Source organism: Kitasatospora sp. NPDC059577 (assembly GCF_042735475.1).
Classification (GTDB): domain Bacteria; phylum Actinomycetota; class Actinomycetes; order Streptomycetales; family Streptomycetaceae; genus Kitasatospora.
The window spans coordinates 5,725-51,407 of the sequence record NZ_JBHWBZ010000007.1; the positions used below are offsets into that span (position 1 = coordinate 5,725).

41 protein-coding genes and 2 tRNA genes are annotated in these 45,683 nt (G+C 72.1%); 35 read left to right on the forward strand and 8 right to left on the reverse strand.

Annotated elements, in window-relative coordinates; translation table 11 throughout:
• Positions 1 to 266: 266 nt before the first annotated feature.
• Complete coding sequence (locus ACFV0O_RS08895) at positions 267 to 680, reverse strand: SsgA family sporulation/cell division regulator (RefSeq protein ID WP_030056266.1); 414 nt, start codon at positions 678 to 680, stop codon at positions 267 to 269.
• Between the two features lie 195 nt (positions 681 to 875).
• On the opposite strand from ACFV0O_RS08895, the gene ACFV0O_RS08900 reads away from it, so the two are divergent.
• From ACFV0O_RS08900 to ACFV0O_RS08910, 3 genes are all read left to right on the forward strand, one after another.
• The gene (locus tag ACFV0O_RS08900) at positions 876 to 1,331 is read left to right on the forward strand and encodes a TIGR02611 family protein (RefSeq protein ID WP_380338331.1); all 456 of its coding nucleotides are present in this window, start codon (positions 876 to 878) and stop codon (positions 1,329 to 1,331) included.
• Positions 1,332 to 1,409: 78 nt separating this feature from the next.
• Positions 1,410 to 1,481 (forward strand) — tRNA-Val (locus ACFV0O_RS08905).
• Between the two features lie 207 nt (positions 1,482 to 1,688).
• Positions 1,689 to 1,760, forward strand: a tRNA-Val gene (locus tag ACFV0O_RS08910).
• A gap of 79 nt (positions 1,761 to 1,839) precedes the next feature.
• Here ACFV0O_RS08910 and ACFV0O_RS08915 read toward each other — a convergent pair.
• On the reverse strand, positions 1,840 to 2,607 hold the full coding sequence (locus tag ACFV0O_RS08915) for an exonuclease domain-containing protein (protein ID WP_380338334.1): 768 nt from the start codon (positions 2,605 to 2,607) through the stop codon (positions 1,840 to 1,842).
• A 167-nt stretch (positions 2,608 to 2,774) separates the two neighbouring features.
• Here ACFV0O_RS08915 and ACFV0O_RS08920 point away from each other — a divergent pair, with 167 nt between their 5' ends.
• The 4 genes from ACFV0O_RS08920 to ACFV0O_RS08935 all read left to right on the forward strand — a co-directional run bounded on the left by ACFV0O_RS08920 (position 2,775) and on the right by ACFV0O_RS08935 (position 7,269).
• Positions 2,775 to 3,329 (forward strand): DUF4365 domain-containing protein, encoded by a 555-nt coding sequence (locus tag ACFV0O_RS08920; protein WP_380338336.1) that lies wholly within the window; start codon positions 2,775 to 2,777, stop codon positions 3,327 to 3,329.
• Between the two features lie 32 nt (positions 3,330 to 3,361).
• Entirely contained in the window at positions 3,362 to 4,525 is a 1,164-nt protein-coding gene (locus ACFV0O_RS08925) for a hypothetical protein (RefSeq protein ID WP_380338339.1), read from the forward strand.
• Between the two features lie 122 nt (positions 4,526 to 4,647).
• Entirely contained in the window at positions 4,648 to 6,627 is a 1,980-nt protein-coding gene (thrS, locus tag ACFV0O_RS08930; RefSeq protein ID WP_380338341.1) for a threonine--tRNA ligase, read from the forward strand.
• 81 nt (positions 6,628 to 6,708) lie between these two features.
• Positions 6,709 to 7,269: an HIT domain-containing protein gene (locus ACFV0O_RS08935; RefSeq protein ID WP_360266278.1), complete on the forward strand. Its 561-nt coding sequence runs from the start codon at positions 6,709 to 6,711 to the stop codon at positions 7,267 to 7,269.
• An 85-nt stretch (positions 7,270 to 7,354) separates the two neighbouring features.
• Here the strand turns inward: ACFV0O_RS08935 and ACFV0O_RS08940 are convergent, their stop codons facing one another.
• Positions 7,355 to 9,001, reverse strand: a complete 1,647-nt coding sequence (locus tag ACFV0O_RS08940; RefSeq protein ID WP_360266281.1) for a hypothetical protein — start codon at positions 8,999 to 9,001, stop codon at positions 7,355 to 7,357.
• A gap of 204 nt (positions 9,002 to 9,205) precedes the next feature.
• Here ACFV0O_RS08940 and ACFV0O_RS08945 point away from each other — a divergent pair, with 204 nt between their 5' ends.
• The gene (locus tag ACFV0O_RS08945) at positions 9,206 to 9,631 is read left to right on the forward strand and encodes a thiol-disulfide oxidoreductase DCC family protein (protein WP_380338346.1); all 426 of its coding nucleotides are present in this window, start codon (positions 9,206 to 9,208) and stop codon (positions 9,629 to 9,631) included.
• An 83-nt stretch (positions 9,632 to 9,714) separates the two neighbouring features.
• Here ACFV0O_RS08945 and ACFV0O_RS08950 read toward each other — a convergent pair whose 3' ends face one another.
• Positions 9,715 to 11,763, reverse strand: a complete 2,049-nt coding sequence (locus ACFV0O_RS08950; RefSeq protein ID WP_360266287.1) for an elongation factor G-like protein EF-G2 — start codon at positions 11,761 to 11,763, stop codon at positions 9,715 to 9,717.
• Positions 11,764 to 12,039: 276 nt separating this feature from the next.
• Here ACFV0O_RS08950 and pgsA point away from each other — a divergent pair, with 276 nt between their 5' ends.
• The 16 genes from pgsA (at position 12,040) to ACFV0O_RS09030 (ending at position 28,006) form a co-directional block, all read left to right on the forward strand.
• Positions 12,040 to 12,687 (forward strand): phosphatidylinositol phosphate synthase, encoded by a 648-nt coding sequence (gene pgsA, locus ACFV0O_RS08955; RefSeq protein ID WP_380338348.1) that lies wholly within the window; start codon positions 12,040 to 12,042, stop codon positions 12,685 to 12,687.
• A 16-nt stretch (positions 12,688 to 12,703) separates the two neighbouring features.
• A complete protein-coding gene (locus tag ACFV0O_RS08960) occupies positions 12,704 to 13,666 on the forward strand; it encodes a phosphatidylinositol mannoside acyltransferase (protein WP_380338351.1) in 963 nt (320 codons plus the stop codon).
• Positions 13,667 to 13,707: 41 nt separating this feature from the next.
• The gene (locus ACFV0O_RS08965) at positions 13,708 to 14,892 is read left to right on the forward strand and encodes a glycosyltransferase family 4 protein (RefSeq protein WP_380338354.1); all 1,185 of its coding nucleotides are present in this window, start codon (positions 13,708 to 13,710) and stop codon (positions 14,890 to 14,892) included.
• Positions 14,893 to 14,982: 90 nt separating this feature from the next.
• The gene (locus ACFV0O_RS08970) at positions 14,983 to 15,351 is read left to right on the forward strand and encodes a 5-carboxymethyl-2-hydroxymuconate Delta-isomerase (protein WP_380338356.1); all 369 of its coding nucleotides are present in this window, start codon (positions 14,983 to 14,985) and stop codon (positions 15,349 to 15,351) included.
• Between the two features lie 88 nt (positions 15,352 to 15,439).
• Complete coding sequence (locus ACFV0O_RS08975) at positions 15,440 to 15,940, forward strand: hypothetical protein (protein ID WP_380338747.1); 501 nt, start codon at positions 15,440 to 15,442, stop codon at positions 15,938 to 15,940.
• A 128-nt stretch (positions 15,941 to 16,068) separates the two neighbouring features.
• The gene (gene pdxS / locus ACFV0O_RS08980; RefSeq protein ID WP_380338359.1) at positions 16,069 to 16,980 is read left to right on the forward strand and encodes a pyridoxal 5'-phosphate synthase lyase subunit PdxS; all 912 of its coding nucleotides are present in this window, start codon (positions 16,069 to 16,071) and stop codon (positions 16,978 to 16,980) included.
• 103 nt (positions 16,981 to 17,083) lie between these two features.
• Positions 17,084 to 17,707: a pyridoxal 5'-phosphate synthase glutaminase subunit PdxT gene (gene pdxT / locus ACFV0O_RS08985; protein ID WP_360266301.1), complete on the forward strand. Its 624-nt coding sequence runs from the start codon at positions 17,084 to 17,086 to the stop codon at positions 17,705 to 17,707.
• 122 nt (positions 17,708 to 17,829) lie between these two features.
• The gene (locus tag ACFV0O_RS08990; RefSeq protein ID WP_360266304.1) at positions 17,830 to 18,588 is read left to right on the forward strand and encodes a YebC/PmpR family DNA-binding transcriptional regulator; all 759 of its coding nucleotides are present in this window, start codon (positions 17,830 to 17,832) and stop codon (positions 18,586 to 18,588) included.
• A gap of 157 nt (positions 18,589 to 18,745) precedes the next feature.
• The gene (gene ruvC / locus ACFV0O_RS08995) at positions 18,746 to 19,339 is read left to right on the forward strand and encodes a crossover junction endodeoxyribonuclease RuvC (RefSeq protein WP_380338364.1); all 594 of its coding nucleotides are present in this window, start codon (positions 18,746 to 18,748) and stop codon (positions 19,337 to 19,339) included.
• A complete protein-coding gene (ruvA, locus tag ACFV0O_RS09000) occupies positions 19,336 to 19,947 on the forward strand; it encodes a Holliday junction branch migration protein RuvA (protein ID WP_380338367.1) in 612 nt (203 codons plus the stop codon). Before ruvC ends, ruvA begins: the two co-directional genes overlap by 4 nt.
• A gap of 55 nt (positions 19,948 to 20,002) precedes the next feature.
• A complete protein-coding gene (gene ruvB, locus ACFV0O_RS09005) occupies positions 20,003 to 21,088 on the forward strand; it encodes a Holliday junction branch migration DNA helicase RuvB (protein WP_380338749.1) in 1,086 nt (361 codons plus the stop codon).
• Positions 21,089 to 21,348: 260 nt separating this feature from the next.
• Positions 21,349 to 21,756 carry a preprotein translocase subunit YajC gene (gene yajC, locus ACFV0O_RS09010; RefSeq protein WP_380338370.1) on the forward strand — a complete coding sequence of 136 codons (408 nt, stop codon included), beginning with the start codon at positions 21,349 to 21,351 and terminating at the stop codon, positions 21,754 to 21,756.
• Positions 21,757 to 21,903: 147 nt separating this feature from the next.
• The gene (gene secD / locus ACFV0O_RS09015) at positions 21,904 to 23,721 is read left to right on the forward strand and encodes a protein translocase subunit SecD (protein ID WP_380338373.1); all 1,818 of its coding nucleotides are present in this window, start codon (positions 21,904 to 21,906) and stop codon (positions 23,719 to 23,721) included.
• A 4-nt stretch (positions 23,722 to 23,725) separates the two neighbouring features.
• Positions 23,726 to 24,814, forward strand: a complete 1,089-nt coding sequence (gene secF, locus ACFV0O_RS09020; RefSeq protein ID WP_380338376.1) for a protein translocase subunit SecF — start codon at positions 23,726 to 23,728, stop codon at positions 24,812 to 24,814.
• A gap of 32 nt (positions 24,815 to 24,846) precedes the next feature.
• On the forward strand, positions 24,847 to 25,398 hold the full coding sequence (locus ACFV0O_RS09025; RefSeq protein ID WP_380338379.1) for an adenine phosphoribosyltransferase: 552 nt from the start codon (positions 24,847 to 24,849) through the stop codon (positions 25,396 to 25,398).
• Positions 25,399 to 25,576: 178 nt separating this feature from the next.
• A complete protein-coding gene (locus tag ACFV0O_RS09030; protein ID WP_380338382.1) occupies positions 25,577 to 28,006 on the forward strand; it encodes a RelA/SpoT family protein in 2,430 nt (809 codons plus the stop codon).
• Positions 28,007 to 28,122: 116 nt separating this feature from the next.
• Here the strand turns inward: ACFV0O_RS09030 and ACFV0O_RS09035 are convergent, their stop codons facing one another.
• Positions 28,123 to 29,352: a DUF349 domain-containing protein gene (locus ACFV0O_RS09035; protein ID WP_360266322.1), complete on the reverse strand. Its 1,230-nt coding sequence runs from the start codon at positions 29,350 to 29,352 to the stop codon at positions 28,123 to 28,125.
• A 264-nt stretch (positions 29,353 to 29,616) separates the two neighbouring features.
• On the reverse strand, positions 29,617 to 30,456 hold the full coding sequence (locus ACFV0O_RS09040) for a peptidylprolyl isomerase (RefSeq protein ID WP_380338387.1): 840 nt from the start codon (positions 30,454 to 30,456) through the stop codon (positions 29,617 to 29,619).
• 250 nt (positions 30,457 to 30,706) lie between these two features.
• Between ACFV0O_RS09040 and ACFV0O_RS09045 the strand changes: the two genes are divergently transcribed.
• The 7 genes from ACFV0O_RS09045 (at position 30,707) to rpsD (ending at position 38,486) form a co-directional block, all read left to right on the forward strand.
• Positions 30,707 to 31,414, forward strand: a complete 708-nt coding sequence (locus ACFV0O_RS09045) for an MBL fold metallo-hydrolase (protein ID WP_360266327.1) — start codon at positions 30,707 to 30,709, stop codon at positions 31,412 to 31,414.
• Between the two features lie 11 nt (positions 31,415 to 31,425).
• Entirely contained in the window at positions 31,426 to 32,688 is a 1,263-nt protein-coding gene (gene hisS, locus ACFV0O_RS09050; RefSeq protein ID WP_380338392.1) for a histidine--tRNA ligase, read from the forward strand.
• A complete protein-coding gene (gene aspS / locus ACFV0O_RS09055) occupies positions 32,685 to 34,475 on the forward strand; it encodes an aspartate--tRNA ligase (RefSeq protein ID WP_360266332.1) in 1,791 nt (596 codons plus the stop codon). Before hisS ends, aspS begins: the two co-directional genes overlap by 4 nt.
• A gap of 96 nt (positions 34,476 to 34,571) precedes the next feature.
• A complete protein-coding gene (locus ACFV0O_RS09060) occupies positions 34,572 to 35,078 on the forward strand; it encodes an N-acetyltransferase (protein ID WP_360266334.1) in 507 nt (168 codons plus the stop codon).
• 113 nt (positions 35,079 to 35,191) lie between these two features.
• Positions 35,192 to 36,013 (forward strand): polyphosphate kinase 2, encoded by an 822-nt coding sequence (ppk2, locus tag ACFV0O_RS09065; protein ID WP_380338397.1) that lies wholly within the window; start codon positions 35,192 to 35,194, stop codon positions 36,011 to 36,013.
• Between the two features lie 89 nt (positions 36,014 to 36,102).
• A complete protein-coding gene (locus ACFV0O_RS09070) occupies positions 36,103 to 37,560 on the forward strand; it encodes an AAA family ATPase (protein ID WP_380338400.1) in 1,458 nt (485 codons plus the stop codon).
• Between the two features lie 311 nt (positions 37,561 to 37,871).
• Positions 37,872 to 38,486, forward strand: coding sequence for a 30S ribosomal protein S4 (gene rpsD / locus ACFV0O_RS09075; RefSeq protein WP_063346792.1), 615 nt, complete (start codon positions 37,872 to 37,874; stop codon positions 38,484 to 38,486).
• Positions 38,487 to 38,581: 95 nt separating this feature from the next.
• On the opposite strand, the gene ACFV0O_RS09080 is transcribed toward rpsD, so the two are convergent.
• Together ACFV0O_RS09080 and ACFV0O_RS09085 are read right to left on the reverse strand one after the other, a co-directional pair.
• Positions 38,582 to 38,908, reverse strand: coding sequence for a tetratricopeptide repeat protein (locus ACFV0O_RS09080; protein ID WP_380338406.1), 327 nt, complete (start codon positions 38,906 to 38,908; stop codon positions 38,582 to 38,584).
• Positions 38,909 to 38,998: 90 nt separating this feature from the next.
• On the reverse strand, positions 38,999 to 41,227 hold the full coding sequence (locus ACFV0O_RS09085; RefSeq protein ID WP_380338410.1) for an ATP-binding protein: 2,229 nt from the start codon (positions 41,225 to 41,227) through the stop codon (positions 38,999 to 39,001).
• 220 nt (positions 41,228 to 41,447) lie between these two features.
• Here ACFV0O_RS09085 and ACFV0O_RS09090 point away from each other — a divergent pair, with 220 nt between their 5' ends.
• Genes ACFV0O_RS09090 through ruvX form a run of 4 tightly spaced genes read left to right on the forward strand, consistent with a single transcriptional unit; the run spans position 41,448 to position 45,553 of the window.
• Positions 41,448 to 41,927: a DUF948 domain-containing protein gene (locus ACFV0O_RS09090; RefSeq protein WP_360266349.1), complete on the forward strand. Its 480-nt coding sequence runs from the start codon at positions 41,448 to 41,450 to the stop codon at positions 41,925 to 41,927.
• 4 nt (positions 41,928 to 41,931) lie between these two features.
• Entirely contained in the window at positions 41,932 to 42,405 is a 474-nt protein-coding gene (locus tag ACFV0O_RS09095) for a DUF6167 family protein (RefSeq protein ID WP_380338413.1), read from the forward strand.
• Positions 42,405 to 45,074 carry an alanine--tRNA ligase gene (gene alaS / locus ACFV0O_RS09100; RefSeq protein ID WP_380338416.1) on the forward strand — a complete coding sequence of 890 codons (2,670 nt, stop codon included), beginning with the start codon at positions 42,405 to 42,407 and terminating at the stop codon, positions 45,072 to 45,074. Before ACFV0O_RS09095 ends, alaS begins: the two co-directional genes overlap by 1 nt.
• On the forward strand, positions 45,074 to 45,553 hold the full coding sequence (gene ruvX / locus ACFV0O_RS09105; protein ID WP_360266355.1) for a Holliday junction resolvase RuvX: 480 nt from the start codon (positions 45,074 to 45,076) through the stop codon (positions 45,551 to 45,553). The genes alaS and ruvX overlap by 1 nt, the downstream gene beginning before the upstream one ends.
• Positions 45,554 to 45,683: the final 130 nt, after the last annotated feature.

Sequence of the window (45,683 nt, forward strand, 5' to 3'; positions counted from 1 at the left end):
TCGGGCTGACGCCCCCGCGCCCTCCCCCCGCGCGCCCGGTTCCCGCGCGCCATGTCCCCGCGGGGCCGTGTGCCGCGCGCCGCGCCCCGGGGGGGCCGCGCCGCGCGCCCGTCTCCGTGCACGAGCCGGAAAGACGACGGCGCCCGGCCCCGAGGCCGCGTCGTGCGCGGCTGAGTCCGCTGCCGTGCCCCCGAGTAGGACGGCAGCGATGACGGCAGGCGGTGCTGCCCCGCCGACAGCGGGGCGTGACCGTCTCCGGTCGGGGGTCAGCTTTCGGCGAGGATGTGGGACAGCTCCCGGTCGAGGTCGAAGTGACGGTGTTCGGTGCCGGGCGGCACCGCGGCGTCGGTCCGCTTGAGGAACGACTCAAGCGCCCGGGCCGGGGCCTCCAGCAGGGCTTCTCCTTCCGGAGAGCTCAGCGCGATGCAGACCACCCCTTGCCCGTGGCTGCGCGACGGCCACACCCGGACGTCGCCGGTACCGGTGGGTCGGTGCAGCCCCTCCGCGAGGAGATCTCGGGCGAACACCCACTCCACTGTCTCGTCGGCGCCCGTGTGGAACGTGGCGTGCACGGCGTAGGGGTCGGCGGTGTCGTAGCGCAGGCCCGCGGGAACGGGCAGTGAGGACTCGCTGGACACGATGAGGCGCAGGTGCAGCTCGCAGCTGACCGTGGTGTTCATAAGCGCCATGGCCTTTCGCTCAGTGTGCGCTCGGGGAATCGCACGTCGGCGAACGGACCATCCCACCCCCAAGACCGATGTAAACCCCTCTGTCCCGATTCGGGCGCGAGTCGTACCCCTGACGGCGCATTGCGGATTCGTCCCGGAGCGGGTGGGCCGGGCATTACCGAGGCGCTTCTTGGTTAGTTTCCTGGCATGACTGTGCGAAACGACAAGACGGCCGGGAACACGAGAACGGGTGAAGCGATCACCCCGGATGACGTCGTCGACGGCGGCCGGGAGGTCGGCTCGCGGGCGCCGGCCTTCGTGCGCCGCTCCCGCGGGCTGCACCGGGTCTGGCAGGCGGTGGTCTTCGTGGCCGGCCTCGCGGTGGTCGGGCTCGGCGTGGTGATGCTGCCGATGCCCGGTCCGGGCTGGGTGGTGATCTTCCTGGGCATGGGGATCTGGGCGACCGAGTTCGCCTGGGCCCGGCGGGCCCTGCGCTGGACCCGCCGCAAGGTCGCCGAGGCGGCCCGGCGGGCGATGGACCCCCGGGTGCGCCGTCGCAACCTGACGGTCACCGCGCTCGGGCTGGCCGTCGTCGTCGGGGCGGGCGGCTGGTACCTCGCCCGCTACGGCCTGACCCTCCCCTGGCAACCGGACGAGAGCTGAGCGGGCCGGCCCCGGGGTCGCGGACGGGGAGCGTGTTCGGAGCACCCTCCGGGATGCGGTAATGTTTTCCCTGCACCCGGGCGATTAGCTCAGCGGGAGAGCACTTCGTTCACACCGAAGGGGTCACTGGTTCGATCCCAGTATCGCCCACCGGAATGCATTGTGATACGTGAGGCCCAGCCGATTATCGGCTGGGCCTCACGTGTATTTCCGGAAAGCGCCGAAGAGTCGTCACTAATCCGCTGAGGCGCAGTCACCTTCCGCGCGGAGCGCGAGTTCTGCGGATGCGTCGGGGGACTCCGGAAGGACGAGTTGTACGACGACCTCCGAATGGTGCTACAGTTCATCTCGTTGCCCGGGCGATTAGCTCAGCGGGAGAGCACTTCGTTCACACCGAAGGGGTCACTGGTTCGATCCCAGTATCGCCCACCCGGACAGCACGCAGGCCCTGACCAGGAAACCGGTCAGGGCCTGCGGTGCGTTCCGGGGCCGATTGCCGGACCGTCCGCTACGCCGCCGCCTCGCAGCCGTGCTCCGGCTCCATCCGGCGCCCGCAGCCGCACCGGGCCGGCCGCAGCGGCCAGGACGGGTCCACCCGTTCCGCCACCCCCGAGCGGTCGAACCAGCTCTGCAGCCCGCGCGCCTGCGCCGCGTGCCAGACCGTCTGCCGCAGGTGCAGTTCGGCCGCCGTCAGCCCGCCGAGCGCCGCCGGGTAACGGGCACCTATTCGACGGGTCAGCGCCAGCGCCGCCGTCGCGTCCGCCGCCGCGTCGTGTGCCCCGGCCAGCTCCACGCCGTAGTGGGCGCACAGGTCCGTGAGCGTCCGGCGGCCCTTGCGGTAGCGGTCCACGTGCTTGTCCAGCACCCGCGGGTCCAGCACCAGTAGCCCCGCCGCGTCCAGACCGCCGATCAGCGTCAGCCCGTGATGGCGGCGCAACTCCCGGTCCAGCAGCGTCAGGTCGTACGGCGCGTTCATCACCACCACCGGGTGCCCGGCCCGGGCCTCGGCCGCGAGCGCGCGGACGACCTCCGCCACCACCGTACGGGCCGATCGGCCGTGCAGCCGGACGTGCTCGTCGGTGATGCCGTGCACCGCGCGGGCGCCGTCCGGGATCGGGACGCCCGGATCGGCGAGCCACGTGGTGGTCCGCACCGGTGCGCCCGGGGCGGGTTGGACGACCAGGGCGGCCGAGACGATCCGGTCGTTCTCCACGTCCACGCCGGTGGTCTCGGTGTCGAAGGAAGCGAGTGGGCCGGTGTACCAGTGCTGCTGCATGACTGCCCCTCAGGCGTGCGTTCCGCGCCCGGTTGATACCCGGTTCTGACGGTGCTTCAACCCGTTTGGCCCAGGCTCGACCGGGGATCCTGCCCATGACCGTCCCGTTCGAATCGACTGCCCCGTTCGAACCGGACGGGCCCGGACCCGGGGGAGGCCGCGGGGCGATGGCACTGACACAGCCGCAGCCCGAGGAGGCATCGGCCGTCCTGCGGGGGAACCTCGCGGTGACCGCCTGCATGGAGACGCTGCAGGTCGGCTACCTGCACGCGGTCGCCGCCGCGGCCGGCTGCTCGCTCTCCCAGCCGTTCCCGGACAACGGCATCGACTGGCAGGTCAACCACGGCTCCCGGGCGCACCGGGTGGACGACGAGGTCACCCTCAAGATCCAGCTCAAGGCCACCCAGCAGATCGCGCCCGACCCGGCCGGACGGTTCTTCAGCTTCACCCTGGACAACGACCACCTGCGCAAGCTCGCCCGGGCCAGGGTCGCCGTGCCCCGGATCCTCGTCGTGATGCTGCTGCCGAGCCGGGTCGACCACTGGCTGCGGGCCCGCCCGGACGCCCTGGAACTGCGGCACTGCTGCTACTGGGTCAACCTGGCCGGCCACCCGGTCACCGGACAGCGGCGGACCAACGTCCGGGTGCCCACCGACAAGGTCTTCGACGACCGCGCGCTCTGCGACATCATGGCCCGGGTCGGCGCGGGCGGCAGCCCGTGACCGCCCGGCCCCGGCAGCGAGGAGCCGAACCCATGACACCGCCCCGCGGACCGGGCGAGCCGGCCCCGGCACTGCCCGACCCCGCCACCGTCGACCCCGCGGTGCTGGCCACCCTGCTCGCCCGGCACGGCTGGGTCCGCCGCGGCGGACCGGCCGCCCGCTACGGCCGCTGGACCCCGCCCGACGACGAACCCGGCACCAGCCTCCTCGTCCCGGCCGGCGACGGCTTCGACGACGCCGTCGACCTCCTCGCCGACGCCGTCACCGCGCTCTCCCGCTCCCGCACCCCCTCCGCCCGGTCGATCCTGCTGGCCCTGGCCGTCCCCGGCGACGAACTGTGCTGGCGCCGGGAACCGCCCGGCCCCGCCGAGGCCACCCCCTGGGACGAGGCCGAGTGCCTCCGGCGGGCGGCGCGCGGGATGCTCGCCGCCGGGGCCAAGGCCGCCCGGACCAGGGCCGCCCACTTCGGCGCCCGGCTGGACGGCCCCGCCGGGGACTTCCTGGACCGCGTCCTGGTGGTCGAACAGGGCGCCGCCCTCACCGCGCACACCCCCGCCCCCGAGGGCCGGGCCGCCGTCACCACCCTCGTCCGCGCCCTGGAGGCGCTGCGCGACGCGGTCGACTACTGCCGGGTCAGCGGCGGGCCCGAGGCCTTCGAGAACGCCGTCCGGGCCGGAGTCAGCCGGGAACTCGTGCGGTCCGTCGAGGAACTCGTCCGCGGCGCGACGGCCGCCCGGCTCACCGTCGCCTGGTCGGCCGCCGCGGGGACGCCGGGCGGCTTCGGGGACCGCCGGATCGTCCTCGACTTCTCGCCCGGGGACCTCCCCGCCCTCACCGAGGCCGCCGACCTGCTGGAGCGGATCGAGCCCGCCGTCGCCGTCACCGTCGTCGGCGTGGTCACCCGGCTCAAGCGCGCCGACCCGGCCGGACAGGGCGCGGTACGGCTGCGCGTCCTCGCCGGCGCCGAGGTCCGCGAACTCAAGCTCCGGCTGCCCGACCCCGACTACCGGCTCGCCGCGGAGGCCCACCTCGCAGGCCTCCCGGTCCGGGTCTCCGGCCGGCTGGAGAGCCGCAGCGGCTTCCGCCGACTGACCCGCCCCGAAGGCTTCGAACTGTGCGGCTGGGAGGACGAGGACCGCGAGCGGTTGCTGAAAGGCCTGGCGGAGGGCCCGGGGGAGAGCAACGAGGGCGCGTAGCGGGGCGGGCCGCAGGGGCGGAGGCGGGCGGCAGGTGGACGGCGGGGGCGGCGCTCTCGGTACCATCGTCACGCGCAGCGCAGTGTTGCGTCCTCTGAAATCCAGCACGTCAGGAGAGACCGGTGACGGACGTCCGGGTAATCATCAGCCGCGAACCCGATCGGGAAGAGCGCGTGGTGACGACGGGCACCACGGCCGCCGAGCTCTTCGCCGACGACCGCTCGATCATCGCCGCCCGCGTCGCGGGCCAGCTCAAGGACCTCGCCTACGCCGTCCAGGACGGCGACGAGGTCGAGCCGGTCGAGATCGGCAGCAAGGACGGCCTCGACATCCTGCGCCACTCCACCGCGCACGTCATGGCCCAGGCCGTTCAGCAGCTCTACCCCGAGGCCAAGCTCGGCATCGGTCCGCCGGTCAAGGACGGCTTCTACTACGACTTCGACGTCGAGAAGCCCTTCCACCCCGATGACCTCAAGGCCATCGAGAAGAAGATGCAGGAGATCATCAAGCGCGGGCAGAAGTTCTCCCGCCGCGTGGTCACCGACGAGTCCGCCCGCGAGGAGCTGGCCGCCGAGCCGTACAAGCTCGAACTGATCGGCCTGAAGGGTTCCGCCGCCACCGCCGGCGAGGGCGCCGACGTCGAGGTCGGCGCCGGCGAACTCACCATCTACGACAACCTGGACGCCAAGAGCGGCGAGCACTGCTGGGGCGACCTCTGCCGCGGCCCGCACCTGCCCAGCACCCGGCACATCCCGGCCTTCAAGCTGATGCGCAACGCGGCCGCCTACTGGCGCGGCAGCGAGAAGAACCCGATGCTCCAGCGCATCTACGGCACCGCCTGGCCGTCCAAGGACGAGCTGAAGGCCCACCTCGACTTCCTGGTCGAGGCCGAGAAGCGCGACCACCGCAAGCTCGGCAACGAGCTGGACCTCTTCTCCATCCCCGAGGAGATCGGCTCCGGCCTCGCCGTCTTCCACCCCAAGGGCGGCATCATCCGCCGGGCGATGGAGGACTACTCGCGCAAGCGGCACGAGGAAGAGGGCTACGAGTTCGTCTACACCCCGCACGCCACCAAGGGGAAGCTCTTCGAGAAGAGCGGCCACCTCGACTGGTACGCGGACGGCATGTACCCGCCCATGCAGCTCGACGAGGGCGTGGACTACTACCTCAAGCCGATGAACTGCCCGATGCACAACCTGATCTTCGACGCGCGCGGCCGCTCGTACCGTGAACTGCCGCTGCGCCTCTTCGAGTTCGGGACGGTGTACCGCTACGAGAAGTCCGGCGTCGTGCACGGCCTGACCCGTGCCCGCGGCTTCACGCAGGACGACGCCCACATCTACTGCACCCGTGAGCAGATGGCGGAGGAGCTCGACTCCACGCTGACCTTCGTGCTCAACCTGCTCCGCGACTACGGTCTGACCGACTTCTACCTGGAGCTGTCGACCAAGGACCCGGTCAAGTACGTCGGCAGCGACGAGACCTGGGAGGAGGCCACCGCCGTCCTGGCGAGCGTGGCCGAGAAGCAGGGCCTGCCGCTGGTGCCGGACCCGGGTGGCGCGGCCTTCTACGGCCCGAAGATCTCGGTGCAGGCGAAGGACGCCATCGGCCGGACCTGGCAGATGTCGACCATCCAGCTCGACTTCAACCTGCCGGAGCGCTTCGACCTGGAGTACACCGCGGCGGACGGTTCGCGTCAGCGTCCGGTCATGATCCACCGTGCCCTGTTCGGCTCGATCGAGCGCTTCTTCGCGGTGCTGCTGGAGCACTACGCCGGCGCCATGCCGCCGTGGCTGGCCCCGGTCACCGTGACCGGCATCCCGATCACCGACGAGCACGTGCCGTACCTGCTGGAGGTCGCGGCGGAGCTGAAGAAGCACGGGATCCGGGTCGAGGTGGACACCTCGGACGACCGCATGCAGAAGAAGATCAGGAACGCGCAGCGCAGCAAGGTGCCGTTCATGCTGATCGCGGGCAACGACGACGTCGAGGCGGGCGCGGTGTCCTTCCGCTACCGCAACGGCGAGCAGAAGAACGGCGTTCCGGTCGCGGACGCCGTCGCCGAGATCGTGGACGCGGTCAAGAACCGGATCCAGGTGTGATCCGGTAGCACGACCGTCACGCGCGGGGCAGGCTCTCGATGAGTCTGCCCCGCGCGGCTTTGCATCCACCGTCGGGCGAATATGCTGATCAGCATGACGACTGAGCCGGAACTGCAGCGGGGCGTCGGGGAGCCGGACGGCTTCCGCCGCCTGTGGACCCCCCATCGGATGGCGTACATCCAGGGTGAGAACAAGCCCACCGGCCCGGCTCCGGACGACGGTTGTCCGTTCTGCTCGATCCCGTCGCTGAGCGACGAGGACGGGCTGGTCATCGCCCGGGGGAGCGCCGTCTTCGCGGTGCTGAACCTGTACCCGTACAACGGCGGGCACCTGATGGTGGTCCCGTACCGGCACGTGGCCGACTACACCGACCTGGACGGGGCGGAGACGGCCGAGCTGGCGGACTTCACCAAGAAGGCGATGACCGCGCTGCGGGCGGCTTCCGGGGCGCACGGTTTCAACATCGGGATGAACCAGGGCGCGGCGGCCGGCGCCGGGATCGCGGCGCACCTGCACCAGCACGTGGTGCCGCGCTGGGGCGGGGACACCAACTTCATGCCGGTGGTCGGCCACACCAAGGTGCTGCCGCAGCTGCTGGCGGACACCCGGAAGATGCTGGCCGAGGTCTGGCCGCAGGGCTGACCCGGACCGGACGCGGACGCCGGAACGCGGAGGGGCCCGTCACCGACGAGATCGGTGGCGGGCCCCTCCGCCGTGCGGGGCCGGCTCAGCCTGCGTTGAAGGTGTCGACGTCGTACGGCCGGGGGCTCTGCGCCTCGGACTTGATGATCGAGGTGCGGGTCTTGAAGAAGCGGTCGGCGTCGAGGTCGTGCTCCTGCAGGAACTCCAGGGTGGCGCTGTGGACCGCGTTGAGCACCGGGACGGAGGCGTTCATGGCGTTGTCGACCATGGAGCGGTTGTCCCAGGCGCGGCCGGCCCAGATGTGCCGCAGGCCGAACGGCTCGGGCAGGCCGAGCCCGCCGCCGAGCCAGCCGAGCAGGCCCGGCATCCGGTAGAAGGGGGCGCGGACGGCCTGGCGGACGACCTCGTCGTTGTCGATCAGGGGGAGCTTGACGGTGCGCTCCTCCCAGAACTTCACGGTCTTGGAGACCGACTTCTCCTTGTCCTTCGGCTTGTCGAAGAAGACGCCCTTGACCGGCCCGAGGGCGTAGCCGGACACCGTGATGTTGAGGACGTTGGCGAGCAGGGTCACCGTGACGGTGAAGGTGAGGACCAGCTTGCCGTCGTGGGTGATGAACTGGGTGGCGAGGTAGTGCCGGGGGCCGCCGGAGAAGGTCTGCTTGTCGGCGATGCTCTGCACGGCGAAGTCGCGCATCCGGTCGCCGTCCATGTCGGCGTTGCCGGGGCGGCTGATCTCGTCGGCGCCCTCGCCGATGTCGAAGACCACCCACTGCTTGATGGTGACGTTGGGCATGCCGCTGTTGGCGACGTGGCTGATGCCGAGGCCCTTGAGGTGGGAGGAGATCCGGCGGACGAGGTCCCAGGGGTGGAAGGCACGGAAGTCGGCGTGGCCGTCGGCGGGGTGGAGGGTGTCGGCGAGGCGCCACTCGCCCCAGCGGCGCCCGGCGCCGAGGATGCCCTTGGGGCCGGCGTAGTGGTGGACGTTGGTCTCCTGCTCGGCGTCGAGGCGGCCGAGCTTGTCGCGCAGGGTGGTGGCCTTCTTGTCGAGGTCGTCACGGGGGACGGCCTTGGCGACGGTGGCGGCGACGGCGGAGCCCTCGACCAGCGCCTGCCAGCGGGCGCGCAGGTCCTTGGCGGAGCGTTCGACGATCCGCCGGGCGAGGTACCAGCCGATGACCGGGGCGAGCATCGTGACGCGCAGGTAGACGCCGAGGGCGCCGGCGGCCGGCGGGCGCAGCACGAGGAAGACGGCGAGTGCGGCGGCGAGCGCGAGGACGATGCCGCCGTAGACGCCGGCGTTCTTCGGGTTGTCCCGTTTCAGCCAGGCGCGCACCTGGAAGGCGGCGAGCCAGAGCAGGGTGCCGGGGAGGAAGAGCGCGCCGGTGACCAGGGTGACGGTGGTCAGCTGCCGGTCTCGGGTGTTGCGCAACTCCTCGGCGGCCAGGCAGTGTTCGACGACCTGGCGGGTGTCGACGCCGAAGGCGGGGACGATGGGTTTGCGGTCGCCGCCGAGGGCGCGGGAGACCAGGGCCTTGCTGAAGGCCTCGCCGAGGTTGGGACGGAAGAGGGCGAAGCGGCCCTTCTTCTCCTTGGCGTCGGCGACGGCCGTGACGAAGTCGCCGATCTCGCCGTCGCGGTACGCGGCCGAGGAGAGCGCCTGGGTGACGGCGGTCTGCGGGCCGGCGTCGGTCCGGGGTATCTGCGCACCCGGGGTCATGTCGAGTGTGGTCACGGTGGCGTCCCCTCCTCCCCTTGTCAGCGGCAGGTTACCGTGCTGCGGCACCCCGGCGCGGATGATCGTCTGAAGTACCGTCACGTTCGAGCCGTGCCGGACCCGAGAGGCATGATGCCCAGGTTCGGGCCGGTCGATACCCGCCGGGGCGGGGCGCGGTGGGGTGGAGGAGGATGGTGGGGGAGCGAGGAAAGGGGAGCCGCTGTGAAGGATCCGGTGCTGGTCTTCGACGGGGACTGCGCGTTCTGTTCGTCCTGCGTGCGGTGGGCGGAGCGGTACCTGCGCCAGACGCTGGCCTCGGGGGGCTGGGAGGCGGTGGCCTTCCAGTTCGCGGACCTCGGGGCGCTGGACGGGCTCGCGGGCGGTCGGGGCGAGGTGTCGGCCGAGCGGGCCGAGCGCGAGGTGCTGTGGGTGACGCCGACCGGGCGGGTGCACGGGGGCGCACAGGCGGTCGCGCGGTTGCTGATGCGCTCCGGTGGGGCGTGGGCGTACCTGGGCGCGGTGTTGACGGCGGCGCCGGTGCGGCCGGTGGCGGGTGTGGTCTACCGCTGGGTGGCGCGCAACCGGCACCGGATGCCGGGGGGCACGGCCGCGTGCGCGCTGCCGAACCGCGGGCCCGTCCGGCCCTGAGCCCGTCCGGGTGACGCCGACAGCCGCCCGGGCGGCTGTCGGCTGTCGGCGGTGGGTCGGTGCGGTCCGTACGGCCTGGGCGCTCAGTCGGTCTGGCGCTCGGCCAGGGCGGCGGGCATGGGTTCGTGGCGCAGGTAGGCGCGGGAGAACTCGGCGGTGCCGTGGGTGAGGGAGCGCAGGTCGATCGGGTAGCGGACGAGTTCGAGTTCGGGGACCTCGGCCCGCAGCAGGGTGACGCCGGGGCCGGCGGTTTCGGTGCCGAGGACGCGGCCGCGGCGGGCGGAGAGGTCGCCGAGGACGGCGCCGAGGTAGTCGTCGGGCAGCAGGACGCTGACGGCGGCGACGGGTTCGAGCAGGCGGATGACGGCGTGTTCGGCGGCGTCGCGCAGGGCGAGGGCGGCGGCGTTCTGGAAGGACGCGTCGGAGGAGTCCACGGAGTGGGCCTTGCCGTCGGTGAGGGTGACCCGGACGTCGACGAGTGGGTGGCCGGTGGAGACGCCCTTGGCGAGCTGGGCGCGGACGCCCTTCTCGACGGAGGGGATGAAGTGCTTGGGGACGGCGCCGCCGACGACGTGTTCCTGGAACTCGAAGCCCGAGCCGGCCGGGAGGGGTTCGACCTCGAGGTCGCAGATGGCGTACTGGCCGTGCCCGCCGGACTGTTTGACGAGGCGTCCGTGGCCGGCGGCGGCGGTGCCGAAGGTCTCGCGCAGGGCGACCTTGGGTTCGACGGTGTCGACGTGGACGCCGTGGCGGGTGCGCAGGCGGTCGAGGACGACCTCGGCGTGGGCCTCGCCGGTGCACCAGAGGACGAGCTGGTGGGTGTCGGGGTTCTGTTCGAGGCGGAGCGCCGGGTCCTCGGCGGTGAGCCGGGTGAGTCCCTGGGAGAGCTTGTCGTCGTCGGCCTTGCTGTGGGCCTCGACGGCGATCGGTAGCAGGGGTTCGGGGAGGGTCCAGCCGTCGAGTTCGACGGGGTGGCCGGGGTCGTGGACGGTGTCGCCGGCACGGGCGGTGGTGAGTTTCGCGGCGCAGACGAGGTCGCCGGCGACGGCGTGCGGGACGGGGCGCTGGACCTTGCCGAAGGGGCTGGTGAGGCCGGTGACGCGTTCGTCGCCGTTCTGGTCGGCGGTGTGGGCCGGGCCGACGAGGTGGATCTTGGTGTCGGGGCGCAGGGTGCCGGCGTACACGCGCAGCAGGCTGATCCGGCCGACGTAGGCGTCGCCGGTCACGCGGATGACCTGGGCGGCGAGCGGGGCGTCGGGGTCGCAGTCGGGGCCGGGGCGGGTGCGTTCGGTGGGGTCGGGGAAGGTGTGCGCGATGAGGTCGAGGAGTTCGGCGGCGCCGAGGCCGTTCTCGCTGGTGGGGACGGCGGGGTGGAGGGTGCAGTCGAGGACTTCGCGGCGCAGGCCGGCTTCGAGGGAGTCGGTGTCGAGGGTGTCGCCGGAGAGGTAGCGCTCCATGAGGGTGTCGTCCTGGCCGGAGATGGCCTCGACGAGGCTGTCGTGGGCGGGGCCGGTGTCGGGGAGCGGGGTGGCGTCGCCGTAGGTGTCGCCGGTGAGCAGGTCGACGCTGCCGTCGGGCCGGCCGTCGTGGAGGACGGGCAGGAAGAGCGGGCGGAGGGTGTCCGGTCCGAGTTCGAAGGCGTCGTGGCAGACGGCGAGGATGTCGTCGAAGCCGGTGCGGGCGACATCGAGTTTGGCGACGGCGATGGCGCGCGGGACGTTTTCGGCGGCGCACTCGCGCCACAGCGTGCGGGTGGAGGCGGTGACCGGGTCGGTGGCGGAGACGACGAAGACGGCGGCGTCGGCGGCGTGCAGGGCGGCGCGCAGGTCCGCGGTGAAGTCGGGGTGGCCGGGCGGGTCGAGCAGGTTGATCTTGACGCCCTTCCACTCGAGGGGCAGCAGCGAGAGCTGGACGGAGCGCTGTTGCTGGTGCTCGATGTCCTCGTGGTCGGAGACGGTGGTGCCGTCGGTGACGCGTCCGGCGCGGCCGGTGGCGCCGGCGGCGTGGGCGAGGGACTCGGCGAGGGTGGTCTTGCCCACACCGCTGGAGCCGATGAGGACGACGTTGCGCAGGTCCCGGGGGCCGGTGACGGCGGGTGCCTGGCCGGCTCGTGCCGTGCTGCGGTCGGGCATCGGGGTCTCCTCCCGTGGCGCCGAGGCTGTCCTTCGCAGTTTAGGGCCGGTCTTCGAGCCGCCGCCTGTGCGGCGGGGCCGGGGTGGGCGTCGCACGGCCGGGCGGTGACCGTACGTGTGCGTGCCGTGGCGGGGGTGCGGTCCGGCGGTGCGTGCGGTGGAGCGTGTCCCGGGCGTGGCTACGATGGGTGCGCCGGACGGGCTGATCCGTCCGGCCGTCTGCCGCGCGTGTTGCGCCAGGCGGGTATCCGGGAGATCGGGGCGGCTGGGAAGGCCATGCTCAACAAATACGCGCGTGCCTTCTTCACACGTGTTCTGACCCCGTTCGCCGCGTTCCTGATCCGTCTGGGTGTGAGCCCGGACACCGTGACGCTGGTCGGGACGGCCGGTTCGGTGGCCGGTGCGCTGGTGTTCTTCCCGCGCGGGGAGTTCTTCTGGGGCACCATCACGATCACGCTGTTCATCTTCTCGGACCTGGTGGACGGGAACATGGCCCGTCAGCTGGGCCGGACCAGCAAGTGGGGGGCGTTCCTGGACTCCACGCTGGACCGGGTCGCGGACGCGGCGATCTTCGGCGGCCTGGCGATGTGGTACGCCGGCAAGGGCGACGACAACCTGCTGTGCGCGGTGGCGATCTTCTGCCTGGCGAGCGGTCTGGTGGTGTCGTACACGAAGGCGAGGGCGGAGAGCCAGGGCCTGCCGTGTGACGTGTCGGGGCTGGTGGAGCGGGCCGAGCGGCTGGTGGCCAGCCTGGTGGCGGCCGGGATCGCGGGTCTGCACACGTTCGGCGTGCCGTACGTGGAGTGGCTGCTGCCGGTGGCGCTGTGGCTGGTGGCGGTGGGCAGCCTGGTGACGGTGTTCCAGCGGATGCTGACCGTGCGCCGGGAGGCGTTCGAGGCCGACCGAGCGGCGGCCGGGAGCTGATGGGGGGCGTCCTGCGGTGACGGACCGACTGGTGTACTGGGCGTACGCGCTGGGGTGGGGGCTGCTGAAACACCTCCCGGAGCCGGTGGCGCGGGGGCTGTTCGAGCGGCTGGCGGACTACGCGTGGCGCAAGCGCGGCAAGCGGGTGCTGCAGCTGGAGGCGAACCTGCGCCGGGTCCGTCCGGAGCTGGACGACGCCGCGCTGCGGTCGTTGTCGCGGGCCGGGATGCGCTCGTACCTGCGGTACTGGATGGAGTCGTTCCGGCTGCCGGTGTGGAGCCGGGAGCGGGTGGCCCGGGACGTGCAGGTGGACGGATTCGAGCACCTGCGGGCGGCGGTGGACACCGGCCGGGGCGCGGTGATAGCGCTGCCGCACATGGGCAACTGGGACCTGGCGGGCACCTGGGTGGCACAGCAGGGCTACCCGTTCACGACGGTCGCGGAGCGGTTGAAGCCGGAGCGGCTGTTCGACCGGTTCGTGGAGTTCCGGGAGGGCCAGGGCATGGAGGTCCTGGCGCTGACCGGCGGTTCGGTGAACGTGATCGGCACGCTGGCGCGGCGGCTGCGCGAGGGCCGGCTGGTGTGTCTGGTGGGGGACCGGGACCTGTCGGAGGCTGGCATCGAGGTGTCCTTCTTCGGTGAGGCGACCCGGATGCCGGCCGGTCCGGCGGCGCTGTGCCAGCGCACCGGTGCGGCGCTGCTGCCGGTGACGCTCTGGTACGACGGCCCGGTGCTGCGGGCGCGGATCCACCCCGAGGTGGCGGTGCCCGGGGAGGGTGACCGCAAGGAGCAGGCGCGGGCGATGACCCAGGCGATGGCGGCGGTGTGGGAGCGCGACGTCCGCGAGCACCCGGAGGACTGGCACATGCTGCAGAAGTTCTGGCTGGCCGACCTGCCGACCCGTGAGACGGTGAAGGAGCCGTCCGCGGTGCCCGCGGAATCGGCGCCCGAGCCCGCGGCCGAGGCCTCCGGGTCCTGACCGCCGACCCTTACGACTGTCCGAAGGAGCTTGAGGAACCCGTGAAGATCGGCATCGTCTGCCCGTACGACTGGGACGTCCCCGGCGGGGTGCAGTTCCACATCCGGGACCTGGCCGAGCACCTGATCGGCCTGGGGCACGAGGTGTCGGTGCTGGCGCCGGCCGAGGACGACGAGGCGCTGCCGCCGTACGTGGTCTCGGCCGGGCGGGCGGTGGCGGTGCCGTACAACGGGTCGGTGGCGCGGCTGAGCTTCGGCATCCTGTCGGCGGCACGGGTGCGGCGGTGGCTGCACGACGGGCGCTTCGACATCCTGCACGTCCACGAGCCGGCCTCGCCGAGCCTGTCGATGCTCGCCGCCTGGTCGGCGACCGGGCCGATGGTGGGGACGTTCCACACCTCCAACCCGCGTTCGCGGGCGATGATCGCGGCCTCGCCGATCCTGCAGCCGGGCCTGGAGAAGATGCGGGCCCGGATCGCGGTGTCGGAGTACGCCCGGCGGACCCTGGTGGAGCACCTGGGCGGGGACGCCGTGGTGATCCCGAACGGCGTGGACGTGGGCTTCTTCGCGGACGCCGAGCCGGACGAGCGCTGGACGGGCGGCGCGGCGAAGGGGCAGCCGGGCACGATCGGCTTCATCGGCCGGATCAACGAGCCGCGCAAGGGCCTGCCGACGCTGCTGGCGGCGCTGCCGCGGATCCTGGCGGAGCGGCCGGGGGTGCGGCTGCTGGTGGCGGGCAAGGGCGACGAGGCGGAGGCCGTCGCGGGCTTGGCGCCGGAGGTGCGCCGGCAGGTGGAGTTCCTCGGCATGGTGAGCGACGAGGAGAAGGCCCGGCTGCTGCGCAGCGTGGACCTGTACGTGGCGCCGAACACGGGCGGCGAGAGCTTCGGGATCATCCTGGTCGAGGCGATGTCGGCGGGCGCCCCGGTGCTGGCGAGCGACCTGGACGCGTTCAAGCAGGTGCTGGACGGCGGGGACGCGGGCGAGCTGTTCCCGGTGGAGGACGCGGACGCGCTGGCCCGGACGGCGTTGCGGCTGCTGGACGATCCGGGGCGGCTGGACGAGCTGCGCAAGGCGGCCTCGCGGCACGTGCGGCGGTTCGACTGGTCGACCGTGGGCGCGGACATCCTGGCCGTGTACGAGACGGTGACGGCGGGGGCCGCCGCAGTCGTCGAGGAGGACGAGCGCAGCGGGCGGCGCGGCCGGTTCGGGCTGGCCAGGGACTGAGCCCGCACGGTGGTGGGGCCGGGTCGGGCCCGGGTGTCGGTGGGGTTAGGGTCGGGCCGACCGTACTGCTTCACCGCATGGGGGAAGACGATGCCGCACATCTCCGTCGACTACTCGGCCGGCCTGGCCGGCGGCTTCGACCGCCGGGCGCTGGGCCTGGCGATCAACCGGCTCGCCGAGGACACCGTCGGCGCGAAGCCCGAGTCCTGCAAGACGCTGTTCCGGCAGAGCGAGGAGCTCGTGGTCGGTACGAGCGGGACCCCGGCCGACGTCCAGGTGTACGTCGAGGTCCAGATGTTCCCGGGCCGGACGCCGGAGGCGAAGGCGGCGCTCGGCGAGGGCGTCCTGGCGCTGCTGGCCGCGTACGTCCGGCCGGCGCCGGGCACCCGGCTGTTCACCGCCGTCAACGTGGCGGACATCGACCGGGAGAGCTACCGCAACGCGGTCGCGGTCGGCTGACGCCGGTCGGGCCGCCCGGTGACACCCGGTAACGTAGCGGCCCGTGACTACCTGGATCTGGGCCGGCGTGGCCGTGGTGCTCTTCGGCATGTACCTGAGTTGGACGGCCGGCCGCTTGGACCGGCTGCACGCCCGGATCGACGCCGCGCGGGCGGCACTGGACGCGCAGCTGGTCCGCCGGGCCTCGGTGGCGATGGAGCTGGCGACGTCCTCGCTGCTGGACCCGGCGGCGTCGCTGCTGCTGCTGGACGCGGCGCACGCGGCCCGGCAGGCCGACGACGAGCAGCGCGAGGTGGCGGAGAGCCAGTTGAGCCTGGCGCTGCGGGCGGTGCTGGAGGAGCCGGCGCAGGTGGCGGCGCTGGTGGCCGAGCCGGGCGGGGAGGACGCGGTTCGTGATCTGACGGCCGCGGTGCGCCGGGTGCCGATGGCCCGTCGGTTCCACAACGACGCGGTGCGGGCGGCGCGGGCGGTGCGCGAGCACCGGCTGGTGCGGTACTTCCGGCTGGCGGGGAAGGCGCCGTTCCCGATGGCCTTCGAGATGGACGACGCCCCGCCGCCCGCTCTCACGCCGGAAGGGGCGCCTGCATAGGGTGTCCGGGGATACGGCCCGTTTGTCGTATCCCTTCGCCCTGGCTGGACTTGGTGGCGCATGGAGGGGCCCCCTGTTCCGCCTACCATAGGGCGATAGCACTGGTTCATCTTCGAGTGAGGTCTCACGTGTCCACCACCCCCACCACCGCAGACCAGCCGCAGATCGGCACCGCCCGGGTCAAGCGCGGCATGGCCGAGCAGCTCAAGGGCGGTGTGATCATGGACGTGGTCAACGCCGAGCAGGCCAAGATCGCCGAGGACGCCGGGGCGGTCGCCGTCATGGCCCTGGAGCGGGTTCCGGCCGACATCCGCAAGGACGGCGGCGTGGCCCGCATGTCCGACCCGAACATGATCGAGGAGATCATCGCCGCGGTCTCCATCCCGGTGATGGCCAAGTCCCGCATCGGCCACTTCGTCGAGGCCCAGGTCCTGCAGTCGCTCGGCGTCGACTACATCGACGAGTCCGAGGTGCTGACCCCGGCCGACGAGGTCAACCACTCGGACAAGTTCGCCTTCACCACCCCGTTCGTCTGTGGCGCCACCAACCTGGGCGAGGCCCTGCGCCGCATCGCCGAGGGCGCGGCCATGATCCGCTCGAAGGGCGAGGCCGGCACCGGCAACGTCGTCGAGGCCGTCCGCCACCTGCGCCAGATCAAGAACGAGATCGGCCGGCTGCGCGCCCTGGACAACAACGAGCTGTACGCCGCCGCCAAGGAGCTGCGCGCCCCGTACGAGCTGGTCAAGGAGGTCGCCGAGCTCGGCAAGCTGCCGGTCGTGCTGTTCTCCGCCGGTGGCGTGGCCACCCCGGCCGACGCCGCGCTGATGCGCCAGCTGGGCGCCGAGGGCGTCTTCGTCGGCTCCGGCATCTTCAAGTCGGGCGACCCGGCCAAGCGCGCCGCGGCCATCGTGAAGGCCACCACCTTCTACGACGACCCGAAGATCATCGCGGACGCCTCCCGCAACCTGGGCGAGGCCATGGTCGGCATCAACTGCGACACCCTGCCGGAGACCGAGCGCTACGCCAACCGCGGCTGGTAGTCGCCCCGCGGGTTCCGAAGGTCAGGGCCCGCCGCAGCGCTTCGGCGCCGCGGCGGGCCGCGCCACGTACGTCCGTAGTAACGATCGATTGAGGTTGAAGACCGTGAGCACTCCAGTCATCGGCGTCCTCGCCCTGCAGGGCGACGTCCGCGAGCACCTGGTGGCGCTGGCCGAGGCCGACGCGCTCGCCCGTCCGGTGCGCCGCGCCGAGGAGCTGGCCGAGGTCGACGCACTGGTGATCCCCGGTGGGGAGTCCACCACCATGTCCAAGCTGGCGCTGCTGTTCGGCGTGATGGACCCGGTGCGCGAGCGGGTGGCCGCGGGGATGCCGGTGTACGGCACCTGCGCGGGCATGATCATGCTCGCGGACAAGATCCTGGACGGTCGGGAGGACCAGGAGAGCGTCGGCGGCATCGACATGACGGTGCGCCGCAACGCCTTCGGCCGGCAGAACGAGTCCTTCGAGTCCGGGATCGCCTTCAAGGGCCTGGACGACGCGCCGGTGCACGGCGTCTTCATCCGCGCCCCCTGGGTCGAGGCGGTCGGCGCGGGCGTCGAGGTGCTGGCCGAGCTGCCCGCCGCGGACGGTCCGGACAGCCGGATCGTGGCCGTGCGCCAGGGCAACCTGCTGGCCACCTCCTTCCACCCGGAGCTGACCGGCGACCACCGGGTGCACGCGTACTTCGTGAAGATGGTCGAGGAGCACCTCGCGGCCGTCGCGGGCTGACCGCGGGCCGGGTGCGGGACGGGCGCGTGTTGACCGCGCGCTGACCGTGTGCACCTCACCGGTGACGACACCGGTAAGATCTCATCTGTTCATTTCCCTTTGGCGACGTAAAGGAGCTGGCGATGTCCGGCCACTCTAAGTGGGCTACCACCAAGCACAAGAAGGCCGTGATCGACGCCAAGCGCGGCAAGCTCTTCGCCAAGATGATCAAGAACATCGAGGTGGCGGCGCGCACGGGCGGTCCCGACCCGCAGGGCAACCCGACCCTCTACGACGCCATCCAGAAGGCGAAGAAGAGCTCGGTCCCGATCGACAACATCAACCGCGCCGTCAAGCGCGGTGGCGGTCTGGAGGCCGGCGGCGCCGACTACCAGACCATCATGTACGAGGGCTACGGCCCCAACGGCGTCGCCGTCCTGATCGAGTGCCTCACGGACAACCGCAACCGCGCGGCCTCCGACGTCCGCGTCGCGATGACCCGCAACGGTGGCTCGATGGCCGACCCGGGCTCGGTGTCGTACCTCTTCGCCCGCAAGGGCGTTGTCATCGTGCCCAAGGCCGACGGCGTGGACGAGGACAAGCTCTTCGAGGTCGTCCTGGACCAGGAGCCCGAGGAGATCAACGACCTCGGCGAGTCGTTCGAGATCGTCTCCGAGGCCTCCAAGATGGTCGCCGTGCGCACCGCGCTGGTGGACGCCGGCGTCGACTACGACTCGGCCGAGGCCAACTTCCTCCCGAGCATGCAGGTCGAGCTGGACGTCGACGGCGCCCGCAAGATCCTCAAGCTGATCGACGCCCTGGAGGACAGCGACGACGTGCAGAACGTCTTCGCCAACTTCGACATCTCCGACGAGGTCGGTGCGCAGCTCGACGCCGAGTGATCACTGCCCAGTGATCGTCGGTGGGTGATCGTTCCCACTGCCCGGCCCGGTGGTCCCAGGACCGCCGGGCCGGTGTCGTCGGTCGGGTTGTCGGACCCGGGCGGTAGCCTGCGGAGGTCCTTCGCCGCGAGTGGCGAGTCAGGGAGAGGCGGGGCGAGTGGTACGGGTACTGGGCGTGGACCCGGGGCTGACCAGGTGCGGGGTCGGCGTGGTCGAGGGCGCGCCGGGCCGGCCCCTGCGGATGGCCGGGGTCGGGGTGGTGCGCACGCCCGCCGACGCCGAGATCGGGCAGCGGCTGCTGCTGGTCGAGCAGGGCATCGAGGCCTGGCTGGACGAGCACCGGCCCGACCTGGTCGCCGTCGAGCGGGTCTTCGCCCAGCACAACGTGCGGACGGTGATGGGCACGGCCCAGGCCAGCGCCGTCGCGATGCTCTGCGCGACGCGCCGCGGCATCCCCGTCACCCTGCACACCCCGAGTGAGGTCAAGGCGGCCGTCACCGGCTCCGGCCGGGCCGACAAGGCCCAGGTCACGGCCATGGTGCAGCGCCTGCTGCGGCTGGACGCCCCGCCCAAGCCGGCGGACGCCGCCGACGCGCTGGCGCTCGCGATCTGTCACATCTGGCGCGGCGGGGCGACCAACCGCCTGGAGGCCGCCGTCCTGGCCGCCCGCGCCGCCCCCCGCTCCGAACCGGCGAGAGCCCGTTCCGCTTACCCGAGAGGTACTGCTCCTGTGAAAGGCACCGGCCGGTGATCGCCTTCGTTCAAGGGCCCGTGGCGGCCATCTCCTCGGGGCTCGCGGTGGTCGAGGTCGGCGGGGTGGGCATGGCGGTGCAGTGCACCCCGAACACCCTGGCCGGTCTGCGGCTGGGCGAGTCGGCCCGGCTGGCGACCTCGCTGGTGGTCCGGGAGGACTCGCTGACGCTGTTCGGCTTCGCGGACGACGACGAGCGCGCCGTCTTCGAGATCCTGCAGGCCGCGCCGGGCGTCGGCCCCAAGCTGGCGCAGGCGATCCTCGGGGTGCACAGCCCCGACGCGCTGCGGGCCGCGATCGCGAACGGTGACGAGAAGGCGCTGGTCGCCGTCCCGGGCATCGGCAAGGCGAAGGCGGCCAAGCTGCTGTTGGAGTACAAGGACAAGCTGGGCGCTCCGCACGGCGCGGTGCCCGCGCAGAAGCCGATCGCGAGCGGCCCGGCGCCGTGGAGCGAGCAGCTGCACTCCGCGCTGACCGGCCTCGGCTACGCCCCGCGCGAGGCGGACGAAGCGGTCGCGGCCGTCACCCCGGAGGCCGAGGCCCAGCAGACGCCGGACGTCGGCGCCCTGCTCCGGCTCGCGCTGCGGGGCCTCAACCGGGCCCGCTGAGACCACCTGACGATCTGTCCCTTTGTCGACTTCGGAGACCCTGGAGCACGCCACGATGTACGACTCGGAACCCGCCGACCGGCTGGTCACGGCTGCCGCCGACGGTGAGGACCAGGCGGTGGAGGCGGCGCTGCGCCCCAAGCTGCTGGACGAGTTCATCGGCCAGGAGCGGGTGCGCGAGCAGCTGTCCCTGGTGCTCCAGGCCGCCCGCAAGCGCGGCGCCGCGCCCGACCACGTCCTGCTGAGCGGGCCGCCCGGGCTGGGCAAGACCACCCTCTCCATGATCATCGCGGCCGAGCTGGGCGCCCCGATCCGGATCACCTCCGGCCCGGCGATCCAGCACGCGGGTGACCTCGCGGCGATCCTGTCCTCGCTCACCGAGGGGGAGGTGCTCTTCCTCGACGAGATCCACCGGATGTCCCGGCCCGCCGAGGAGATGCTGTACATGGCGATGGAGGACTTCCGGGTCGACGTGATCGTCGGCAAGGGTCCGGGCGCCACCGCCATCCCGCTGGAGCTGCCGCCCTTCACGCTCGTCGGCGCCACCACCCGGGCCGGCCTGCTGCCGCCGCCGCTGCGCGACCGCTTCGGCTTCACCGGTCACATGGAGTTCTACGCCCCGGCCGAGCTCCAGCGGGTGGTGCACCGCTCGGCCGCGCTGCTGGACGTCGAGATAGACCCGGCCGGCGCGGCCGAGATCGCCGGGCGCTCGCGCGGCACGCCCCGCATCGCCAACCGGCTGCTGCGCCGGGTCCGCGACTACGCGCAGGTCCGGCACGACGGGGTGGTCACCGCCGGGATCGCCGCCCAGGCGCTGGCCGTCTACGAGGTGGACGACCGCGGCCTGGACCGGCTGGACCGCGCGGTGCTGGACGCGCTGCTGCGGCTGTTCGGCGGCGGACCGGTCGGTTTGTCGACACTCGCGGTCGCCGTGGGGGAGGAGGCCGAGACGGTCGAGGAGGTGGCGGAGCCCTTCCTGGTCCGCGAGGGCCTGCTCGCCCGGACCCCGCGCGGGCGGATCGCCACCGCCGCGGCCTGGCAGCACCTCGGCCTGACCCCGTCGGTGCAGACCCCGTCGGTCCAGACCTCCCGGGGCGGTGTGCCGCCCCAGCCGGAGCTCTTCCCGGCCGACGAAAGTTGACCGCCATCGGCTGAACGGGTGAGCCGCGGTGGTGCGTTCCCGCCCGGTGCGGCCACCGCACCGCAAGGAGGAGCCGGGAACGAAGCCCGGGGAAACTGTGCAGGCGGAGGGTCGCCACTTTCGGCGGCAGGATGCGATGCTTGGCGTTGTCCGATCAGTTCGGGGTTGCATAGACTCCGCCGGACCGCCCCTCTCACCTGACGGGCCGACCCATACCACACAGGCCGCCGGCCGGCGGCCCGTAAAGGACCCTGGCTGCAGTGAACCTCATCATCCTTCTCCTCCCGATCATCGCGATCGTGCTCATGTTCCGGTCGCAGAAGAAGCGCCAGCAGCAGCAGCAGAGCATGCAGACCGCGCTGGAGCCCGGGGCGGGAGTGCGCACCATCGGCGGTCTGTACGCCCAGGTGAAGGCGGTCAACGACGAGACCGTCGAGCTGGAGATCGCGCCCGGCGTGGTCACCCATTTCACCAAGAGCGCGATCGCGGCCGTCCTGGACCCCCAGGAGTACGACGCGATCATCAACGGCCGCCCCGCCGACGACGAGTTCCCCGAGCCGGAGGCCGAGGACGCCGACGCCGAGCCGGTCGAGGACAAGCCGCTGTCGCTCACCAAGGACGGCGCCGAGAAGGGCGACGTCGAGGGCGGGGCTCCCGCGAGCAAGTAGTACGGCCGGGCAACCCGCACGGCCGCGCGGCACAGTGCCGCGAGCCCACAGGACCTCAGGGCCGCAGAACCTCCCCACCCCCGTTCAGCCACGAGCCGGACGGGGGTCCGGTCGGGGATGTGGCATGGACAGGGAGAAACGAGCAAGGTGGCAACACCCAAGTCGCGCCCGCGCGACGGCTACCCAGGGCGGGCGCTGGCCCTCATCCTGGTCGTCACCGTCGGACTGGTCGCCCTCATGTTCGGGACGGGCAACACCAAGCCCCGGCTCGGTATCGACCTCGCCGGTGGCACCAGCATCACGCTGACCGCGAAGTCGTCCGACCCCAAGGCGGTCAGCAAGTCCAACATGGACATCGCCACCGGGATCATCGAGCGCCGCGTCAACGGCATGGGTGTCTCCGAGGCGGAGGTCCAGACCCAGGGCGACAACACGATCATCGTGAACATCCCCAAGGGCGGCAACCAGCAGAACGCGGCGGACCAGGTCGGTACCACCGCCAAGCTGTTCTTCCGCCCGGTCCTGGCCGTGGCCCCGAGCGGTGTCACCGCCCCGGCGCCCACCGGCAGCCCGTCCGCCGGTGCCACCGGTACCCCGTCCGCCGGTGCGACCCCGTCCGCCGCCGCGACCGGCACGCCGTCCGCGAGCGCGAGCGCCACCAAGCAGGGCCGCACCGTCGGTGAGGCACTGGCAGCCGGCTCCTCCCCGTCCGCAGCCGCCACCGGCGCGAGCGCGGCCCCGTCCGCCGCCGCGACCGGCAGCGCCGCCCCGGCCGCCACCGGCACCCCGAGCGCCCCGGCCACTCCGCCGAGCGCCGCCGACCTGAGCGCCGCGATGACCCAGGGCACCGTGCCGCCGGAGCTGTCCGCGGCGTTCGCCGCCCTCGACTGCTCCAAGCCCGAGGTCCGCTCCGCCCAGACCGGCGCCGAGGACAAGGCCGTCGTCGCCTGCTCCCAGAAGGCCGAGAACGGCTACTACGAGAAGCTGGCGCTCGGCCCCGCGGCCGTGAAGGGCGCGGACGTCTCCAAGGCCCAGGCGAGCATCGACACCCAGACCGGTGCCGGCTGGCAGGTCCAGCTGCAGTTCAACGGCACCGGTACTGACGCCTTCGCCAAGGTCACCGGCCAGCTGGCCACCCAGACCCCGCCGAACAACCAGTTCGCCATCGTCCTGGACAACCAGGTCGTCTCGCACCCGCAGGTCAACGGCCCGATCCCGGGTGGCAGCGCGGTCATCACCGGCCGGTTCACCCAGGCCGAGGCGCAGGACCTGTCCAACGTGCTCAGCTACGGCGCCCTGCCGCTGGAGTTCACCAAGAGCGACATCACCACCGTCTCCCCGGCGCTCGGCAGCGACCAGCTCAAGGCCGGCCTCGTCGCCGGCCTGATCGGCATGCTGCTCGTCGTCGCCTACTCGCTGATCTACTACCGCGGCCTGGGCCTGGTCTCGATCGCCGGTCTGATCGTCTCGGCGATCATGACCTACTCGATCATGAGCCTGCTCGGCGGCGGGATCGGCTTCGCGCTGAACCTGCCCGCGGTCTGCGGTGCGATCGTCGCGATCGGCATCACCGCCGACTCCTTCATCGTGTACTTCGAGCGCATCCGCGACGAGGTCCGCGAGGGCGCCCCGCTGCGCCCGGCGGTCCAGCGGGCCTGGCCGCGCGCCCGGCGCACGATCCTGGTCTCGGACTTCGTGTCCTTCCTCTGCGCCGCCGTGCTCTACGTGGTCTCGGTCGGCAAGGTCCAGGGCTTCGCGTTCACCCTGGGTCTGACCACCGCGCTCGACGTCGTGGTGATCTTCCTGTTCACCAAGCCGCTGATCACGCTGCTGGCCCGCCGCAAGTTCTTCCTCGACGGCCACCCGTGGTCCGGCCTGGACCCGAAGCGGCTGGGCGCCCGCCCGCCGCTGCGCAGCAGCCGTCGCCGTAGCTCCTCCTCCTCTGCCGCCGTGAAGGAGGCCTGACACCGTGTCGCGCTTCTCCAATCTGGGCCACCGGCTCTACCAGGGCGAAATCAGCTTCGACTTCGTCGGGCGCCGCAAGCTCTGGTACTCCATCTCCGGCGTGATCGTGCTGGTCGCGGCGATCGGTCTGGCCATGGGCCTGCACCTGGGCATCGAGTTCAAGGGCGGCTCGGTCTACACCGTGTCCAAGCCCGGCCTGACCGTCTCGCAGGCGCAGGAGAAGGCCGACCAGGTCGTCTCCTCGCACCCGCTGGTGCAGTCGACCGACAACGGCAAGATCCGCATTCAGGTCAGCACCGAGGAGCCGAAGAGCTCGGACGAGGTGCGCGCGCAGCTCGCCGAGAAGGTCGGCGTTCCGCTGGACACCGTCGAGGCGCAGGTGATCGGCCCCAGCTGGGGCAAGCAGATCTCCAACAAGGCGCTCACCGGTCTGATCATCTTCATGATCCTGGTGACGGTCTACCTCGCGATCGCCTTCGAGTGGCGGATGGCGGTGGCCGCCCTGGTCGCCCTCATCCACGACCTCCTGATCACCATCGGGGTCTACGCCCTGGTGGGCTTCGAGGTCACCCCCGGTACGGTGATCGGCTTCCTGACGATCCTCGGGTACTCGCTCTACGACACGGTCGTCGTCTTCGACACCGTGAAGGAGAACACCAAGGGGCTCGCCAAGCAGAACAAGCTCACCTACAGCGACGCGGCCAACGCGGGCCTCAACCAGACCCTGGTGCGCTCGCTCAACACCACCGTGGTGGCGCTGCTGCCGGTCGCCGCGCTGCTGTTCATCGGTGGCGGCCTCCTGGGCGCCGGCACGCTGAACGACATCTCGCTCGCGCTGTTCATCGGCCTCGCGGCCGGTGCCTACTCCTCGATCTGCGTCGCCACCCCGCTGCTGGCGCAGCTCAAGGAGGAGCAGCCGGAGATGAAGGCGCTGCGCAAGCGCGTCCTGCAGCACCGGGCCGCGGCCGCCAAGGCCGGGGACGAGGGGCCCGCGGACGACGTCGCCGAGGAGGGCCAGCCCGCGGGCATGGTCGGTCAGCGCGGCAGCGCGGCCGGCTCCCGTGCCAAGGGCCGTCCGTCCACCAAGCGCTGAACCGAACCACGAACCCCGAGGACGACACCACCGTGACCACCGCCGACACCCCCCTGGCCGAGCTGCTGAACAGCCGGATCCGGGACGTCCCGGACTACCCGAAGCCGGGCGTGCTGTTCAAGGACATCGCGCCGCTGCTCGCCGACGCCGAGGCCTTCGGCGCCCTCACCCGGGCGCTGGCGGACCGTGCGAAGGAGCTCGGGGCGACCAAGGTGGTGGGCCTGGAGGCGCGCGGCTTCGTGCTGGCGGCCCCGGCGGCCGTCGAGGCCGGGCTCGGCTTCGTGCCGATCCGCAAGCAGGGCAAGCTGCCCGGCGAGGTGTTCCGGCGCTCGTACGAGCTGGAGTACGGCTCGGCGACGCTGGAGGTCCAGTGCGACGCCTTCGCACCCGGTGAGCGGGTGCTGGTGGTGGACGACGTGCTGGCCACCGGTGGGACCATCGGTGCCTCACTGGACCTCGTGAAGGAGGCCGGCGCCGAACTGGCGGGCGTCGTGGTGCTCATGGAGCTGGGTTTCCTGGACGGCCGCGCGCGGCTGGCCGGGCACCTGGCCGGCGCTCCGCTGGAGACGCTGGTCACGGTCTGAGGGACGTGTGCGAAGGGGCGGCGGCCGGAGCGATCCGACCGCCGCCCCTCCGTTTCCTGGCCCGGCCGGATGAACACCGGGGCGCCCGGCTCGGTACCATGAAGATTCATCCCCTCCCGGTTGTGTCCGCTCGTGCGGGCCCCGGCAGGGGTCGGCCCGGTGCCCCGAGGAGTTGTCCTTGCCCGACGAGGTTGTGCCCACGGCCGCAGCGGCCGCCCCCGAAGACCGTCCCACGCCCTCGGGGGCCACCCCGGCACGCCCGGCTCCGACCTCCCCGCGTTCGCCCGCCCCGTCCGGCCGCGGTTCCACCGGCGGCATGCGCGCCCGCCTGGCCCGCCTCGGCGGCCAGCGTTCCAGCGTGCTCAACCCCGTCCTGGAACCGCTGTTCCGTTCGATCCGGGCGAACGACCCCAAGGCCGACCCGGCGCTGCTGCGCGAGATCGAGAAGGCGTACGCGGTCGCCGAGAGGTGGCACCGCGGTCAGAAGCGCAAGAGCGGCGACCCGTACATCACCCACCCGCTGGCCGTCGCGACGATCCTCGCCGAGCTCGGGATGGACGCGCCGACGCTGATGGCCGGGCTGCTGCACGACACCGTCGAGGACACCGACTACGGCCTGGAGACCCTGCGCAAGGACTTCGGCGACTCGGTGGCCCTGCTGGTGGACGGCGTCACCAAGCTGGACCGGGTCAAGTTCGGCGAGGCCGCGCAGGCCGAGACCGTGCGCAAGATGGTCGTCGCGATGGCCAAGGACCCGCGGGTCCTGGTGATCAAGCTGGCCGACCGCCTGCACAACATGCGCACCATGCGCTACCTCAAGCGGGAGAAGCAGGAGAAGAAGGCCCGCGAGACGCTGGAGATCTACGCCCCGCTGGCGCACCGGCTGGGCATGAACACCATCAAGTGGGAGCTGGAGGACCTCGCCTTCGCGATCCTCTACCCCAAGATGTACGACGAGATCGTCCGGCTGGTCGCCGAGCGCGCCCCCAAGCGGGACGAGTACCTGGCGACGGTCATCGACCAGGTCCAGGCGGACCTGCGCGGCGCCCGGATCACCGCCTCCGTCACCGGCCGGCCGAAGCACTACTACTCGGTCTACCAGAAGATGATCGTCCGGGGCCGGGACTTCGCCGAGATCTACGACCTGGTGGGCATCCGGGTCCTGGTCGACACCGTCCGCGACTGCTACGCGGCGCTGGGCACCATCCACGCGCGGTGGAACCCGGTGCCGGGGCGGTTCAAGGACTACATCGCGATGCCCAAGTTCAACATGTACCAGTCGCTGCACACGACGGTGATCGGTCCCGGGGGCAAGCCCGTCGAGCTCCAGATCCGCACCTTCGACATGCACCGGCGGGCCGAGTACGGCATCGCCGCGCACTGGAAGTACAAGCAGCGCGCGGTCGCCGGGGCCTCCAAGGTGCGCACCGACACCCCGACCCAGGTCCGCAAGGACGACAAGGCCGGCGCCGTCAACGAGATGGCCTGGCTGCGGCAGCTGCTGGACTGGCAGAAGGAGACCGCCGACCCGGGAGAGTTCCTGGAGTCGCTGCGCTTCGACCTGGCCAGCAACGAGGTCTTCGTCTTCACCCCCAAGGGCGACGTGATAGCCCTGCCGGCGGGCGCGACCCCGGTCGACTTCGCCTTCGCGGTGCACACCGAGGTCGGCTACCGGACGATAGGCGCCCGGGTGAACGGGCGGCTGGTGCCGCTGGAGTCGACCCTGGAGAACGGCGACACCGTCGAGGTGTTCACCTCCAAGGCGGAGAACGCCGGCCCCTCCCGGGACTGGCTGGGCTTCGTCAAGTCGCCGCGCGCCCGCAACAAGATCCGCGCCTGGTTCTCCAAGGAGCGCCGTGAGGAGGCGATCGAGCACGGCAAGGAGGCGATCGTCCGGGCGATGCGCAAGCAGGGCCTGCCGATCCAGCGGATCCTGACCGGCGACTCGCTGGTCACCCTGGCCCACGAGATGCGCTACCCCGACATCTCCTCGCTCTACGCCGCGATCGGCGAGGGGCACGTCGCCGCGCAGAACATCGTCCAGAAGCTGGTCCAGGCGCTCGGCGGCGAGGAGGGCGCGACCGAGGACCTGGCGGAGACCGCCACCCCGACGCACGACAACCGCCGGGCGGCGCGCCGCAGGGCCAAGGGCGACCCGGGCGTGATCGTCAAGGGCGTCGAGGACGTCTGGGTCAAGCTCTCCCGCTGCTGCACCCCGGTGCCCGGCGACCCGATCGTCGGCTTCGTGACCCGCGGCAACGGCGTGTCGGTGCACCGCGCCGACTGCGTCAACGTGGAGTCGCTGAGCCAGCAGCCGGAGCGCATGATCGACGTCGAGTGGGCGGCCACCCAGTCCTCGGTCTTCCTGGTGGCCATCCAGGTCGAGGCGCTGGACCGCTCCCGCCTGCTCTCGGACGTCACCCGGGTGCTCTCCGACCAGCACGTCAACATCCTGTCGGCGGCGGTGCAGACCTCACGCGACCGGGTGGCGATGAGCCGCTTCACCTTCGAGATGGGCGACCCGAAGCACCTCGGCCACGTGCTCAAGGCGGTGCGCGGTGTCGAGGGCGTGTACGACGTCTACCGCGTCACCTCCGCCCGGAAGTGACGGCGGTGTCGAAGTGACGGCGGTGTCGCGCCGGACGTGACGGGAACGGCATGACGAAGGCCCCCGGGGAAGCTCCCCGGGGGCCTTCGTCGTCCGGACGGTCCGTTCGGCGGTGATCAGCCGCTGAACTCCTCCTGGCTCTTGTGCGCCTGCTCCAGCAGCGTCTGCACACCGGCCAGCTCGGACTCAAGCTTGGCGACCTTGGAGGCGTTGCCGGCGGCGCGGGCCCTGTCCAGGTCGGCCTGGATCTTGTCGGCCTTGGCCTGGAAGAGGCCGACCATGCCGGCCGCGCGGGCCTTGGCCTCCGGGTTGGAGCGCTTCCACTCGCTGTCCTCGGCCTCGCGGATGGCCCGCTCGACCGCGTTCAGCCGGCCGTCCAGCTTCGGACGGACCTCGCGCGGCACGTGCCCGATCGCCTCCCAGCGCTCGTTGACCTCGCGCAGCGCGGCCTTGGCGGCCTTCAGGTCGGTGATCGGCAGGATCGCCTCGGCCTCGGTGGCCAGCGCCTCCTTGAGCTTCTGGTTCTCCACCTGCTCGGCGTCCCGCTCGCTGAACACCGCGGAGCGGGCCTGGAAGAAGACGTCCTGCGCGCCGCGGAACCGGGCCCACAGCTCGTCCTCGATGTCGCGCTGGGCACGGCCGGCGCCCTTCCAGCGCGCCATCAGGTCGCGGTAGGCGGCCGCGGTGCTGCCCCAGTCCGTGGACGAGGACAGCGCCTCGGCCTCGGCGACCAGGGCCTCCTTGGTCTGCCGCGCGGTCTCGCGCTCGGCGTCCAGGGTGGCGAAGTGCGCCTTGCGGTGCTTGGAGAAGACCGAGCGGGCGTGCGAGAAGCGGTGCCACAGCTCGTCGTCGCTCTTGCGGTCCAGGCGGGGCAGGCCCTTCCAGGTGTCCACCAGGGCGCGCAGCCGGTCCCCGGCCTCCCGCCACTGGGTCGACTCGGCGAGCTGCTCGGCCTCGGCGACCAGGGCCTCCTTGGCCGCGCGGGCCTCGTCCTGCGCCTTGGCGCGGGCGGCCTTGCGCTCCTCGCGCCGGGTCTCGATCTCGCCGGCGAGCGTGTCCAGCCGCTTGGCCAGGGACTCCAGGTCGCCGACCGCGTGCCCCTCGACCACCTGCGCGCGCAGGTGCTCCAGTGCGGTCTGGGCGTCCTTGGCGGCCAGGTCGGTGGTGCGCACCCGCTTCTCCAGCAGGCCGATCTCCACCTCGATGCCCTGGTACTTGCGCTCGAAGTAGGCGAGGGCCTCCTCGGGCGAGCCGGCCTGCCAGGAACCCACGACGCGTTCGCCGTCGGCCGTCCTGACGTAGACCGTGCCCTGCTCGTCCACACGGCCCCACGGGTCGCTGCTCATAGCGCGTCCTCCACATGACGTCGCGCCCGCGCCGGGGCGGCGCGCGACCGTCGTCCACAGTTGATGTGCGGCGGACCGATGAGTCCGCCGTCCCCGTCCGCCGTGCCTTGCTGCCGAGGGTGGCGGCTAGGCGGGTCCGGGCACCCTATACAACGCCAACATAGGCGACCAGGCCCGGTGCTGTCCGCATCCGGGCCGGGCGATTTCGGGCCGGGGCCGGGCGGCGGCGGTGCGGACACCGCGCGCCGACCGTCCCGGGATTGCTCAACCCTTCGACACTGTAAGGGCGTTGAGCGTCACGTCCGCCATCGGGTGGCCGTCCGTGCCGCCCTCCAGGGTGCCGGCGGCGGCGATCTTCTGCACCACGTCCAGGCCGCCGGTGATCTTCCCGAAGGGGGTGTACTTCGGCGGCAGCGGGGTGTCCTTGTAGACCAGGAAGAACTGGCTGCCGTTGGTGCCCGGGCCGGAGTTGGCCATCGCCACCGTGCCCGCCGGGTACGTCGCGCCGGTCAGGTTCTCGTCCGCGAACTTGTAGCCGGGGTCGCCCGCACCGCCCGGGACCGTCGCGCTGGCGGTCGGGTCGCCGCACTGCAGCACGAAGATGTTGCTGGTGGTGAGGCGGTGGCACTTGGTGTGGTCGAAGTACTTCTCACCGGCCAGGAACGAGAAGGAGTTCACCGTGTGCGGGGCCTTGGCCGCGTCCAGCGCGATCGTGACCTTGCCGCAGTTGGTGTCCATCGTCATGGTGTACGAGCCGGCCGCGTCGACCGACATGGCCGGCTCGGCCTGCCACTTCTTGCCGTTGGGGGCGCCCGGCGCGGGGTCGGTGCAGCCCTCGACCGGCTTGCGGGTCGGGGCGGTCGGCTCGGCCGCCTGGGTCGGCGCGGCCTGCGCGCCGTTCGCGGCGCTCTTGCCCTTGTCATCCGAGTTGAACGCGCCGGTGGCGAAGAGCGTCCCGCCTCCGGCCAGGACAACGACGGCGAGCGACGCGCCCATGATCGTGTTGCGGCGCTTGCGGGCGGCCGCCATCTCGACCCGGCGCTCCATCTGGCGCTCGTACTTCTCGCGGGCGAGCTGCCGCCGCCGCTGTTCGCTACTGACCACCGGCCGTGTCTCCTACGGATGTGCGGGAAAAGTGGATGGATTCCGGAGCGGATCATCGCATCCCTCGGCGGCCAAGTGTAGGGACCGGGCCCGTAAGGACGCGGTGAACCTGTCAGACGGCCCGTCCCGCCAGCCCTATCTGGTTCGCAACCGGAGCCGGACCGCCGGTAGGCTGCCCCTGAGTAACCAATAGGCAGCATCACTACTGGTGGTTCTCGCTCACCGACCGCCGCACACCCGAAGGACGCGCGTGTTCATCGCCGGATTCCCCGCTGGAGCCTGGGGCACCAACTGCTACCTGGTCGCTCCGGCGGCGGGCGAGGAGTGCGTCATCGTCGACCCCGGCCACCAGGCGGCCCGCGGCGTCGAGGACATGGTCCGCGAGCACGGGCTCAAGCCCGTCGCCGTGCTGCTCACGCACGGCCACATCGACCACGTGGCCTCGGTGGTCCCGGTCTGCGGCGCCCGCGGCGTCCCGGCCTGGATCCACCCCGAGGACCGGTACATGATGTCCGACCCGGAGAAGGCGCTCGGCCGCTCCCTGGGCACCCAGTTGATGGGCGAGCTCACCGTCGGCGAGCCCGACGACGTGCGCGAGCTCACCGACGGCAGCGTGCTGGAGCTGGCCGGCCTGCAGCTCACCGTGGACCACGCCCCGGGCCATACCGGGGGGTCGGTGACCTTCCGGACGCCCGGTGCCGAGGACCTCCCCCCGGTGCTGTTCTCGGGCGACCTGCTGTTCGCCGGCTCCATCGGGCGTACCGACCTCCCGGGCGGGGACAGCGAGGCGATCATGACGTCGCTGGCCCGGGTGTGCCTGCCCCTCGACGATTCCACCGTGGTCCTCTCCGGCCACGGCGGTCAGACCACCATCGGCCGCGAGCGCGCCACCAACCCCTACCTCCGACAGGCAGCGGGGGCGGCCGGCGCCCCGGCTTTCCCGCGACGAGGAATGTGACGGAAGAGAAGTTGAGCACCTTCACCGCCCCCAAGGGCACCTACGACCTGCTGCCCCCCAGCTCCGCGACCTTCCTGGCGATCCGCGAGCGCATCGCCGCGCCCGCCCGCCGGGCCGGTTACGGCTACGTCGAGACCCCGGTCTTCGAGGACGTGAAGCTGTTCTCCCGCGGCGTCGGCGAGTCCACCGACATCGTCACCAAGGAGATGTACACCCTCACCACCAAGGGCGGCGACGAACTCGCGCTGCGCCCGGAGGGCACCGCGTCGGTGCTGCGTGCCGCGCTCCAGGCCAACCTGCACAAGCAGGGCAACCTGCCGGTCAAGCTCTGGTACTCCGGCTCGTACTACCGCTACGAGCGCGCCCAGAAGGGCCGCTACCGCCAGTTCTCCCAGGTCGGCGCCGAGGCGATCGGCGCCGAGGACCCGGCACTGGACGCCGAGCTGATCATCCTGGCCGACGACGCCTTCCGCTCGCTGGGCCTCGCCGACTACTCGCTGCTGCTCAACAGCCTCGGCGACAAGCAGTGCCGCCCGGTCTACCGCGCCGCGCTGATCGAGTTCCTCTCCGGCCTGGACCTGGACGAGGACACCCGCCGCCGCGCCGGGATCAACCCGCTGCGCGTCCTGGACGACAAGCGCGAGTCGGTGCAGGAGCAGCTGGTCGGCGCCCCGATGCTGCGCGACTACCTGTGCGAGGACTGCAAGGCGTACGACGAGAAGGTCCGCGAGCTGCTCACCGCGGCCGGCGTGGCCTTCGTGGACGACCCGAAGCTGGTCCGCGGCCTGGACTACTACACCCGCACCACCTTCGAGTTCGTGCACAACGGCCTCGGCGCGCAGTCCGCGATCGGTGGCGGCGGCCGCTACGACGGCCTCTCCGAGATGATCGGCGGCCCGGCGCTGCCGTCCGTCGGCTGGGCCCTCGGCGTGGACCGCACCTACCTCGCACTGGAGGCCGAGGGCGTCACCCTCGACCTGCCGGCCGCCACCGCCGTGTACGCGGTCGCGCTCGGCGAGGAGGCCAAGAACGTCCTGTTCGCCAAGGTGGTCGAGCTGCGCCGGGCCGGCGTGGCCACCGACCTCGCCTTCGGCGTCAAGAGCATCAAGAACGCCATGAAGTCCGCCGACCGGTCCGGCGCCCGCTTCGCCCTGATCGCCGGGGACCGGGACCTCGCCGAGGGCGTCGTCCAGCTCAAGGACCTGAGCACCGGCGAGCAGACCCCCGTCGCCCTCGACGCACTCGCCACCACCCTGAAGGAGAAGCAGCTGTGATCCGCACGCACGACGCGGGCACGCTCCGCCCGGAGCACGCAGACACCACCGTCACCCTGGCCGGCTGGGTCGCCCGCCGCCGCGACCACGGCGGCGTGGCCTTCATCGACCTGCGCGACGCCTCCGGCACCGTGCAGATCGTGGTCCGCGACCTGGACTCGGTGCACGGCCTGCGCGCCGAGTACTGCGTCAAGGTCGTCGGCGACGTCCGCGTCCGCCCCGAGGGCAACGAGAACCCCGACATCCCGACCGGCGCCGTCGAGGTCGTCGTCAGCGCGATCGAGGTCCTCTCCGAGGCCGCCCCGCTGCCCTTCCCGGTCGCCGAGTACGAGCCGGGCACGGTGAACGAGGAGGTCCGGCTGCGCTACCGCTACCTGGACCTGCGCCGTGAGGGCCCGGCCAAGGGCCTGCGGCTGCGCTCCAAGGTCAGCAACATCATCCGCCGGGTGATGGAGGAGAACGACTTCCTCGACATCGAGACGCCGTACCTCACCCGCTCCACCCCCGAGGGCGCCCGCGACTTCCTCGTCCCGGTCCGCCTGCAGCCCGGCCACTGGTACGCGCTGCCGCAGTCGCCCCAGCTGTTCAAGCAGCTGCTGATGGTGGCCGGCATGGAGCGCTACTACCAGATCGCCCGCTGCTTCCGCGACGAGGACTTCCGCGCCGACCGGCAGCCGGAGTTCACCCAGCTGGACATCGAGGCCTCCTTCGTCGACCAGGAGGACATCCTGGCCCTCGGCGAGAAGATCATCGGTGCGATCTGGCGCGAGGTGCACGGCTACGAGGTCCCCAACCCGCTGCCGCGGATGACCTACGCGGACGCCATGGGCCGCTACGGCTCCGACAAGCCGGACGTCCGCTTCGGCCAGGAACTCACCGACCTCACCGAGTACTTCAAGGGCACCGAGTTCCGCGTCTTCCAGGCCCCGTACGTCGGCGCCGTGGTCATGCCCGGCGGTGCCTCGCAGCCGCGCAAGCAGCTGGACGCCTGGCAGGACTGGGCCAAGGCGCGCGGCGCCAAGGGCCTGGCCTACGTGCTCATCGACGCCGAGACCGGCGAGCTGCGCGGCCCGGTCGCCAAGAACCTGTCCGCGGAGCACCTGGCCGGCCTGGCCGCCGCCGCGGGCGCCAAGAACGGCGACGCGGTCTTCTTCGCGGCCGGCAAGGAGCGCGCCTCGCAGGAGCTGCTCGGCGCCGCCCGTCTGGAGATCGGCCGCCGCTGCGAGCTGATCGACGAGTCCAAGTGGGCCTTCCTCTGGGTCGTCGACTTCCCGATGTTCGAGCCGATCGAGGACGACAAGGGCGCCTTCCAGGGCTGGCACGCGGTGCACCACCCGTTCACCGCCCCGACCGGCGAGTCGCTGGACACCTTCGACACCGACCCCGGTGCGGCGCTGTCCAACGCGTACGACCTGGTCCTCAACGGCTCGGAGCTGGGCGGCGGTTCGATCCGTATCCACCAGCGCGACGTGCAGAAGCGGGCGTTCGACGCGATCGGCCTCTCCGAGGAGGAGGCGGCCTCGCAGTTCGGCTTCCTGCTGGACGCGTTCAACTACGGCCCGCCGCCGCACGGTGGTGTCGCCTTCGGTCTGGACCGGATCGTCACCCTGCTCGGCGGGTACGACACCATCCGCGACGTCATCGCCTTCCCGAAGACGTCCACCGGTGGTGACCCGCTGACCGGCGCCCCGACCCCGATCACCCCGGCGCAGCGCCGCGAGGCCGGCGTGGACGCCCAGCCCAAGGTCCGCGAGGACGCCAAGTCCGAGGCTCAGCCCAAGTCCTGACGACGCGTCATCCGCTAACCTGCAACGGCCCCGGACGGTTCACCCACCGTCCGGGGCCGGTCCACAACGGTGTGTGACACAGGGAGGGTCGACCCCATGCAGGTCACAACGAGAATCGAATGTCCGCAGGACGCCCCGGCGACCAGACGCGTCCACATGGCCGCGTTCCCCGGTCCGGACGAGGCCGACCTGGTCGACGCGCTGCGCCGCCATCCCGCCTGGCTGCCCGGGCTGTCGGTGGTCGCCGTGGACGACACCGGGCTGGTGGTCGGCCACGCGCTGCTCACCCGGCTGCAGGTCGGGGACGGCGACGCGGTGGCGCTCGCGCCGGTCGCCGTGGCGCCCGAGTGGCAGCGCAGGGGCGTCGGCGAGCTCGTCGTCCGGGCCGTGCTGTCGGCGGCCGAGGACGCGGGGGAGAAGCTCGTGGTCGTCCTCGGCGATCCGGAGTACTACGCGCGGTTCGGCTTCGCGCCGGCCGGGCGGCACGAGGTCGTCGGCCCCTTCGAGGTGCCGGAGGCCTACTTCCAGGCGCTGCCGCTGACGGCGTACGACGGCGGCCCGCGCGGGCTCTGCCGCTACCCCGAGCCCTTCGTCGCGGTCTAGACCGCCGCACTCCTCCCGTTCCGCCGCCGCCCGGTTCCGTTCCGGCCTGCGAATTCGCCGTGCTGCGCCTACGGTGAGTGTGCATCAGCACGGGTCGGACGGAGGGTCAGAGGGTGGCCGAGGAGCAGTGGACCGCGAAGCCGGAGCGACTGGCGAAGAGGCCGTACGAGCGGGAGCTGCTGCGGCTGCAGCAGGAGCTGGTGAAGCTCCAGGAGTGGGTGCGGGTCGAGGGCGCCCGCGTGGTGGTGGTCTTCGAAGGACGTGACGCCGCGGGCAAGGGCGGGGCGATCAAACGGGTGACGGAGTACCTGCACCCGCGCATCGCCCGGGTCGCGGCGTTGCCCATGCCGACCGAGCGGCAGAAGTCCCAGTGGTACTTCCAGCGGTACGTCGAGCACCTGCCGGCGGCCGGGGAGATCGTGCTGTTCGACCGCAGCTGGTACAACCGCGCCGGGGTGGAGCGGGTGATGGGCTTCTGCAGCGACGAGGAGTACTGGCAGTTCCTGCACCAGTGCCCGACCTTCGAGCGGATGCTGATCGAGGCGGGCATCCTGCTGCGCAAGTACTGGTTCTCGGTGAGCGACACCGAGCAGGAGCGGCGGTTCCGGGCCCGGCTGGGGGACCCGATGAAGCGCTGGAAGCTCTCCCCGATGGACGTCGAGTCGATCACCCGCTGGGAGGACTACTCGCGGGCCAAGGACGAGATGTTCATCCACACCGACGTCCCGGACTCGCCCTGGCACGTGGTGGAGAGCGACGACAAGCGCCGGGCCCGGATCAACATGATCTCCCACCTGCTCTCCACCGTGCCGTACCACGAGATCAAGGCGCCGCAGATCGAGCTGCCGCCGCGGCCGGCCTCGCGCGGCTACCAGCGGCCCCCGCGCGACCTGCAGAAGTACGTCCCGGACCACGCGGCCGGGCTGCTCGGCTAGGCCGGGTCCTCGTCGCCCCGGGCGGCGGGCGGCGGGCGAGGCCGTCCGCCGCGGGACCCGCTGTCCGAGCGCTCGCATAGGCTTCCGGTGTGGACGAACCGGACCTCTTCACCGCCGCCGCCGAGGAACGCCAGGCCAAGGAGCCCGGGCGGGCGCCCCTGGCCGTACGGATGCGACCGCGCACCCTGGACGAGGTCGCCGGGCAGCGGCAGCTGCTGAAGCCCGGTTCGCCGCTGCGGCGGCTGGTCGCGGGCTCGCGCGGGCCGGCGGCCACCAGCTCGGTGATCCTCTGGGGGCCTCCCGGCACCGGGAAGACCACCCTGGCGCACGTGATCAGCCAGGCCGTCGAGGGGCGCTTCGTCGAGCTTTCCGCGATCACCGCCGGGGTCAAGGAGGTCCGGGCGGTGATCGACGGCGCCCGGCGGGCGGTCGGGATGTCAGGCCGGGAGACGGTGCTCTTCCTGGACGAGATCCACCGCTTCTCCAAGGCCCAGCAGGACTCGCTGCTGCCCGCCGTGGAGAACCGCTGGGTCACCCTGATCGCGGCGACGACCGAGAACCCGTACTTCTCGGTGATCTCCCCGCTGCTGTCCCGCTCGCTGCTGCTCACCCTGGAGTCGCTGACCGACGAGGACATCCGCGCGCTGCTGCGCCGCGCCGTGGCCGACGAGCGCGGCCTGGAGGGCGCGCTGGAGCTGACCGGGGAGTCCGAGGACCACCTGGTGCGGCTGGCCGGCGGCGACGCCCGGCGGGCGCTCACCACGCTGGAGGCGGCGGCCGGGGCGGCGTTGGAGAAGGGCGAGTCGAGCATCACGCTGGCCACCACGGAGACGGCCGTCAACCAGGCGGCGGTGCGCTACGACAAGGACGGCGACCAGCACTACGACGTGGCGAGCGCGCTGATCAAGTCGATCCGCGGCAGCGACGTGGACGCGACCCTGCACTACCTGGCCCGGATGATCGAGGCCGGCGAGGACCCGCGGTTCATCGCCCGCCGGCTGATGATCTCGGCCAGCGAGGACGTCGGCCTGGCGGACCCGACGGCGCTGCAGACGGCGGTGGCGGCCGCGCAGGCGGTGGCCCTGATCGGCTTCCCGGAGGCGCGGATCATCCTCTCCCAGGCAGCGATCGCGCTGGCCCTGGCCCCCAAGTCCAACGCGGCCTACCTGGCGATCGACGCGGCGCTGGCGGACGTCCGGCAGGGCCTGGCGGGCGCGGTGCCGGCGCACCTGCGGGACGCGCACTACGGCGGTGCGGGCAAGCTCGGCCACGGCAAGGGCTACCAGTACCCGCACGACCTGCCGGAGGGCATCGCCGGCCAGCAGTACGCTCCGGACGCGGTGCACGGCAAGGAGTACTACCAGCCGACGCGGCGCGGCGGCGAGGCCCGCTACGCGGACGTCGTGGACTGGACCCGGGGGCGGCTGCGCGGGGAGCGGCGGAGCGAGAAGAAGCCGGAGCGGAAGCCGGAGCCGAGGCCGGCGTCGAAACCGGACCCGGATCCGGCGCCGACGCCGGAGCGGGAGCCCGGGCAAAAGGGCGAGTGATCGGCGGCTATACTCGATCGGAGTGCCATGTCCCGGGACGGCGGCGGGGGAGACCCCACCGACCGGCCGCACCAGCGGGACACCGGCCGTAGGCCCCTTCCGAGGGGCCCGCAACAGGAGCGTCGCGCACCGTTTCGGTGTCGCGGGTGGCCCGGGGTTCCGGACCGTCCGTGTGACAAGCACTCTCGTGCCCGGCTCCGGAGAGCGGCTGATCCCATCGCGCAGGCGGCGGGGTTTTCTCCGGGTCGCGACGTGCGACCTCCGTCAACACCTGGTGGAAGCCGTATTCGTAAGCAAGGAAGGTTTGGTTCATGGCGAACCAGAAGCGTCCCAAGGTCAAGATCGCGCGTGCGCTCGGCGTGCCGCTGACCCCGAAGTCCGTCAAGTACTTCGAGGCCCGCCCGTACCCGCCCGGCCAGCACGGCCGTGGTCGCAAGCAGAACTCGGACTACAAGGTCCGTCTGCTCGAGAAGCAGCGTCTGCGCGCCCAGTACGACCTGAGCGAGAAGCAGATGGCGCGCGCGTTCGACCGCGCGAAGAAGGCCGAGGGCAAGACCGGTGAGGCGCTCGTCGCCGAGCTGGAGACCCGTCTGGACTCCCTGGTGCTGCGTTCGGGCATTGCCCGCACCATCTACCAGGCCCGCCAGATGGTCGTCCACGGCCACATCGAGGTCAACGGTGGCAAGGTCAACAAGCCGTCGTACCAGATGAAGCCGGGCTTCGTGGTGACCGTCCGCGAGCGCAGCAAGGAGAAGGTCCCGTTCCAGGTCGCCCGTGAGGGTGGCTACGCGGGTGAGGGCCAGACCCCGAAGTACCTCGAGGTCAACCTGAAGGCCCTGGCCTTCCGCCTGGACCGCGCGCCGCAGCGCAAGGAGGTCCCGGTGATCTGTGACGAGCAGCTCGTCGTCGAGTACTACTCGCGCTGACCCGCGAGTGGTTCCGCTCTTCGCGTGACCACCAGCGAGCCCCCGTCGCCTTTCGAGGCGGCGGGGGCTCGCCGTTTTCCGGTTGTGCCCGGTGCTCAGACGCTCTCGCCGGCCATGGCGGCGGCCAGCCGCAGGTGCGGGCGGGCCTCCTCGGTGCGGCCCTGGCGCTCCAGGGTGCGGCCGAGCATCATCCGGGCGTAGTCCTCGGCCGGGTTCGCCTCCAGGATCCGGTGCAACTCGGCCTCGGCGCGGCCGAGTCGGGCGGAGTGGTAGTAGCTGCGGGCGAGCAGCAGCCGGACGGAGAGGTTGGCCGGCTCCTCGGCGAGCACGCCTTCGAGCATGCGGGCGGCATCGGTGTACGCCTTGGAGTCGAAGTAGAACTTCGCCATGCGGTACTCGTCGGCGGCGTTGTGGACGGCCATGGTGCTCCTTCCGGGTGGATCCTTGCCTCCTCAAGCAATGGGCAAGCTTCAGCTATTCCGGCCTGTGAGACGGCCCTTCCGGCCCGTGCCTCAGCCCTTCCGGGCCGGCGAGGGGGCCGGGGCCGGCGGCACCGAGAAGGGCCCCGCGCCCGGCTCCGAACCCTCCGCCGAACCTCCTCCGCCGAGCGCCCGGGAGACGGCCTCGTCCAGGTCCAGCCGGGCGCCGGCCCGGTAGCACTCCTCGTACTCCTGCTCGGCCAGACCGGCCCGGGCCCGCTCGGCGCACTCCTGGTGGGTGCCGAAGAAGTTCCGTGAGCCGAGGAACGGGGTGCCGACCGTGCGCCAGATCCGGTGCGCGGCGCCCTGCAGCACCCGGGCCTCGCGCAGGTCGCCCGGCTCGCCCGGGCCGCTCGGCTCGGTCTCCAGCAGCGCCAGCAGGTCGATCCCCAGCACGATGCCGAGCAGGTCGTGGAACAGGTGGTTCAGCCGGACGCACTCGCGGGCCAGCGCACGGGCCGCCTGGACCGCGCCGTCCAGCCAGTGCGAGTACGCCATCGCGTACAGCACGTACGCGTACGCCCACTGCTCGCCGTGCTCCTCGCACAGTTCGCGGGCCTGGCCGAACCAGAGCTCGCCGCTGTCCAGGTCGCCCTGGAAGAGGTAGGCCAGACCCAGCTCCAGCATCGCCATCACCACGTTGCTGTTGAGCTCGCCGATGGTCCGGTAGTGCCAGAGAGCCTCCTCGAAGAGCTCGGCGGCGCGGTTCGGGTCGTCGCCGATCAGGGCGGCGCAGCCCTGGCGGTGGACGGCGTAGGCGAGGGCCCGGTCGTCGCCGGTGTCCAGGGCCTGGCGGCGGCACTCCTCCAGGGCCGGACGGGCGGCGCCCAGGTCCCCCTGCAGCGTGGCCGTGTAGCCGGTCACCCACAGCGCCTTGGCGCGGGCCTCGGTGGGTTCGCGGCCCAGGGCGAGCGCGCGGTCCAGCCAGTGCCGCCCCTCGCCGAGGTGGCCGCAGCCGACCCAGTAGAACCAGAGCGTGCCGGCCAGCAGCAGCGCGATCTGCTCCTCGCCGGGCTCGGCGAGGCAGAACTCCAGTGCCGCGCGGAGGTTGGTGTGGGCCAGCTCGGTGCGTTCGGCGGTCTCCGCCTGGCGGGGGCCGAACCACTCGACCTCGCCCCAGGTGGCGACGCCGAGGTACCAGTCCCGGTGGCGGCGGAGCAGCCGCTGCTCCTCGCCGGTGGCGCGCAGCCAGTGGCCGCCGTACTCGCGCAGGGTGTCCAGCAGGCGGAAGCGGACGCCGAAGGCGCTGTCCTCGCGCAGCACCACGGACTTGGCGACGAGTTCGTCGACCAGGTCCAGCACGTCCTCGGGCTCGATGCCCTCGCCGGCGCAGACGTACTCGGCGGCTTCGAGGTCGAAGCTGCCGGCGAAGGCCGAGAGGCGGGCCCAGAGTAAACGTTCCTGCACCGTGCAGAGCTCATGACTCCAGCCGATCGTCGTGCGCAGCGTCTGGTGCCGCGGCAGCGCCGTCCGGGAGCCGCCGGTGAGCAGCCGGAACCGGTCGTCCAGACGGGCGGTGATCTGCTCCACCGACAGCGCCCGCAGCCGTCCGGCCGCCAGCTCCACGGCCAGCGGGATGCCGTCCAGCCGTCGGCAGAGCACGCCGACCGCCTCCGCGTTCGCCTCCGTCACCTCGAAGGACGGCAGGACCGCCCGGGCCCGCTCGGCGAACAGCCGCACCGCGTCCGGCAGCGCGCCGCGCTCCGGGGCACCCGCGGGCACCGGACCGACCGGCAGCGGCGCGAGGGTCAGCAGGTGCTCGCCGTAGGCCCGCAGCGCGGTGCGGCTGGTGGCCAGCAGCCGCAGGCCCGGCAGCGCCCGCAGCAGCGCGTCCGCCAGCTCGGCGCAGGCCTCCACCAGGTGCTCGCACCCGTCCAGCACCAGCAGCAGGCGCCGGTCGGCCAGCTGCTCGGTCAGGACGTCCAGCGGCGGACGGGCGGTGCCGTCGGTCAGCCGCAGGGCCTCCAGGACGGCGTGGCCGAGCAGCAGCGGGTCCTGCACCGGGGCCACGTCCACCAGCCAGGTGCCGTCCGGGAAGACGGCGTCCGCGCGGGCCGCCGCCCGCAGCGCCAGCCGGCTCTTGCCCACCCCGCCGGGGCCGGTCACCGTCACCAACCGGGCGGCGGCCAGCAGGTCCGCCACGTCCGCCAGCTCCCGCCGGCGCCCGACGAACCCCGTCACCTCGGCCGGCAGCCGGCCGCACTCCGGCCCGCGCGGCCCCGCCGCGGGCTCCCCGGGCTGTGCTGTCCAGTCGCCGGCCAACCGCTGCTCCCCGTGTTCCAGGCCGGACCGTCGCGGTCCGGACGTGCTCGGGCCGTCCGCGCGACGGCCTGCCTGGCAGAACGAGGTGACCGGCCGGTAGGTTACGCGCGCGGATCGCACACCCGGTCGGATCGCCCGGGGCCGCGACCCGGTCCGGAAACCGGGCGTGGGCGCGATAGGGTTCCGTCTGGAGAACAGCAAGGCGAGGGAGCGCGCAAAGGTGTCCGTGGGAGAGCTGGCCGGATTGCTCGTCGCCGTGTTCTGGGCGGTCCTGGTCACCCTGCTCGCCGTCGTGCTGGTCCGCCTCTCCCGGGTGCTGAAGGAGGCCGCCGTGCTGGTCTCCGCGGTCACCGATCAGGCCGTGCCCCTGCTGACCGACGCGGGCGCCGCGGTGCGCAGCGCCAACGAGCAGTTGGAGCGGGTCGACGAGATCACCGCCAACGTGCAGGACGCCGCCGCCAACGCCAACGCGCTCTCCTCCACCGTGGCCGCCACCCTGGGCGGACCGCTGGTGAAGGTCGCGGCCTTCAGCTACGGCGTCCGCAAGGCCGTCGCCAAGCAGCAGGGCACCCTGCCGTCCGTGCCGCTGCAGACCGGCGAGCGCGAGGAACTGGCCCGGCTGATCCGGGCCGAGGTGCGCGCCGCGACCGCCCCCAGGGGCGGTCTGCTCTCCAGGGTCCGGCGAGCGGTGAGGGGCTGACGGCATGGTGCGACGCATCTTCTGGATGGCGGTCGGCGCCGGCGCCACCGTCTGGGCCATGAACAAGGCCAACGAGGCCGTCCAGCGGCTCACCCCGGACAGCCTCTCCGGCACCGCCGCGCGCGGTGCGCTGCACCTGGGCGACCTGGCCAAGCAGTTCGCGCAGGACGTGAAGGCCGGCATGGCCGAGCGCGAGGAGCAGCTGAAGGACGACCTCGGCCTGCGCGGCACCGCCGTGGCGGAGCCCCGCACCGCGCGCAGAGCCCGCCCGTCTCCCGCCACCGCCCTTCCTGGGAAACGCTCCGCGTTGCCCCTCTCCGGCGAGCCGCAGTACCGAGCTATCTCGGCGGCGCCCGGCAGCCCGGCCGCCGCCCTGCCCCCCGCCCGCAGTGCCCGCACCACCCCCCGGACCACTGAAGAAACGCCCCGCCGCGCCCTGCCGCCGCGGGGCGGCACCCCGAACCGGAAGGACCACTAATGGAGTCGGCTGAGATCCGCCGCCGCTGGCTGCGCTTCTTCGAGGAGCGCGGCCACACCGTCGTTCCGTCGGCGTCCCTGGTTGCCGACGACCCCACCCTGCTGCTCGTCAACGCCGGCATGGTGCCGTTCAAGCCCTACTTCCTGGGCGAGGTCAAGCCGCAGTTCTCGCGCGCCACCAGCGTCCAGAAGTGCGTGCGCACCCTGGACATCGAGGAGGTCGGGAAGACCACCCGGCACGGCTCCTTCTTCCAGATGTGCGGCAACTTCTCCTTCGGCGACTACTTCAAGGAAGGAGCCATCAAGTTCGCGTGGGAGCTGCTCACCAGCCCCGTCGCGGACGGTGGCTACGGCCTGGAGAAGGAGAAGCTCTGGATCACCGTCTACAAGGACGACGACGAGGCCGAGCAGATCTGGCGTGACGTCATCGGCGTCCCGTCCGAGCGCATCCAGCGCCTCGGCATGAAGGACAACTTCTGGTCGATGGGCGTCCCCGGCCCGTGCGGCCCGTGCTCGGAGATCAACTACGACCGCGGCCCCGCGTACGGCGAGGAGGGCGGCCCGGCCGTCAACGGCGAGCGCTACCTGGAGATCTGGAACCTGGTCTTCATGCAGTACGAGCGCGGCCACGGCGACGGGAAGGACGGCTTCGAGATCCTCGGCGACCTGCCGAGCAAGAACATCGACACCGGCCTCGGCCTGGAGCGCCTCGCCGCCATCCTGCAGGACGTCGACAACCTCTTCGAGATCGACACCAGCCGGATGATCCTCGACCGTGCCGCCGAGCTCACCGGCCACACCTACGGCGCCGACCACAAGTCGGACGTCTCGCTGCGCGTGGTCACCGACCACATCCGCACCGCGCTCATGCTGGTCGGCGACGGCGTCACCCCCGGCAACGAGGGCCGCGGCTACGTGCTGCGCCGCATCCTGCGCCGCGCCATCCGCAACATGCGCCTGCTGGGTGCCACCGAGCCGGTGGCCAAGGAGCTCATCGACGTCGCCATCAAGGCGATGGCGCCGCAGTACCCCGAGCTGGAGACCGACCGCAAGCGCATCGAGACGGTCGTCATCGGCGAGGAGGGCGCCTTCCTGCAGACCCTGAAGGCGGGTACCAACCTGCTGGACGCCGCGGTCACCGACACCAAGCAGTCCGGTGGCGTGGTGCTCTCCGGCGAGCAGGCGTTCAAGCTGCACGACACCTACGGCTTCCCGATCGACCTCACCCTGGAGATGGCCGAGGAGCAGGGCCTCCAGGTCGACGAGGCCGGCTTCCGCCGCCTGATGCAGGAGCAGCGGGACCGCGCCAAGGCCGACGCCAAGGCGAAGAAGATGGGCCACGCCGACGTCGCCGCGTACCGCGACGTCGCCGACAAGGCCGGCGCGAGCGTCTTCACCGGCTACGCCCTCACCGAGGGCGAGGCCACCGTGGTCGGCCTGCTGGTGGACGGCGTCCCCTCGCCGGCCGCCTCCGAGGGCGACGAGGTCGAGATCATCCTCGACCGCACCCCGTTCTACGCCGAGGGCGGCGGTCAGCTCGCCGACCACGGCCGGATCCGGCTGGAGTCCGGCGCGGTGGTGGAGATCCGCGACGTGCAGCAGCCCGTCCCGGGCGTCATCGTGCACTCGGGCGGCGTGCTGTTCGGCGAGGTCGTGCTGGGCGCCTCGGCGTACGCCACGATCGACACCGAGCGCCGCCGGTCGATCGCCCGCGCCCACTCGGCGACCCACCTGACCCACCAGGCGCTGCGCGACGCGCTCGGCCCGACGGCCGCCCAGGCCGGCTCCGAGAACGCCCCCGGCCGTTTCCGCTTCGACTTCGGCTCGCCCGCCGCCGTCCCGGGCAGCGTGCTGGTCGACGTCGAGCAGAAGATCAACGACGTGCTGGGTCGTGAACTGGACGTCACCGCCGAGGTCATGACGATGGACCAGGCCCGCAAGGCCGGTGCCATCGCCATGTTCGGCGAGAAGTACGGCGACGAGGTCCGGGTCGTCTCCATCGGCGACTTCTCCAAGGAGCTGTGCGGTGGCACCCACGTCGGCAACACCGCCCAGCTGGGCCTGGTGAAGCTGCTCGGCGAGTCCTCGATCGGCTCCGGCGTGCGCCGCGTGGAGGCGCTGGTCGGCGTCGACGCGTACAAGTTCCTGGCCCGTGAGCACACCGTGGTCTCCCAGCTCACCGAGCTGGTCAAGGGCCGTCCGGAGGAGCTGCCGGAGAAGATCTCGGGCATGCTCGCCAAGCTCAAGGACGCCGAGAAGGAGATCGAGCGCTTCCGCGCCGAGAAGGTGCTGGCCGCCGCCGCCGGCCTGGCCGACTCGGCCGAGGACGTGCACGGCATCGCCGTGGTCGCGGCCCAGGTCGCCGACGGCGTGGGCGCGGACGAGCTGCGCAAGCTGGTCCTGGACGTGCGCGGCCGCCTCGGCTCGCGCCCGGCCGTGGTCGCCGCCTTCACCGTGGCCAACGACCGCCCGCTGACCGTGATCGCCACCAACGAGGACGCCCGCGGCCGCGGCATCAAGGCCGGCGAGCTGGTCCGGACCGCCGCCAAGACCCTCGGCGGCGGCGGTGGCGGCAAGGACGACGTCGCCCAGGGCGGCGGCTCCAACCCGGCCGCGGTCGGCGAGGCCATCGCCGCGGTGCGCGGCCTGGTCGCGGAGCGCGCCAGCTGATGGAGCAGGAGGAGAGGCCCTTCCGGCGTGGGCGGCGGATCGCCGTCGACGTCGGTGACGCCCGGATCGGGGTCGCGTCCTGCGACCCCGACGGGGTGCTCGCCACGCCCGTGGAAACCGTCCCGGCCGGCGTGAAGTCGCAGGCCAGGATCGCCGCCATCGTCGAGGAGTACGACGCGATGGAGGTGATCGTCGGGTTGCCCCGCTCGCTGAGCGGCAAGGAGGGCCCGGCGGCGGAGAAGGTCCGCGGGTACGCGGCGCGGCTGGCCAACCGGCTCTACCCGGTGCCGGTGCGGCTGGTGGACGAGCGGATGTCGACCGTCACGGCGACCCACGGGCTGCGCGCCTCCGGGGTCAAGGCGAAGAAGGGCCGCTCGGTGGTCGACCAGGCCGCCGCCGTGGTGATCCTGCAGACCGCCCTTGAGTCCGAACGGGTGAGCGGACGCCCGCCCGGTGAGAGCGTCGAGGCGGTCGGCTGAGGAGCCTGATCTAACGTCCCGGTTGAGGGGTGGGGGGGGGGGGGGGGGCCCCGGGCCCCCCCCCGGCGCTGTGGGATTGTGTCACCACGGGCGGGTGGTAGGTGTGGGGGGGTTTTGGGGGGCCCGGCGG

What these genes read in the sequence shown, in the direction of transcription:
- ACFV0O_RS08895 (WP_030056266.1), bottom strand. Translation starts at nt 680, where the DNA reads ATGAACACCACGGTCAGCTGCGAGCTGCACCTGCGCCTCATCGTGTCC.
- ACFV0O_RS08900 (WP_380338331.1), top strand. Translation starts at nt 876, where the DNA reads ATGACTGTGCGAAACGACAAGACGGCCGGGAACACGAGAACGGGTGAA.
- ACFV0O_RS08915 (WP_380338334.1), bottom strand. Translation starts at nt 2,607, where the DNA reads ATGCAGCAGCACTGGTACACCGGCCCACTCGCTTCCTTCGACACCGAG.
- ACFV0O_RS08920 (WP_380338336.1), top strand. Translation starts at nt 2,775, where the DNA reads ATGGCACTGACACAGCCGCAGCCCGAGGAGGCATCGGCCGTCCTGCGG.
- ACFV0O_RS08925 (WP_380338339.1), top strand. Translation starts at nt 3,362, where the DNA reads ATGACACCGCCCCGCGGACCGGGCGAGCCGGCCCCGGCACTGCCCGAC.
- ACFV0O_RS08935 (WP_360266278.1), top strand. Translation starts at nt 6,709, where the DNA reads ATGCTGATCAGCATGACGACTGAGCCGGAACTGCAGCGGGGCGTCGGG.
- ACFV0O_RS08950 (WP_360266287.1), bottom strand. Translation starts at nt 11,763, where the DNA reads ATGCCCGACCGCAGCACGGCACGAGCCGGCCAGGCACCCGCCGTCACC.
- pgsA (WP_380338348.1), top strand. Translation starts at nt 12,040, where the DNA reads ATGCTCAACAAATACGCGCGTGCCTTCTTCACACGTGTTCTGACCCCG.
- ACFV0O_RS08970 (WP_380338356.1), top strand. Translation starts at nt 14,983, where the DNA reads ATGCCGCACATCTCCGTCGACTACTCGGCCGGCCTGGCCGGCGGCTTC.
- ACFV0O_RS08975 (WP_380338747.1), top strand. Translation starts at nt 15,440, where the DNA reads ATGTACCTGAGTTGGACGGCCGGCCGCTTGGACCGGCTGCACGCCCGG.
- ACFV0O_RS08990 (WP_360266304.1), top strand. Translation starts at nt 17,830, where the DNA reads ATGTCCGGCCACTCTAAGTGGGCTACCACCAAGCACAAGAAGGCCGTG.
- ruvB (WP_380338749.1), top strand. Translation starts at nt 20,003, where the DNA reads ATGTACGACTCGGAACCCGCCGACCGGCTGGTCACGGCTGCCGCCGAC.
- ACFV0O_RS09035 (WP_360266322.1), bottom strand. Translation starts at nt 29,352, where the DNA reads ATGAGCAGCGACCCGTGGGGCCGTGTGGACGAGCAGGGCACGGTCTAC.
- ACFV0O_RS09060 (WP_360266334.1), top strand. Translation starts at nt 34,572, where the DNA reads ATGCAGGTCACAACGAGAATCGAATGTCCGCAGGACGCCCCGGCGACC.
- rpsD (WP_063346792.1), top strand. Translation starts at nt 37,872, where the DNA reads ATGGCGAACCAGAAGCGTCCCAAGGTCAAGATCGCGCGTGCGCTCGGC.
- ACFV0O_RS09080 (WP_380338406.1), bottom strand. Translation starts at nt 38,908, where the DNA reads ATGGCCGTCCACAACGCCGCCGACGAGTACCGCATGGCGAAGTTCTAC.
- ACFV0O_RS09095 (WP_380338413.1), top strand. Translation starts at nt 41,932, where the DNA reads ATGGTGCGACGCATCTTCTGGATGGCGGTCGGCGCCGGCGCCACCGTC.
- alaS (WP_380338416.1), top strand. Translation starts at nt 42,405, where the DNA reads ATGGAGTCGGCTGAGATCCGCCGCCGCTGGCTGCGCTTCTTCGAGGAG.
- ruvX (WP_360266355.1), top strand. Translation starts at nt 45,074, where the DNA reads ATGGAGCAGGAGGAGAGGCCCTTCCGGCGTGGGCGGCGGATCGCCGTC.